At 75.0% G+C, this 55,907-nt stretch carries 47 protein-coding genes and 2 pseudogenes (1 of these 49 running past the window's edge); 25 read left to right on the forward strand and 24 right to left on the reverse strand.

Going from position 1 to position 55,907, the window contains the following annotated elements; all coding sequences use genetic code 11:
* From AC07FY_RS15445 to AC07FY_RS15455, 3 genes are all read right to left on the reverse strand, one after another.
* On the reverse strand, positions 1-203 hold the 5' portion of the coding sequence (locus AC07FY_RS15445) for an acyl-CoA dehydrogenase family protein (protein ID WP_479005868.1). It extends 988 nt beyond the left edge of the window; only the first 203 of its 1,191 coding nucleotides appear in the window; the start codon lies at positions 201-203; its stop codon lies beyond the left edge, outside the window.
* Between the two features lie 147 nt (positions 204-350).
* Entirely contained in the window at positions 351-1,187 is an 837-nt protein-coding gene (locus AC07FY_RS15450) for a class II fructose-bisphosphate aldolase (RefSeq protein WP_479005871.1), read from the reverse strand.
* Positions 1,184-2,086, reverse strand: coding sequence for an SIS domain-containing protein (locus tag AC07FY_RS15455; RefSeq protein WP_479005873.1), 903 nt, complete (start codon positions 2,084-2,086; stop codon positions 1,184-1,186). Before AC07FY_RS15455 ends, AC07FY_RS15450 begins: the two co-directional genes overlap by 4 nt.
* 144 nt (positions 2,087-2,230) lie before the next feature.
* On the opposite strand from AC07FY_RS15455, the gene AC07FY_RS15460 reads away from it, so the two are divergent.
* Together AC07FY_RS15460 and AC07FY_RS15465 are read left to right on the forward strand one after the other, a co-directional pair.
* On the forward strand, positions 2,231-3,010 hold the full coding sequence (locus tag AC07FY_RS15460; protein WP_479005876.1) for a DeoR/GlpR family DNA-binding transcription regulator: 780 nt from the start codon (positions 2,231-2,233) through the stop codon (positions 3,008-3,010).
* Positions 3,007-3,822, forward strand: coding sequence for an MBL fold metallo-hydrolase (locus AC07FY_RS15465; protein WP_479005878.1), 816 nt, complete (start codon positions 3,007-3,009; stop codon positions 3,820-3,822). Before AC07FY_RS15460 ends, AC07FY_RS15465 begins: the two co-directional genes overlap by 4 nt.
* Before the next feature lie 47 nt (positions 3,823-3,869).
* Here the strand turns inward: AC07FY_RS15465 and AC07FY_RS15470 are convergent, their stop codons facing one another.
* From AC07FY_RS15470 to tdh, 3 genes are all read right to left on the reverse strand, one after another.
* Positions 3,870-4,784 (reverse strand): LysR family transcriptional regulator, encoded by a 915-nt coding sequence (locus AC07FY_RS15470; RefSeq protein ID WP_479005881.1) that lies wholly within the window; start codon positions 4,782-4,784, stop codon positions 3,870-3,872.
* A 12-nt stretch (positions 4,785-4,796) separates the two neighbouring features.
* Positions 4,797-6,014, reverse strand: coding sequence for a glycine C-acetyltransferase (locus tag AC07FY_RS15475; RefSeq protein WP_479005884.1), 1,218 nt, complete (start codon positions 6,012-6,014; stop codon positions 4,797-4,799).
* A 145-nt stretch (positions 6,015-6,159) separates the two neighbouring features.
* On the reverse strand, positions 6,160-7,188 hold the full coding sequence (gene tdh, locus AC07FY_RS15480) for an L-threonine 3-dehydrogenase (protein ID WP_479005887.1): 1,029 nt from the start codon (positions 7,186-7,188) through the stop codon (positions 6,160-6,162).
* Positions 7,189-7,401: 213 nt separating this feature from the next.
* Between tdh and AC07FY_RS15485 the strand changes: the two genes are divergently transcribed.
* The gene (locus tag AC07FY_RS15485) at positions 7,402-8,313 is read left to right on the forward strand and encodes an alpha/beta hydrolase fold domain-containing protein (RefSeq protein WP_479005890.1); all 912 of its coding nucleotides are present in this window, start codon (positions 7,402-7,404) and stop codon (positions 8,311-8,313) included.
* Positions 8,314-8,363: 50 nt separating this feature from the next.
* Here the strand turns inward: AC07FY_RS15485 and AC07FY_RS15490 are convergent, their stop codons facing one another.
* Entirely contained in the window at positions 8,364-9,113 is a 750-nt protein-coding gene (locus tag AC07FY_RS15490) for a class I SAM-dependent methyltransferase (RefSeq protein WP_479005893.1), read from the reverse strand.
* 273 nt (positions 9,114-9,386) lie between these two features.
* On the opposite strand from AC07FY_RS15490, the gene AC07FY_RS15495 reads away from it, so the two are divergent.
* Positions 9,387-11,486 carry a SpoIIE family protein phosphatase gene (locus AC07FY_RS15495; protein ID WP_479006347.1) on the forward strand — a complete coding sequence of 700 codons (2,100 nt, stop codon included), beginning with the start codon at positions 9,387-9,389 and terminating at the stop codon, positions 11,484-11,486.
* A gap of 61 nt (positions 11,487-11,547) precedes the next feature.
* Here AC07FY_RS15495 and AC07FY_RS15500 read toward each other — a convergent pair whose 3' ends face one another.
* Both AC07FY_RS15500 and AC07FY_RS15505 read right to left on the reverse strand, forming a co-directional pair.
* Entirely contained in the window at positions 11,548-13,353 is a 1,806-nt protein-coding gene (locus AC07FY_RS15500; protein ID WP_479005896.1) for a glycoside hydrolase family 15 protein, read from the reverse strand.
* 55 nt (positions 13,354-13,408) lie between these two features.
* Positions 13,409-13,990, reverse strand: coding sequence for a DoxX family protein (locus tag AC07FY_RS15505; RefSeq protein WP_479005899.1), 582 nt, complete (start codon positions 13,988-13,990; stop codon positions 13,409-13,411).
* 120 nt (positions 13,991-14,110) lie between these two features.
* Between AC07FY_RS15505 and AC07FY_RS15510 the strand changes: the two genes are divergently transcribed.
* Both AC07FY_RS15510 and AC07FY_RS15515 read left to right on the forward strand, forming a co-directional pair.
* A complete protein-coding gene (locus tag AC07FY_RS15510) occupies positions 14,111-14,575 on the forward strand; it encodes a MarR family winged helix-turn-helix transcriptional regulator (protein WP_479005902.1) in 465 nt (154 codons plus the stop codon).
* 46 nt (positions 14,576-14,621) lie between these two features.
* A complete protein-coding gene (locus AC07FY_RS15515) occupies positions 14,622-14,927 on the forward strand; it encodes a DUF1232 domain-containing protein (protein ID WP_479005904.1) in 306 nt (101 codons plus the stop codon).
* A 47-nt stretch (positions 14,928-14,974) separates the two neighbouring features.
* On the opposite strand, the gene AC07FY_RS15520 is transcribed toward AC07FY_RS15515, so the two are convergent.
* Positions 14,975-15,616, reverse strand: a complete 642-nt coding sequence (locus tag AC07FY_RS15520) for an alpha-ketoglutarate-dependent dioxygenase AlkB (RefSeq protein WP_479005907.1) — start codon at positions 15,614-15,616, stop codon at positions 14,975-14,977.
* Between the two features lie 117 nt (positions 15,617-15,733).
* Between AC07FY_RS15520 and dhaK the strand changes: the two genes are divergently transcribed.
* From dhaK to AC07FY_RS15535, 3 genes and pseudogenes are all read left to right on the forward strand, one after another.
* Positions 15,734-16,738 carry a dihydroxyacetone kinase subunit DhaK gene (gene dhaK, locus AC07FY_RS15525; RefSeq protein ID WP_479005909.1) on the forward strand — a complete coding sequence of 335 codons (1,005 nt, stop codon included), beginning with the start codon at positions 15,734-15,736 and terminating at the stop codon, positions 16,736-16,738.
* 55 nt (positions 16,739-16,793) lie between these two features.
* Positions 16,794-17,390: pseudogene (gene dhaL, locus AC07FY_RS15530) on the forward strand (dihydroxyacetone kinase subunit DhaL); the annotation flags it as partial.
* Positions 17,391-17,486: 96 nt separating this feature from the next.
* Positions 17,487-17,867: a PTS-dependent dihydroxyacetone kinase phosphotransferase subunit DhaM gene (locus AC07FY_RS15535; RefSeq protein ID WP_479006350.1), complete on the forward strand. Its 381-nt coding sequence runs from the start codon at positions 17,487-17,489 to the stop codon at positions 17,865-17,867.
* A 128-nt stretch (positions 17,868-17,995) separates the two neighbouring features.
* On the opposite strand, the gene AC07FY_RS15540 is transcribed toward AC07FY_RS15535, so the two are convergent.
* Positions 17,996-18,394, reverse strand: coding sequence for an RNA-binding S4 domain-containing protein (locus AC07FY_RS15540; protein ID WP_479005912.1), 399 nt, complete (start codon positions 18,392-18,394; stop codon positions 17,996-17,998).
* A 208-nt stretch (positions 18,395-18,602) separates the two neighbouring features.
* Between AC07FY_RS15540 and modA the strand changes: the two genes are divergently transcribed.
* Positions 18,603-19,415: a molybdate ABC transporter substrate-binding protein gene (gene modA / locus AC07FY_RS15545; protein WP_479005915.1), complete on the forward strand. Its 813-nt coding sequence runs from the start codon at positions 18,603-18,605 to the stop codon at positions 19,413-19,415.
* 207 nt (positions 19,416-19,622) lie between these two features.
* Complete coding sequence (locus tag AC07FY_RS15550; RefSeq protein WP_479005918.1) at positions 19,623-21,587, forward strand: ABC transporter permease; 1,965 nt, start codon at positions 19,623-19,625, stop codon at positions 21,585-21,587.
* 39 nt (positions 21,588-21,626) lie between these two features.
* Here the strand turns inward: AC07FY_RS15550 and AC07FY_RS15555 are convergent, their stop codons facing one another.
* The gene (locus AC07FY_RS15555; protein ID WP_479005921.1) at positions 21,627-23,702 is read right to left on the reverse strand and encodes a SpoIIE family protein phosphatase; all 2,076 of its coding nucleotides are present in this window, start codon (positions 23,700-23,702) and stop codon (positions 21,627-21,629) included.
* Positions 23,703-23,936: 234 nt separating this feature from the next.
* Positions 23,937-25,199 (reverse strand): annotated as a pseudogene (locus AC07FY_RS15560) (DUF6777 domain-containing protein); the annotation flags it as partial.
* Positions 25,200-25,292: 93 nt separating this feature from the next.
* On the opposite strand from AC07FY_RS15560, the gene AC07FY_RS15565 reads away from it, so the two are divergent.
* A complete protein-coding gene (locus AC07FY_RS15565) occupies positions 25,293-26,582 on the forward strand; it encodes a streptophobe family protein (protein ID WP_479005924.1) in 1,290 nt (429 codons plus the stop codon).
* A 41-nt stretch (positions 26,583-26,623) separates the two neighbouring features.
* Here AC07FY_RS15565 and AC07FY_RS15570 read toward each other — a convergent pair whose 3' ends face one another.
* Genes AC07FY_RS15570 through AC07FY_RS15580 form a run of 3 tightly spaced genes read right to left on the reverse strand, consistent with a single transcriptional unit; the run spans position 26,624 to position 30,620 of the window.
* Positions 26,624-27,592, reverse strand: coding sequence for a serine/threonine-protein kinase (locus AC07FY_RS15570; RefSeq protein WP_479005927.1), 969 nt, complete (start codon positions 27,590-27,592; stop codon positions 26,624-26,626).
* Positions 27,592-28,254, reverse strand: a complete 663-nt coding sequence (locus AC07FY_RS15575; protein ID WP_479005930.1) for a hypothetical protein — start codon at positions 28,252-28,254, stop codon at positions 27,592-27,594. Before AC07FY_RS15575 ends, AC07FY_RS15570 begins: the two co-directional genes overlap by 1 nt.
* The gene (locus AC07FY_RS15580; protein WP_479005933.1) at positions 28,251-30,620 is read right to left on the reverse strand and encodes an ABC transporter ATP-binding protein/permease; all 2,370 of its coding nucleotides are present in this window, start codon (positions 30,618-30,620) and stop codon (positions 28,251-28,253) included. Before AC07FY_RS15580 ends, AC07FY_RS15575 begins: the two co-directional genes overlap by 4 nt.
* Positions 30,621-30,782: 162 nt before the next feature.
* Between AC07FY_RS15580 and AC07FY_RS15585 the strand changes: the two genes are divergently transcribed.
* The 4 genes from AC07FY_RS15585 to AC07FY_RS15600 all read left to right on the forward strand — a co-directional run bounded on the left by AC07FY_RS15585 (position 30,783) and on the right by AC07FY_RS15600 (position 34,865).
* Positions 30,783-31,853: a cation diffusion facilitator family transporter gene (locus AC07FY_RS15585; protein ID WP_479005936.1), complete on the forward strand. Its 1,071-nt coding sequence runs from the start codon at positions 30,783-30,785 to the stop codon at positions 31,851-31,853.
* Between the two features lie 88 nt (positions 31,854-31,941).
* Positions 31,942-32,421, forward strand: coding sequence for an NUDIX hydrolase (locus tag AC07FY_RS15590; protein WP_479005939.1), 480 nt, complete (start codon positions 31,942-31,944; stop codon positions 32,419-32,421).
* A gap of 213 nt (positions 32,422-32,634) precedes the next feature.
* Complete coding sequence (locus AC07FY_RS15595; protein WP_479005941.1) at positions 32,635-34,260, forward strand: serine/threonine-protein kinase; 1,626 nt, start codon at positions 32,635-32,637, stop codon at positions 34,258-34,260.
* Entirely contained in the window at positions 34,257-34,865 is a 609-nt protein-coding gene (locus AC07FY_RS15600; RefSeq protein WP_479005944.1) for a hypothetical protein, read from the forward strand. Before AC07FY_RS15595 ends, AC07FY_RS15600 begins: the two co-directional genes overlap by 4 nt.
* Before the next feature lie 358 nt (positions 34,866-35,223).
* Here AC07FY_RS15600 and AC07FY_RS15605 read toward each other — a convergent pair whose 3' ends face one another.
* Positions 35,224-36,513 (reverse strand): ATP-binding protein, encoded by a 1,290-nt coding sequence (locus AC07FY_RS15605; RefSeq protein WP_479005947.1) that lies wholly within the window; start codon positions 36,511-36,513, stop codon positions 35,224-35,226.
* A gap of 160 nt (positions 36,514-36,673) precedes the next feature.
* On the opposite strand from AC07FY_RS15605, the gene AC07FY_RS15610 reads away from it, so the two are divergent.
* Both AC07FY_RS15610 and AC07FY_RS15615 read left to right on the forward strand, forming a co-directional pair.
* Positions 36,674-38,140 (forward strand): glycosyltransferase family 39 protein, encoded by a 1,467-nt coding sequence (locus AC07FY_RS15610; protein ID WP_479005950.1) that lies wholly within the window; start codon positions 36,674-36,676, stop codon positions 38,138-38,140.
* 129 nt (positions 38,141-38,269) lie between these two features.
* A complete protein-coding gene (locus AC07FY_RS15615; RefSeq protein ID WP_479005953.1) occupies positions 38,270-39,070 on the forward strand; it encodes a trypsin-like serine peptidase in 801 nt (266 codons plus the stop codon).
* 45 nt (positions 39,071-39,115) lie between these two features.
* Here the strand turns inward: AC07FY_RS15615 and AC07FY_RS15620 are convergent, their stop codons facing one another.
* The 4 genes from AC07FY_RS15620 to AC07FY_RS15635 all read right to left on the reverse strand — a co-directional run bounded on the left by AC07FY_RS15620 (position 39,116) and on the right by AC07FY_RS15635 (position 43,039).
* The gene (locus AC07FY_RS15620) at positions 39,116-39,607 is read right to left on the reverse strand and encodes an NUDIX hydrolase (RefSeq protein WP_479005955.1); all 492 of its coding nucleotides are present in this window, start codon (positions 39,605-39,607) and stop codon (positions 39,116-39,118) included.
* Positions 39,604-41,292: an apolipoprotein N-acyltransferase gene (gene lnt, locus AC07FY_RS15625; RefSeq protein WP_479005958.1), complete on the reverse strand. Its 1,689-nt coding sequence runs from the start codon at positions 41,290-41,292 to the stop codon at positions 39,604-39,606. The genes AC07FY_RS15620 and lnt overlap by 4 nt, the downstream gene beginning before the upstream one ends.
* 30 nt (positions 41,293-41,322) lie before the next feature.
* On the reverse strand, positions 41,323-41,838 hold the full coding sequence (locus AC07FY_RS15630) for a hypothetical protein (protein ID WP_479005961.1): 516 nt from the start codon (positions 41,836-41,838) through the stop codon (positions 41,323-41,325).
* A gap of 406 nt (positions 41,839-42,244) precedes the next feature.
* A complete protein-coding gene (locus AC07FY_RS15635) occupies positions 42,245-43,039 on the reverse strand; it encodes a glutamate racemase (protein WP_479005963.1) in 795 nt (264 codons plus the stop codon).
* Between the two features lie 326 nt (positions 43,040-43,365).
* Between AC07FY_RS15635 and AC07FY_RS15640 the strand changes: the two genes are divergently transcribed.
* From AC07FY_RS15640 to AC07FY_RS15660, 5 genes are all read left to right on the forward strand, one after another.
* A complete protein-coding gene (locus AC07FY_RS15640; RefSeq protein WP_479005965.1) occupies positions 43,366-44,544 on the forward strand; it encodes a glycosyltransferase in 1,179 nt (392 codons plus the stop codon).
* Between the two features lie 246 nt (positions 44,545-44,790).
* A complete protein-coding gene (locus AC07FY_RS15645) occupies positions 44,791-45,306 on the forward strand; it encodes a DUF6643 family protein (protein ID WP_479005968.1) in 516 nt (171 codons plus the stop codon).
* A gap of 55 nt (positions 45,307-45,361) precedes the next feature.
* On the forward strand, positions 45,362-46,186 hold the full coding sequence (locus AC07FY_RS15650; protein ID WP_479005971.1) for an MOSC domain-containing protein: 825 nt from the start codon (positions 45,362-45,364) through the stop codon (positions 46,184-46,186).
* 105 nt (positions 46,187-46,291) lie between these two features.
* Entirely contained in the window at positions 46,292-46,900 is a 609-nt protein-coding gene (locus AC07FY_RS15655; protein WP_479005974.1) for an Rv1733c family protein, read from the forward strand.
* Positions 46,901-47,002: 102 nt separating this feature from the next.
* Positions 47,003-49,465, forward strand: coding sequence for a right-handed parallel beta-helix repeat-containing protein (locus tag AC07FY_RS15660; protein WP_479005976.1), 2,463 nt, complete (start codon positions 47,003-47,005; stop codon positions 49,463-49,465).
* On the opposite strand, the gene AC07FY_RS15665 is transcribed toward AC07FY_RS15660, so the two are convergent.
* Positions 49,407-51,896 (reverse strand): hypothetical protein, encoded by a 2,490-nt coding sequence (locus tag AC07FY_RS15665; protein WP_479005978.1) that lies wholly within the window; start codon positions 51,894-51,896, stop codon positions 49,407-49,409. The genes AC07FY_RS15660 and AC07FY_RS15665 overlap by 59 nt on opposite strands.
* Before the next feature lie 239 nt (positions 51,897-52,135).
* Here AC07FY_RS15665 and AC07FY_RS15670 point away from each other — a divergent pair, with 239 nt between their 5' ends.
* Positions 52,136-52,624 carry an SRPBCC family protein gene (locus tag AC07FY_RS15670; protein WP_479005981.1) on the forward strand — a complete coding sequence of 163 codons (489 nt, stop codon included), beginning with the start codon at positions 52,136-52,138 and terminating at the stop codon, positions 52,622-52,624.
* A 17-nt stretch (positions 52,625-52,641) separates the two neighbouring features.
* On the opposite strand, the gene AC07FY_RS15675 is transcribed toward AC07FY_RS15670, so the two are convergent.
* Positions 52,642-53,817, reverse strand: coding sequence for a PLP-dependent cysteine synthase family protein (locus AC07FY_RS15675; protein ID WP_479005983.1), 1,176 nt, complete (start codon positions 53,815-53,817; stop codon positions 52,642-52,644).
* A gap of 198 nt (positions 53,818-54,015) precedes the next feature.
* On the opposite strand from AC07FY_RS15675, the gene AC07FY_RS15680 reads away from it, so the two are divergent.
* On the forward strand, positions 54,016-54,573 hold the full coding sequence (locus AC07FY_RS15680) for an ATP-binding protein (protein ID WP_479005986.1): 558 nt from the start codon (positions 54,016-54,018) through the stop codon (positions 54,571-54,573).
* Between the two features lie 68 nt (positions 54,574-54,641).
* Here the strand turns inward: AC07FY_RS15680 and AC07FY_RS15685 are convergent, their stop codons facing one another.
* Positions 54,642-55,904: an ROK family protein gene (locus AC07FY_RS15685; RefSeq protein ID WP_479005989.1), complete on the reverse strand. Its 1,263-nt coding sequence runs from the start codon at positions 55,902-55,904 to the stop codon at positions 54,642-54,644.
* Positions 55,905-55,907 lie beyond the last annotated feature (3 nt).

Raw genomic sequence — 55,907 nt, forward strand, 5'->3', positions numbered from 1 at the left:
ATCCCGCGGCCGCCGTACTCCTTCGGCCAGCCGACCCCGAGCCAGCCGTCGGCGCCGAGCCGGCGGATGGTCTCCCGGTAGAACCGCTTCTGGGCGGACGGGTCCTCGTAGCGGGCGTAGACGTCCTCGGGCACCAGGTCGGCGAAGTAGGCGCGCAGCTCGGTGCGCAACCGCTGCTGCTCAGGCGTGTATTCGAGGTGCACGGCCCCTCCGGGTGTCTCGCGGTCCAGCCGGTCGCTGTGTGGCGGCGGTCAGATTAGAACCAGTTCCAGAAATTCGGAAGGGGCGGGACGCGCGGGAGGGGGCCGTGCGGCGGCGGTCGCGGACGCGGACGCGGTGCTTCGGGGCTTTCAGGTCAGGGCGTTGATCATGGCCGTGGCCGTCGCCGCCATCGCGGTGCGGGCGGCCGTCAGGTAGGGGCGGGGGTCCGCCGGGGTGAGGTGGGTGCGGATCGCCTCGGTCATGGCCACGTTCAGGGCGGTTCCGATGTTGACCTTGCGGATGCCGCCGGCGACGGCCGCCGCGAGCTCCGCGTCCGGCAGCCCCGAGGAGCCGTGCAGGACCAGCGGCACGTCCACCGACTTGGCGAGCCGGGCCAGCAGCGCGTGGTCGAGGGAGGCGGTGCGGCTGGTCATCGCGTGGCTGCTGCCGATGGCGACGGCCAGCGCGTCGACCCCGGAGTCGGCGACGAACCGGCGCGCCTCGTCGGGGTCGGTACGGGCGCCCGGGGCGTGCGGGTCCAGCGGTGCCGCGCCGTTCTTGCCGCCCACTTCGCCCAACTCCGCCTCGATCCACAGCCCGTTCGCGTGCGCCCAGTCGGCGGCGGAGCGGGTCGCCTCCAGGTTCTCGGCGTAGGGCAGGTGCGCGGCGTCGTACATCACCGAGCCGTATCCCGCGTCGCCCGCCCGGCGCAGCAGGTCCGGGCTCTTGACGTGGTCCAGGTGCAGACCGACCGGGACCCCGGCGGCCTCGGCGCAGGCGGCGGCCGCGCGGGAGATCGGCAGCAGCCGGCCGCCGCGGAACTTCACCGCGTTCTCGCTCAGTTGGAGGATGACCGGCCGCCCGGCCGCCTCGGCGCCGGCGACGACCGCTTCGGCGTGCTCCAGGGTGATGATGTTGAAGGCGGCGACGGCGCGGCCCGCGCCCGCCGCCTCGCGGACGAGCGTGCCCGCGGGGACGAGGCTCATCGGACCGCCTCCTCTCCGGACTCGAGGATCACCGAGCGGGTGAGGTGGCGCGGTGCGTCGGGGTCCAGCTGCTGGTGCGCGGCGACGGCGAGGGCGAGGCGGTGGACCCGCACCAGTTCGGCGAGCGGGTCGAGGCCGCCCGCCACCCACTGGGCGCCGGTGGCGCGCACCTGCGCGGCGAGCCCGTCGGGGGCCGCGCCGAGCGACCAGGTGGCGGTGCCGGGACCGGAGACGCTGATGGGACCGTGCCGGTACTCCATCGCGGGATAGGACTCGGCCCAGGACAGCGACGCCTCCCGCATCTTCAGCGCGGCCTCGTGCGCGAGGCCGACGCTCCAGCCACGGCCGAGGAAGGTGAACTGCCCCCGGCTCGCGAGCTCCGCGGGCAGCGGCTCGGCGAGCGCGGTGCGGCCGTCGGCCACCACGGCGGAGGTGTGCAGCCCGGCGTGGGCGCGGAGGAGGGTGAGGGCGGTGGTGGCGAAGCGGGTCTGCACCACGGACCGTTCGTCGGCGAAGTCCAGGACGACGAGTTCGTCGGCGAGGGTCATCACCGGGGTCGCGGGGTCGCCGACCACGGCGGTCGTGGGCACGCCGGCGTCCCGCAGGGCGGCCAGCAGGTCGAGCACCTCGGTGGTGGTGCCGGACCGGGTGAGCGCGACGACCCGGTCGTAGCGGCGGTGGCTCGGGAACTCAGAGGCCGGGAAGGCGTCGGTCTCGCCCTGGCCGGCCTCCTCGCGCAACACGGCGGCCGCCTGGGCCATGTAGTACGACGTCCCGCACCCGACGATCGCGGTACGCTCCCCCGGCTGCGGCAGCACCGACCGCCGGGCCGGGGCCAGTTCGGCGGCCCGCTCCCAGCATTCCGGCTGTGTGGCCAACTCGTGCGCGACGTGACTCATGCGGCTCCCTCGAACGGCAGACGACTCTTGATGCGTTTTCCTGCAAGGTAGCGGCCTGTTTCGCACAACTTCAAGCATCAACGACGTGATCGCCTGGGTTAATCTCGGCGGGTAGGCCGAAGGAGCACACGAAGGGGGCGGCCGATGACCCGCAAGGAGCGCTGGCAGGCGCTGCTGGACCTGCTGGTGGAGCGGGGCGAGGTGGAGGTGGAACCGGCCGCGGAGGCGCTCGGGGTGTCCGCCGCGACCATCCGCCGCGACCTGGACCAGCTCGCCGAGCAGCAGCTGCTCGTGCGCACCCGGGGCGGCGCCGTAGTGCACGGCGTCTCCTACGAACTGCCCCTGCGCTACCGCACCTCGCGCCGCGCCGCCGAGAAGCGCCGCATCAGCGAGGCGGTCGCCGCCCTGATCACCCCGGGCGAGGTGGTCGGCCTGACGGGCGGCACCACGACGACCGAGATCGCGCGCGCCCTGGCCGGCCGTGCGGACCTGGCCCAGGGCTCCCCGGCGCTCACCGTGGTGACCAACGCCCTCAACATCGCGGGCGAGCTGGTGATCCGGCCGCAGTTCAAGATCGTGCTGACGGGCGGGGTGGCGCGTCCGCAGTCCTACGAGCTGACCGGACCGCTCGCCGAGCAGGTGCTCGGCCAGCTCGCGGTGGACACCGCGGTGCTGGGCGTGGACGGCTTCGACCCGGCCGACGGGGCGGCGACCCGCCACGAGGACGAGGCGTCGGTCAACCGCCTGCTGTGCGAGCGGGCCCGCCGGGTGGTGATCGCGGCGGACTCCAGCAAGCTGGGCGTCCGCGCCTTCGCCCGGATCTGCGCGACCTCCTCGGTCGACGTCCTGGTGACCGACACGGGCCTGTCGGCCGCCGTGGCACGTGAGTTCGAGGCGGCGGGAGTGGAGGTGGTGCGGGCGTGAGCCGGGCCGACGACCGCCCCCGCGCTTCCCCGGCACCGGCCGACGGCGCCCTCCGCCTCACCGTGCTCGGCAGCGCGACGCCGTACCCGACCGCCGGCAACCCCTGCTCCGGCTACCTGGTCTCCGGGGGCGGCACCCGTGTCTGGATGGACGCCGGCAGCGGCACGCTGGGCCCGCTCCAGCGCCACGCCGGACTCGGCGAACTGGACGCCGTCTGGATCTCGCACCTGCACGCCGACCACAGTGCCGATCTGCTGACCGCGTACTACGGCCTGCTGTTCGCCGACGTACGCCGTGCGGCGCCGCTGCCGCTGTTCGGCCCGCCGGGCATCGCCGACCGGCTGGCCGGGTACCTCACCAACGGCGGTGCCCGCAGCCCCGTCGAGTCCGCCTTCGAGATCCACGAGCTGTCCGACGGGCACCGGGCGCCGGTCGGGGCGCTCACGCTCACCAGCCGCGCCGTGGCGCACGGGATGCCCGCCTTCGCCGTCCGGATCGAGGCGGGCGGCCGGGCGCTGGTCTACTCGGGGGACACCGCTCCGTGTACCGCGCTGACCGATCTCGCCGAGGGGTGCGACCTGCTGCTGTGCGAGGCGGAGAGCGCCCGGCGCCCGGAGCGGGAGGCCGAGCACGTGCACCACACGCCCGAGGAGGCCGGCAGGACGGCGGCCGCCGCCCGCGCGGCCCGGCTGGTCGTCACGCACGTGGGCCGGGGCCTGACCCCCGGGGAGGCGGTGGCGCGCGCCGCGGCGCACTACGCCGGCCCCGTCGCCCATGCCGCGCCGGGGACCGTCTTCACCCTGGACGGCTGATCACCGCAGCCGGGGGGCGGGCGCGGGCTCCGGCCGCCGGGAACCGGTCAGTGCGCCGGCAGCCGCTCCGACTCCCGGACCAGAGCAGCCAGGACGGGTGCGACGAGCGGGTGGGTCTCGCCGCCCCGGCGGGTGGCGGCGAAGACCCGGCGGGTGGCGGCCGGACCGGAGACGGGACGGACCTGGACCTCCTTGAGGTCCATGCCGCGCAGCGCCGAGCGCGGTACGAGGGCGACCCCGGCCCCGGCTCCGACCAGGGCCGTCACCGCGCGGAAGTCGTCGGAGGAGTGGACGAACCGGGGCGCGAAGCCGGCCAGCTCGCAGGCGAGCAGCGTCACGTCGTGGCACGGGTTGCCGGGGTACTGCCCCACCCAGTCCGCGTCGGACAGGTCGGCCAGCGCCACCGCGGGCAGGTCCGCCAGGGGGTGCCCGGCGGGCAGGACGGCGTCGAAGGGCTCCGCGTACAGGCGCAGGACCGACAGCCGGGCGTCGTCCGCACCGGGGCCGCCGCGGTACTCGACCGCCAGGGCCACGTCCGCCTCGCCGTCCAGCAGCAGCGGCAGGCTCTGGTCGCCCTCCGCGTCCCGCACCCGCAGCCGGATCCCGGGGTGCTCCAGCGCCAGCCGGGCGATGGCCGGGGCGAGCACCTCCGCGATGCCGGTCGCGAAGGCGGCCACGGTCACCTCGCCCGCCGAACCGCCCGCGTAGGCGGCGAGTTCGGCCTCCGCCCGCTCCAGCTGCGCCAGCACCTCGTGCGCGTGCCCGAGCAGGATCTCACCGGCCGCCGTGAGGCGGACACCGCGGCCGCTGCGGGTGAGCAGCGCGTGGCCCGTCTCCTGTTCCAGCGCCGCGAGCTGCTGGGAGACCGCGGAGGGGGTGAGGTAGAGGGCTGCGGCCGCGGCGGTCACCGTACGGTGGTCCGCCACGGCCCGCAGGATGCGCAGCCGGCGGGGGTCGATCACCCCGCCATTGTCTCAGGCCGCGTCCGTCCCCAGCGCCGCGCGGGCGTCGGTGAACGCGGCGACCGCGCGCTCGACGTCGGCGGTCGAGTGGGCCGCCGAGAGCTGCACGCGGATCCGCGCCGCGCCCATCGGCACCACCGGGTAGGAGAAGCCGATCACGTAGACGCCGCGCTCCAGGAGCAGCTCGGCCATCCGGGCCGCCTCGGCCGCGTCGCCGATCATGACGGGGGCGATGGCGTGGTCGCCGGGCAGGATCTCGAAGCCGGCCTCGGTCATCCGGCTGCGGAAGAGCGCGGTGTTCGCGGCGAGCCGCTCGCGCAGGTCGTCCGCCGACTCCAGCAGGTCGAGGACCTTCAGCGAGGCCGCCGTGATGACCGGGGCGAGGGAGTTGGAGAAGAGGTACGGGCGCGAGCGCTGACGCAGCAGCTCGACGATCTCGGCGCGCGCCGCGACGTAGCCGCCGGAGGCGCCGCCCAGGGCCTTTCCGAGGGTGCCGGTGATGATGTCGACGCGGTCCATGACCCCGTGCAGCTCCGGGGTGCCCCGGCCGCCGGGGCCGACGAAGCCGACGGCGTGCGAGTCGTCGACCATGACCATGGCGTCGTAGCGCTCGGCGAGGTCGCAGATCTCCTGGAGCGGGGCGACGTAGCCGTCCATGGAGAAGACGCCGTCGGTGACGATGAGCTTGCGGCGGGCGCCACCCTCGGCGGCCTCCTTCAGCCGCGTCTCCAGTTCGGCCATGTCGCGGTTGGCGTAGCGGAAGCGGCGGGCCTTGGACAGGCGGATGCCGTCGATGATCGAGGCGTGGTTGAGGGCGTCGGAGATGACCGCGTCCTCGGCTCCGAGCAGGGTCTCGAAGACACCGCCGTTGGCGTCGAAGCAGGAGGAGTAGAGGATCGTGTCCTCCTGGCCCAGGAACGCCGACAGGCGCGCCTCCAGCTCCTTGTGCACTTCCTGCGTACCGCAGATGAAGCGCACCGAGGCCATGCCGTAGCCCCAGCGGTCGAGGGCGTCCTTGGCGGCGGCGACGACCTCGGGGTGGTCGGCGAGGCCCAGGTAGTTGTTGGCGCAGAAGTTGAGCACCTCACCCGCGGCGCTGTCGCCCCCGCCCGCGGTGACGGCGACGGCCGCGTTCTGCGGGGTGCCGATGACGCGCTCGGGCTTGTGCAGGCCGGCGGCGCGGATCTCGTCGAGGGTGGTGCGCAGGTCCTCGCGGACGGACTCGAACATGGTGCGGTTCTCCTTGTGCGGCGGAGGGCGGCGGACGGCGGGGGGCCGGGCCCCGCGGAGGGGTGCGGGGCCCGGCGGGGGAAGGGGTCGGCGGGGAGAGGGCCGGGCGTGGGAGGGCCGGCGTGCGAAGGGCTCCGGTGCGCGGTTACGCGGTCCAGTCCAGGATGATCTTGCCGCTGCGGGCGGTCGACGCCTCGTCGAACGCCGCGTCGAAGTCGCGGTGCGAGTAGCGGCCGGTGATGACGGGACTGAGGTCGAGCCCGCCCTCCAGCAGCACCGTCATCGCGTACCAGGTCTCGAACATCTCTCGGCCGTAGATGCCCTTGATGGTGATCATCGAGGTGACCACCTTGGCCCAGTCGACCGGGAACTCCTGCGCGGGCAGGCCCAGCATGGCGATCCGGCCGCCGTGCGTCATGTTGTCGATCATGTCGCGCATCGCCTCGCCGCGGCCGGACATCTCCAGGCCGATGTCGAAGCCCTCGCGCAGGCCCAGCTGCGCCTGCGCGTCGGCGATCGTGGTCTCGGCGACGTTGACCGCGAGCGTGGCGCCGGCCTTGCGGGCGATGTCCAGGCGCTCGGGGCTCACATCGGTGATCACCACGCTGCGCGCACCGGCGTGCCGGGCCACGGCCGCCGCCATGATCCCGATCGGGCCGGCGCCGGTGATCAGGACGTCCTCGCCGACGAGGGGGAAGGACAGCGCCGTGTGCACGGCGTTGCCGAACGGGTCGAAGATCGCCGCGACATCGAGGTCCACCGCCGTCCGGTGCACCCACACGTTCTGCGCGGGCAGCACCACGTACTCGGCGAAGGCGCCGTCGCGGCCGACACCGAGGCCGATGGTGCTGCGGCACAGGTGGCGGCGCCCGGCCAGGCAGTTGCGGCACTTGCCGCACACCAGGTGGCCCTCGCCGCTCACCAGCGCGCCGACCTCGATGTCGCGGACGTCGGCGCCGAGGGCGGCGACCTCGCCGACGAACTCGTGGCCGAGGACCAGCGGGGTCTTGACGGCGCCCTGCGCCCAGCCGTCCCAGGCACGGATGTGCAGGTCGGTTCCGCAGATGCCGGTGCGCAGCACCTTGATCAGCACGTCGCCGGGGCCGTACTCGGGCTCGGGAACGTCCATGAGCCACAGTCCGGGTTCGGCCTTGTGCTTGACGAGTGCCTTCATGGGGTGGCTCCAGGCATGCGGAAGGGAGCGCCGCGCGCGCGGGGGCGCGGGCGGCGTCGGTGACGGTCACCAATCTGCCGAGATGCCCGGTGATCAGTCCATCGAGACTTTCTTAAGCGGGTCGACAGCCCAGCTTCACGCCTATGCTCCTGCCTGACGGGGCAGGGAGACCCCGGGCCGGTGCGGTCCGGGGGAAAAGGGGAGGTGAGGGGCGTGCCGAGTCTGCGCAGCAGGGCGCTGTCGGTGGCGCTGACCGCGGCGGGGCGGCGAAGACGGTTCGCAAGCGCCGAGGCGGTGCGGGCGCGGGTGGCCCAGTCCGCCCGCAGGCCGGCTTCCCATCTGCCGCCGCGCTCGCTGGGGCGGGTCGCGGAGATCACCCGGACCTTCGTCGGGGCCTGGCCGGTGTACGAGGTCTCGCCGCTCGGCGGCGAGCCCGCGGCCCGGGTGCTGTACGTGCACGGCGGCGGGTACGTGAACGAACTCGTCCGCCCGCACTGGGCGATGGTCCGGGCCCTGGTCACGCAGGCGCGGGCGCGGGTCGTCGTCCCCGCGTACCTCCTCGCCCCGCGCGGGACCGCCGACCGGACGGTCCCGGTCGCCGCCGACCTGCTCAGCGGCCTGATCGCGAGCGGCGGCGCGGGCGGGACCGTGCTGCTCGGGGACTGCGCCGGCGCCGGGCTGGCGCTGGCCTCCGCCCAGCGGCTGCGCGACCGCGACGGGACGCAGCCCTCCCGGATCGTGCTCGTCTCGCCGTGGCTGGACGTCACGATGAGCCATCCGGACCAGGCGGGCATCGAGGCGGACGGCCCGGTGACGGCCCGCCGGGGGCTGCGCGAGGCCGGGCGGCTGTACGCCGGGACGCTGGCCGTCGACGATCCGCGGGTGAGCCCGCTGCACGGGTCCTTGCAGGGGCTGGCGCCGCTGACGGTGTTCGCCGGAACCCGCGACGTGCTGGTCACGGACAGCCGGGAGCTGGCACGCCGGGCCCGCGCGGCCGGTACGGAGGTGGACTTCCACGAGGAGGCGGGGCTGCCGCACGGCTACCCGCTGCTGCCCGTACCGGAGGGCCGGGCCGCGCGCGATCGGATCGTCGAGCTGGTCCGGGCGGTGGCCGCCGAGGGGTGAGCCCGGTCCCGGTCCGCGACGGGGCGGGGCGGCCGGTCCGCCCCCGGGGTCTACGCCACGCAGGTCATCAGGGAGCTGATCGGCCAGGCGCGGTACGCCGTCCAGTAGGCGTCGTCGCGTTCGGGGTCGGCCGGCGGGGTCCGGTTCGGCTGCCAGCCGATGGTGCTGAAGCCCGCCTCGACGGCCGCTTCGGCGAGCTCGGCGTGGGCCCACTCGTGGAACTCGAACGGCACGGGCGGTTCGGTGAGGAAGTGGGCCTTGAGCAGCGGCGCGTCGCCGGCCACGATGCGGTCGAGGATGCGGACCCCGTAGGGCGACCAGTCCACGCGGGGGAACGCCCCGGCGTTGGGCACGATGGCGAGCAGCCGCCCGCCCGCGCGGAGGCTGGCGCGCACCGAGCGGAACATCGCGTGCAGGGACACCCGGTCGGGCGTGTGGTTGAAGGGGTAGACGGCGGTGGCCAGGTCGAAGGGCCCGAGGGCGGGGAGTGCGGCGGCGTCGGCGACGTGGTACTCGATGTCCCCGCCGACCCGCTCCGCCTCGTACTCCGCGTCGTGCTCGCGGGCCAGCTTGATCATTTCCTCCGAGGCGTCCACCCCGACGGTCCGCCGGGCGCCGCCGCGGGCCAGCAGCCGGGTGTTGTAGCCGTACCCGCAGGCCAGGTCGAGGGCGTCGAGCCCGCGCACCCCGCCGAGGGCGTCGATGGCGCCGTGGAGGGTGTAGGTGTCGGCCGCCGAGAAGGCCGCCGTGGTCCTGGACTCGGCGTACCGCTCTCCGAGGGTGTCGTACTGGAACCGCATGCTCTGCCTTCCGGTGACCTGCCGGGCGGGGGGTGGATGCGTGCGTATGGTGCCCCGCGGCGCGCCCGAGGCGCGGCCGCACACCCGTGCGTCCCCCGGACGAGGGAAGCGGTCGGCCTAGGGCCTCCTTTCGGATCAGGCCCGGCATGCTCCGAAAGACGCGCCTCGGGGCCCGTCGCCAACGTTCCGCCTGGGGTGCGGTGAGCACTGCCGAGGGCGCATGCTGGCGGTGTGACGGCGACACCGGACAGTGGCGGCCCCGCCTCCGGTGCCTTGGCCCGGGCGCTCGTCCGGGCCGCACTCGACGTGGCGGCGGCCGTCGACGGGCACGCGGGCGGGGTGTACCTGCGCTCCGGGCGGCCGGGGCTGCTGCGGTTGGCGGCCCTCACGGGGCTTCCGGGTCCGCTGTTCCGGCCCTGGTGGCGGATGAACCTGAGCCGCCCCTACCCGGTGGCGGAGTCCTACCGGGCCGGGCAGTCCGTGCACCTGCCGGACGCGGAGGCGGCCATGCGCCGCTTCCCGCAGCTGACGGCGGGACTGCCCTTCCCCTTCGCCTCGATGTTCGAGCCCGTGACCGCGGGCGCCGAACGGTTCGGCGTGCTGATGGCGCTGCGCGCCGCGACCCCCGGGGTCCCCGTGCCGCCGCCGGAACGCGAGCGGCTGCGCGGGGCCGCCGACCGGCTCGCCGCACAGCTGGCCGCACTGGCGGCGGCCGGGAACCCGGTGCTCTGGGACGACGACCCGCTGTGCGCGGAGCGGCCGGGCGCGGCCGAAGGCGGCGGGGCGGCCGGGGCGGCCGCGGACCGCCTGGAGCAGGCGCTGCTGTCGCTGGACCGGCAGGGCAGGATCGGCTACGCCAACGCAGCCGCCGAACGGCTGCTCGGCGCGGACGGGCCGGACCTGCGCGGACAGGTGCTGTGGCAGGCGCTGCCCTGGCTCGGCCATCCCGCCTACGAGGACCACTTCCGGGCCGTCTTCATGTCCACCGTGCCGGTGCACTTCCCGGCCCGGCGGGGGCGCGAGCCCGCCGAGTGGGTGTCGGTGGACCTGTACCCGGGCGCCGACGGGGTGACGGTGACCATCACCGCCACTGAGAAGCCCTCGTACGCGCCCGCCTCGATGGCCCGCACCGGAGGGGACGCCGGCTCCCCCGCCGACCGGGCGTCCGCGCTGTACCGGCCGGTGGCCCTGGCCATCGCGCTGACCGAGGCGGTCACGGCCCGGCAGGTGTCGGCGATGGTCACCGAGGAACTGCTGCCGGCCTTCGGCGGCCGCCAACTGGCCATCTACCTGCTGAACGAGCGGCACCTGCACCTCGCCTGGGAGACCGGCTTCCCCAAGGGCTTCCTCGACCGGTTCGACGGGGTGGGGCTCGACGTGCGGCTGCCGGGCGTGGAGACCCTGACCTCGGGCCGGCCGCTGTTCTTCGAGTCGATGGAGCACCTGGCGGCCGCCTATCCGGGAATCCCGCTGGACGCCGACGTCGGGGCCCGTGCGTTCCTGCCGCTGATCGCGTCCGGCCGCCCGGTTGGCTCGTGCATCCTGGGCTTCGACGCGCCTCGGGGCTTCAGCCCGCAGGAGCGTACGGCGCTCACCGCCCTGGCCGGGCTGATCGCCCAGGCCCTGGAACGGGCCCGGCGCTACGACAGCGAGGCGGCGCTGGCCCGGGGGCTGCAGTCCGGCCTGCTGCCGCACCGGCTGCCGGTGCACCCGCAGGTGGCCACGGTGGGCCGGTACCTGCCCGGCACCCAGGGCATGGACGTCGGCGGGGACTGGTACGACGTCGTGGAGACCGGTGGCGGCCGGCTGGCGCTGGTCATCGGGGACGTCCAGGGCCACGGCGTCGCCGCCGCGGCCACCATGGGACAGCTGCGCAGCGCCGTACGGGCCTTCGCACTGAGCGGCAACACGCCCGAGCAGGTGATGCGCGGGACCAACCAGCTCCTGAGCGATCTGGATCCCGGCCAGTTCGCGAGCTGCTGCTACGTACTGCTGGACCCGGCGACGGGCTCGGCCGAGGCCGTGCGGGCCGGGCACCCGCAGCCGCTGCTGCGCCACCCCGACGGCCGGACCGAGGTGCTGGACCTGGCCGGCGGGGTGGTGCTCGGCATCGATCCGCAGGCCGGGTACCCGGTCACCGCGCTGCACCTCGCGCCGGGCTCGGTGCTCGCCCTGTACACGGACGGGCTGGTGGAGAAACCGGGCGCCGACATCGACACCGGGGTGGAGCGGCTGCGCGCGGCGCTGGCCGCGGCGCGGCCGGACCCGCTGACGGAGACCGCCGACCGGCTGATCGGCGAGGCGGGCACGGCCGCCGACCGTCCGGATGACATCGCCCTGCTCCTCGCGTGCCGGACGGGCGGGTCCGGATAGGCCCGCTCACGGCGCGCGAGCAGTCGGACAGCACCAGCACCGCCCTGCGACGGGTGCGCCGTCAGCCGGAGAGAGGGCCGGCGGGTTCCTCCCGGGACAGGGTGAGCGCGGTGTTGACCAGCCCGACGTGGCTGAACGCCTGCGGGAAGTTGCCGAGTTGGCGCCCGGAGACCGGGTCGTACTCCTCGGCCATCAGTCCCACGTCGTTGCGGACCGACAGCAGCCTCTCGAACAGTGCGCGGGCCTCGTCGCGCCGGCCCGTCATGTAGAGGGCGTCGACCAGCCAGAACGAGCAGGCGAGGAAGGCTCCTTCGTCGCCGGGCAGACCGTCGACGGTCGGGCCTTCGGTGCTGTAGCGGCGGAGCAGGCCGCTGCGCCCGAGCTCCTCGCGCACCGCGTCGACCGTGCCGACGACGCGCGGGTCGTCGGGCGGCAGGAAACCGACGCGCGGGATCAGCAGGGTCGCCGCGTCGAGTTCGCGGGAGCCGTAGTACTGGGTGAAGGTGTTGCGTTCGGGGTCGTAGCCCTTCTCGCACACGTCGCGGTGCACCGCCTCCCGCATGTTCCGCCAGCGCTCCACGTCGCCCGGGATCGCGGGGTTCTCCTCCAGGGTCCGCACCGCCCGGTCGGCGGCGACCCAGGCCATGACCTTGGAGTGCACGAAGTGCCGGCGCGGGCCGCGCACTTCCCACAGCCCTTCGTCCGGGCGCTGCCAGTTGCGCTCCAGGAAGTCGAGGAGTGCCAGCTGGATCCGCCAGGCGTGGCGCTCGGCGGGAAGGCCGGCGGACCGGGCCAGGTACAGGGAGTCGATGACCTCGCCGTACACGTCGAGCTGGAGCTGGTCGACGGCCGCGTTGCCGATGCGCACGGGGGCGGAGGAGGCGTAGCCCCGCAGCCAGGGCAGGGTGGTCTCGGGGATCCGCCGCTCCCCGGCGATCCCGTACATGATCTGCAGGTCCGCGGGGTTTCCGGCGACCGCGCGCAGCAGCCAGGCCCGCCAGGCTCGGGCCTCGTCGAGGTAGCCGGTCGCGAGGAGGGCGCCGAGGGTGAGGGTGGCGTCCCGAAGCCAGCAGTAGCGGTAGTCCCAATTGCGGACACCGCCGATCTCCTCGGGGAGCGAGGTGGTGGCGGCCGCGGCGATGCCGCCGGTCGGCGCGTAGGTGAGGGCCTTCAGCGTGATCAGGGAGCGGGTCACCGCCTCCCGGTAGGGGCCCTTGTAACCGCACTGGCGGGTCCAGTCCCACCAGTCGGCGAGGGTCTCCTCCAGCGCCATGAAGGGGTCGATGGGCTCGGGCCGCGGCTCGTGCGAGGGGTGCCAGGTGAGCACGAAGGCCACGCGCTCGCCGGCGGCGACCTGGAACTGCGAGCAGGTGCTGTTCTCCTCGCCCCAGGTGCGCACGGGCGGCTCGCTGCGGAACCAGGCGGATTCGGGTCCGGCCACGGCCACGCGGTCCCCGTTGTCGCGCCGCACCCAGGGGACGACGTGGCCGTAGTCGAATCGCAGGCGCAGGGTGCTGTGCACCGTGACCCGCCCGGTGACGCCCTCGACGATGCGCACGACATCGGGGAACGCCTGGCGCTGGGGCATGAAGTCGATGACCTTGACGGTGCCGGTCCCGGTCTCCCAGTACGACTCGAGCACCAGGGAGCCCTCGATGTAGGAGCGGCGGGTGCACCGCTCGCCGTCGGCCGCGTCCAGCGGCGCTATGCGCCAGTGGCCGTTCTCCTCGTCACCGAGGAGCTTGGCGAAGCAGGCGGCCGAGTCGAAGCGCGGCAGGCACAGCCAGTCGATGGACCCGTCCCGGCCGACCAGCCCACTGGACATCAGGTCGCCGATGAGTGCGTAGTCTTCGATGGGTTGTGTCATCTGTGCGCTCTTCCCCCGAAGGTCCGGGGTCAATCTGCGCGGTTCCCGTACGTCTTCAGCCTCGTACGAGGAGCATGACGGCGGCGAGGGCCGCGCCCAGGGCGAGGGCGAGGGCGCCGTGGGACAGCCGGTGGCCGCGCAGGACCGGCAGGAAGCGGTCGGCGGCGTACCGGCCCGGGCCGGTCAGGGTGAGGGCCGCGGCGCCCGCGGTCAGCAGCAGTTCGTATTCGATGCCCTCGGGGGCGAAGAAGGATCCGGTGCCGTGGACGGCGATCGCGTTGATGAGCGTGCCGACGACGGCGGCGCCCGCGAGCGGGGTGAGCAAACCGGCCGCGAGGCCGAGGCCGCCCAGGGTCTCGGTCAGACCGGCGAGTACGGCCATGGCCTCGCCGGCCGGGTAGCCGCTGGCCGTGAAGAACTGCCCGGTGCCGCTGACGCCGCCGCCCCCGAACCAGCCGAAGAGCTTCTGGGAGCCGTGCGCGGCCATGGTCAGGCCGAGGACGAGGCGCAGGAGCAGCAGTCCGGTGTCGTGGCCGGGGGTGGAGAAGGCGGGGCGGACGGAGGGGTCTTCGGCGGGCCGGGCGGCGGCCGGCGCGGTGGCCTGCGGCTTCGCCGTGTCGGCGGAGGGGCTGGTCATGGGGATCCTTCCGGTCGGGCGGTGCGAGGGGGACAGAGGGCGAAAGTTGTTCACATTCGAACCATCGGCCCGACCCTAGCCGGTGATTCAAATTCGAACAACCCGGGGTAGGCTGGAGCCATGGCTGAGACGAGATGGCTGGACGAACGCGAGAAACGCGCCTGGGAGGGCTTCCTGGCCGCGTCGGCCCTGGTGAACCGGCGCCTCGACCAGCAGCTGAAGGACGACTCCAGGCTCTCGCACGCCCAGTACGAGATCCTCGTGCGGCTCGCCGCCGCCCCGGACGGGGAGCTGAGGATGACCGATCTGGCCCACGGTCTGATCAACTCCAAGAGCGGGCTGACCTACCAGGTCACGCAGATGGAGAAGGCGGGTCTTGTCCGCCGCCGCAGCTGCCCCTCCGACGTGCGCGGGGTCTTCGCCGTCCTCACCGAGACCGGCCGGGCCCGGCTGGACGAGGCGGCGCCCGGGCACGTGGCCACCGTCCGGGAGGTCCTCATCGACGTCCTGACCCCCGAGCAGCTCGACGCGCTCGCCGACGGACTGGGCGAGGTCGGCCGGCGGCTGCGGACGCCGGGTTCCTGAGCCCCTCAAGCGGTACGGAGGCCCATCGGGCGGGTATACGCGCGCAATGGACGGAAAGATCTGGATCGGCCTCGCCCTGGCCGTCGCGGTCGGGCTCGCGGTCGTCGCGGCGGTACTGCTCGTACGGGTCCTGCGGGCCCGGCGGCTGCTCGTGGACGCGGGGATCCCCCTGCGCGACAAGGCCCTGTTCTGGGTCGCCGTGGTCTACACGATCTCACCGGTGGACCTCATTCCGGACCCGGTGTACCTCGACGACATCGGCGTCCTGCTGCTGGCCCTGCGCTCGCTGCACGCGGCCGCAGCGGCGGCCGCGCCGGCCATCCGCCCCGCGAAGGAACCCGACCGCGTGTGAGCGCGGCCGGCCCGGGCCCGCACCGGGAGGGCGGCGGGCCCGCCCGGTCACCCCACGCCGCGCGGGCGGAACTGGATGCTGATGCGGGGGCCCACCGCCCGGGTGGACTTGGGCACCGCGTGCTCCATGGTGCGCTGACAGGAGCCGCCCATCACGGCGAGGTCGCCGTGCCCCAGGGGCAGCCTCAGCAGGGTCGCCCCGCCGTCGCGGCGCCGGAAGGCCAGATCGCGGGGGTCTCCGACGGAGACGATCGCGACCATGGTGTCCTCGGTGGAGGATCGGCCCGTCCGGTCCCCGTGCCAGGCGACGCTGTCCCGGCCGTCACGGTAGAGGCACAGCCCGGCGGTGACGAAGGGCTCGCGGAGCTCGGCGGCGTAGTGACGGCTCAGGGCCTCGCGGGCCTCGGTGAGGACCGCGTGCGGAAGCGGCTCGTCCGCCCCGTAGAAGGCGAGCAGGCGGGGGACCTCGACCTCGCGCTCGTACATGTGCCGCCGCTCGGCACGCCACGGCACCTCGGCCGCCAGCCGCTCGAAGAGGGCGTCCGCACCCGACAGCCAACCGGGCAGGTGGTCCACCCAGGCGCCGGCACCGAACTCGGTCCGACGCAGGCCGCCGAGCGGCCCGATCCGGATGTCATCGCCCTGGTCGAAGAGGGAACCCTGCAGGCCCGAGCCGTGTACCGCGTGCATGCCTCCAGCGTAACCCCAGAACCGAACACGTGCGCGATTCCCGGCGAGGGCCGCCGACCCCGCCGGGCGGCGATCTGCGCCACACTGCACTCAGGCCGAGCTTCCTGGGAGACAACCGTGAAGATGCTGATCAACAGTCCGGACACCGTGGTCGCCGACGCCCTGCGCGGCATGGCGGCCGCGCATCCCGAGCTCGATGTCGACGTGGAGCGGCGGATCGTCGTACGACGGGACGTGCGGGGCAGCGGCCGGGTCGGGCTCGTGTCCGGGGGCGGATCCGGGCACGAACCGCTGCACGCCGGGTTCGTGGGGTACGGAATGCTGTCGGCGGCGTGCCCCGGGGAGGTGTTCACCTCGCCCGTTCCCGACCAGATGCTGCGGGCGGCGGCGGCCGTGGACTCGGGGCAGGGGGTGCTCTTCGTCGTCAAGAACTACACCGGCGACGTGCTGAACTTCGAGATGGCGGCGGAGCTGGCCGAAGAGGACGGGCTGCGGGTGGAGCGCGTGCTCGTCGACGACGACGTCGCCGTGACCGACAGCCTGTTCACGGCCGGGCGGCGCGGCACCGGGGCCACCCTTTTCGTCGAGAAGATCGCCGGGGCGGCGGCCGAGGAGGGCGCGCCGCTGGAGCGGGTCGCGGCGATCGCCCGGCGGGTCGACGACTCCGCGCGCAGCTTCGGCGTGGCGCTGAGCGCCTGCACCACACCCGCCAAGGGCAGCCCCACCTTCGACCTCCCCGAGGGGGAGGTCGAACTCGGCATCGGGATCCACGGGGAGCCGGGCCGCGAGCGGCGCCCGATGATGCCCTCCCGGGAGATCGCCGAGATCGCCGTGGGCGCCGTACTCGGTGAACTGGCGCAGGTGGGTCCGGCCGACGGGCCGGTCCTGGCGCTGGTCAACGGCATGGGGGCGACGCCGCTCCTGGAGTTGTACGGGTTCCACTCCGAGGTGGCGCGGGTGCTGGACGCGCACGGGGTGCCGGTGGCGAGGACGCTCGTCGGCAACTACGTCACCTCGCTCGACATGGCGGGCTGCTCGGTGACGCTGTGCCGGGTCGACGACGAACTGCTGCGGCTGTGGGACGCCCCGGTCCAGACGGCCGCGCTGCGCTGGGGCCGCTGACCGTAGGGTGGTCGGCAGGGCCCGCCCGGGCTGCTTCCCGACACGAGGAGATCCGGTGCGCGACGCAGACTTCTTCCGGCGTTGGATGACGGCCGCCGCAGCCGCGGTGGAGCGCGAGGCCGACCGGCTGACCGAGCTGGACTCCCCCATCGGCGACGCCGACCACGGGGCCAACCTGCTGCGGGGCTTCGCCGCGGTCGGGGCGGCCCTGTCGGCGGAAGCCCCCGGGACACCGGGCGCCGTCCTGCGGCTCGCCGGGCGGACCCTGATCTCGACGGTCGGCGGTGCGTCGGGGCCGCTGTACGGGACGCTGCTGAGGACCACCGGCAAGGAACTGGCAGACGCAGCCGAGGTCTCCGACGAGGACGTGCACGCGGCCCTGGACTCGGGAGTGCGCGCGGTGGCCCGGCTTGGCGGGGCGGCGCCGGGCGACAAGACGATGCTGGACGCCCTCGTTCCGGGGGTGGCCGCGCTGAGCACCTCGTACCGGGCGGCCGGGGACGCGGCGGAGCAGGGGGCGCGGGCGACGGTACCGCTGCGGGCGCGCAAGGGGCGGGCCAGCTACCTGGGCGAGCGGAGCGTCGGACACCAGGATCCGGGCGCGACCTCCTCGGCGCTGCTGCTGGCCGCCCTCGCGGAGGCGGCGCAGGAGGTGGCACCGGAGCGAGGCCGTGACGTGGCGGCGGCCTCGGCCGCGGGCTCCGCCGGGGCGGCCCCCGATGACACCGGGCGGGCCCTGGTGGGCATCGTGCTGGTCTCGCACAGCGCGCCGGTCGCCGAGGCGGTGGCCGAGCTCGCCCGGGGCTTGGCGCCGGGTGGTCCGATGGCCGCGGTGGCCGCGGCGGGCGGCACGGCAGACGGCGGTCTCGGCACGAGCGCCGAGCGCGTCCTCGCGGCCGCGCGGGACGTGGACCGGGGCGCCGGTGTCGCCCTGCTGGCGGATCTGGGCAGCTCCGTCCTGACGGTGCGCTCGCTGCTGGCGGAGGGCGCGCTGCCGCCGGGTTCCCGGCTCGTGGACGCACCGTTCCTGGAAGGCGCGGTGGCGGCTTTCGTCACCGCGTCCGCCGGTGGGGCCCTGCCGATGGTCGAAGCGGCCGCGAACGAGGCGTACACCTACCGCAAGACCTGATCCGGCCGCCGAGCGCCCGCCCCGGGCCGGCCTCGGCGACGGCCGCAGCCACCGCCCCCTGACGGCGACGGCGGCGGGAGCCGGCCTGCCGGCTTTCGCGGCCTTCCCGGGTGTGCGCCCGCCGGAGGCTACGGGCGGCCGCGGAGGGTTTCGATCTCCCGGCGCTCGCGCTTCGTCGGACGGCCCGCCCCGCGGTCGCGGATGCCCACGGCCGCGGCCTCGATCGGAGTCGGCGGCGGCGGGCTCTTGTCGATCAGGCACTCGGCGGCCACCGGAGCGCCCACCCGCTTCGACACGGGCCGGCGCACCACCACGATGCGTTCCCGCCCCGCGTGGAAGAGCCGTACCTCGTCACCCGCGCGCACCGGCTGCGCCGGCTTCGCACGCTCCCCGTTGACCTTCACGTGGCCCGCCCGGCAAGCGGTCGCCGCCGTCGAGCGGGTCTTCGTCAGGCGCACCGACCAGATCCACGCGTCCACCCGCACGGATCCCGTGTCCGTACCCGATCCCGTCACCTCATCAGCCATGCCCCGACTCTAGCGAGGCGGACGGGGAGGACCGAGGAAGTTTCGGCGGATACCACAAGTAACACGGCAGCTGCCAGGTGGATAAGCAGAAGTGGATTGCATGTGCGCGCCGAATGGGCCTACCGTGGCGCATGTGCAGTCCCGCCGCATCCAGGACCGCCACGGTCCCGGCACCCGGCCGGCCCGCTAGACCGAGGAGCCCCTCCCCATGTCCGCGACCCCGTACCGCCGCCGCGCCGCGGCCGCGCTGACCGCCGCCCTGCTCGTGCCGCTCGCCGCCTGCGGGAACGGCGCGGACGCCGAGCCCGCCGCCGGTTCCGGGACGGCCTCGGCCGCCGCCTCCGCCGAGCCCCGGGCCGCTCACCTCACCGTCCTGGCCGCTTCCTCCCTGACGGACGTCTTCAAGACCGCGGGCGCCGCCTACGAGAAGGCCCGCCCCGGCACGAAGGTGACCTTCTCCTTCGCCGGTTCGCAGGAGCTCGCGGCGCAGGTCAGGCAGGGGGCCCCGGCGGACGCGCTGGTCACGGCTGACACCAGGACGATGGACGGCCTCCGGGACGAGACCGGCGACGCCGAGGTCATCGCCAAGAACCGCCTGGTCATCGCGACCGGCAAGGGCAACCCGTTCAAGATCGCCGGCCTGGAGGACCTCGCCGACAGCAAGATCAAGGTCGTGCTCGCCGCGCCCGAGGTCCCGGTGGGCCGCTACAGCAAGGAGATCCTGGAACGGCAGGGCGTCATCGTGAAGCCCGTCTCCCAGGAACCCAACGTGCGCGCCGTCCTCAGCAAGATCGAGCTGGGTGAGGCCGACGCAGGGCTCGTCTACACGACGGATTCCGCGAAGTCGGGCGAGAAGGTCGTCGCCGTGGACATCCCGGACGCCCAGAACGCGGTGGCCTCCTACCCGGCCGCCCGACTCAAGCAGTCCAAGAACCCGGAGGCCGCCGCGGCGTTCGTCGCCTGGCTGAGCACGCCCGAGGCGCAGAAGATCCTCCAGGACGCCGGCTTCCAGCAGCCCTAGGTCCTGTCGTCGAAGCAGCGCCGGTCAGGCCCGCGGCCACCCACCGTCCCCCACCGGGCCCGTCCGCCACCGGCCCGTGCGCCGGCGGCCGCAACACACGCCGGGAGGGGCTGCCCGGTCCGGGGGACGGGCGGGCGGCCCATCGCCGTGGTGCGCGGCCGGCCCGCGTACGCTTCCCGCAGCCGCCCCCCGAGCCAGGAACGCCCCATGAGCAGACGCCTCACCCGCACCCCCACCCGGCCTCCCCTGGTCCTCGTGCTCCCGGCGGTGCTCGCCGTCGCGTTCCTGCTGCTGCCGCTCGTCGGCATCCTCGGCCGGACCCGCTGGAGCGAGCTCGGCTCCCACCTGGGCAGCCCCGGGGTGGTCCAGGCCCTGAACCTCTCGCTGGTCGTGTCCTTCTGGGCCCTCGGCCTCTCCCTGCTGCTCGGGGTGCCGCTCGCCTGGCTGCTGGCCCGCGTGGAGTTCCGGGGCAAGGCGCTCGTCCGCTCGCTGGTCCTGCTTCCGATGGTGCTCCCGCCGACCGTCGGCGGTGTCGCCCTGCTGCTCGGCTTCGGCCGGCGGGGTCTGCTGGGGCCCTGGCTGGAGGAGACCTTCGGGGTCATGCTCCCCTTCCACACCTCGGGCGCCGTCGTCGCGGCGACCTTCGTGGCGATGCCGTTCCTCGTGATCAGCCTGGAGGGCGCCCTCGGCGGGCTCCGGCAGAGCTTCGAGGAGACCGCCGCCTCCCTCGGCGCCTCGCCGGTCCGGGTGTTCTTCACGGTGACCCTGCCGATGGTGGCCCCCGGCCTGGTCGCCGGCGCCGCGCTCACCTGGGCCCGCGCGCTCGGCGAGTTCGGCGCGACCATCACCTTCGCCGGGAACCTGCCCGGCACCACCCAGACGCTGCCGCTCCAGGTGTACCTGCTGCTCCAGGACGAGCCCGAGGCCGCCACCTCCGTCTCCCTGCTGCTGCTCGCGATCGCCATGGGCGTCCTGGTCGCCCTGCGCGGCCGCTGGACGGGCACTCCCGTCACCCGCGGTGGCTCCCGGGTGCCGGCGGTGCCCGACGAGCCGTCCGGCCCCGCCGCCACGCCCGCCGCCGGACCGGCGGACCCCCCGCGGGCCGAACCACCGGCAGCCCCGGCGGCCGACGCCGGGCACTGGGCGCTGCACGCCACCGTCACCGGCTTCAACCGGCTCACCCTCGACGCCGAACCGGGCACCACGATCGCCGTGGTGGGCGAGAACGGCGCCGGGAAGACCACCCTGCTGCGCGCCCTGCTCGGCCTGACCCCGCGCGCGCACGCCGAGCTCCGGCTCGGGAACGCCGACGTCACCGCCCTGCCCCCGCACCGCCGGCAGGTCGCGTGGGTCCCGCAGGACGGCGCGCTCTTCCCGCACCTGAGCGCGCTGGCCAACACCGCGTACGGGCTGCGCGCCCACGGCGTGCCGCGGGCCGAGGCCCGCCGTGAGGCCCAGTCCTGGCTGGACCGGCTCGGAGTCGGTCACCTCGCCGCCCGCAGGCCCGCCCAGCTCTCCGGGGGCCAGGCCCAGCGCGTCGCCCTCGCCCGCGCCCTGGCAGCGCGTCCGCGCCTGCTGCTGCTCGACGAACCGCTGGCCGCCCTCGACCAGACCACGCGGGCCCGGGTCCGGCACACCCTGCGCACCCATCTGGCCGGTTTCGGCGGGGTCTGCCTGATCGTCACGCACGACCCGGTCGAGGCGGTCTCCCTGGCCGACCGGGTGCTCGTACTCGCCGACGGGCGGACCCTCCAGGACGCGCCGCCCGCCGAGGTGACCCGCCACCCGCGCTCCCCGTGGGTGGCCCGGATGCTGGGGCGCAACGCCTGGCCCGGTACGGCCTCCGCGCACGGGCTGGCGCTGGCCGCCGGAGGCCGGCTCGTCGTCGCCGAGGCGCTGCCCGAGGGGACGCGGGCCCTCGCGATCATCGCCCCGGAAGCGGTGGCCGTGCACCGGGACCGGCCGGGCGGCAGCCCGCGCAACGTCTGGCCGGGCACCGTACGGGAGGTCACCGCGGTCGGCAGCAGACTGCGCGTGCTGATCGCCCCGGAGGGGGCGCCGGACCTGGTCGCCGAGATCACCCCCGAAGCGGCCGCCGAGCTGGGCGTCGTGGACGGGGCGCAGGTGTGGACGAGCGTGAAGGCCACCGAGGTGACGCTCGTACGGCTGTAGCCCGCCCAGCCCGCCGGAACGTGCGCGGCCGTCGGGCGGTCAGCCTCCCTCCGGTAGCGCCGCGGCAGGCACGGCGAACTCGCACCACACGCTCTTGCCGCCGCCCCGGGCCTCCACGCCCCAGGCGTCCGCGAGCCCTTCCACCAGGAGCAGCCCGCGCCCGGAGACCGCCCAGTCCGCCGCCTCGCGGCGCCTCGGCAGGGCGCTGCTGGAGTCCTCGACCTCGACGCGGATCCGGCCGTCCGCCGTCAGCCGCATGCCGACCTCGGCGGGGCCGTCGGTGTGCACCAGGGCGTTGGTCATCAGCTCGTCTGCCGCGAGTTCGATCTCGTCGGCCCGGTCCCGCGCCCCCCAGGCCGCGGCGGCCGCCCGGATCAGGTGCCGGGCCAGGCCCGGCGCCTCGGGGTCCCCCGGGTCCAGCCGCTGGCGCAGCGGGCCGCCGCCGCGTCCCGCGGGCGTCCCGCGCCGGCGCAGGACGAGCAGGGCCATGTCGTCCCCGCCTCCCGAGTCCCCGATCAGGTCGCACAGGACATCGGCGAGTTCCTCCACGTCGACCGGGCCGCTGCGGATCGCCGCCATGAACTCCCGCATCCCGGTGTCGGGGTCCGCCCCGGGCCGTTCGATCAGCCCGTCCGTGCACAGCAGCAGGGTGTCGCCCGGGTGCAGTTCCAGGCTGGTGACCGGGTAGCCCGAGCCCGTCCCCGACTGCTCGCGGGGCGGCAGTCCGAGCGGCAGCCCGCCCGCCACCCGGACCCGGTGGCAGCTGCCGTCCCCGCGCCGCACCACGGGGTCGAGGTGTCCGGCGCGGACCATCCGGAGCATCCCGCTGGTGAGGTCCACCTCGGCGTAGGTGCACGTGGCGAAGCGTTCCGTCTGCAGGTCGCGCAGGAACGCCGAGGCCCGGGCCATGGCGGTGCCGGGGGTGTGGCCCTCGACGATGTAGGCGCGCAGCACGATGCGGAGCTGGCCCATGACGGCGGCCGCGTCCGTGTCGTGGCCCTCCACATCGCCGATCATCACCCCGACGCGGCCTTCACCGAGCGGGATGACGTCGTACCAGTCCCCGCCGATGTCCCGCCCCATCCGGGCGGACCGGTAGCGGACGGCGATGAGCGCGCCCGGCACGTCGGGGATCCGCCGGGGCAGCATGGCGCGCTGGAGGCCCTCCGCCAGGTCGTGCTCCTGCTCGAAGAGCATGGCGCGCTGCAGGCTCTGGGCGATGCCGCTGCCGAGCGCCATCAGGACGTTGCGCTCCTCGGCGGTGAAGTCCCCGTCGCGCCGGTAGAGCAGCCCCAGTGCGCCGATGGGCCGCCCCTGGGCGATCAGCGGCAGGTAGACCCCGCTGCGCACGGCCAGCGGCTCGATGTACGGCCACAGCTGGGGGTAGCGCCGCTGGAAGTCCTCCCGGGAGGCGATGTAGACCGGCTGCATGGTACGCACGGCCTCGCTCATGGGGAACCGCGCGTCGATCCGCGTGTACTCGATCTCCGGCACGTAGGAACCCAGTTGGCCCTCCGCGACCAGGTGGATGCGGGCGCCGTCCACGACGCCCAGCATCACGCTGACGGCTCCCAGGTGGCCGAGTGCCTCCGGGTCCTTGAGGACGTCGGTGACGTCGTTGACGGTACGGGCGTGGGCCAGGATGGCCGTGGTCCGCTCGACGACGCCGGTCATCCGGCGCCGTCCTTCCGCCCGTTCGCCGGGGGCGCCGGGCTCGCCGGGGTCGTGGGCGGCGTCGCGCAGGATGCCGATGACGCGGTAGGGGCGCCCGCCGCGGTCCCGCATGATGTGCCCCTGGATGTGCAGCCAGGCCAGGGTGCCGTCCCGGCGGCGGCCGCGGACGTACGCGCCGTAGTGGCTGTGGCCGTCCTCGAGGGCCTGCGCCACGCGGGCCTCGAGGCGGGCCTCGTCGGCGGGCGGGATGCGGGGGCGCAGTCCGGTGCCGGTCCCGTCGAACTCGTCCGGGCGCAGATCGAGGACCTCGAGGGCGGTCGGATCGAGGAACATCCGCCCGCTGTCGAGGTCCCAGTCGAAGGTGCCCATGCGGTTGAGCGCCAGGCTGGTGTCCGGCCGCGCGGGCCAGTCGACCTTGGGAGTGCGTCCCCACGGGGCCATGCAGTCAGCCTCTCACTCCGCGCGGCCTTTCTCCTCCTGAGCCCGCTGCTACTCCTCGGGCCGGGCCGGGGCGGGCGGGGTCTCCTCCACGGTGGGCACGCCGGGCGCGGGCTCCACGGGGGTGGGGACCACGGGCGGCGGCGGAAGCTCCAGCGAGGGCACCGGCGTCGGGGGCGGGGTCGGCGGCGAAGGCAGCTGCGCCTCGGGCGACGGCGTCGGGGAGACGGGTTCCACCGAGCGCGGCTCGGCGGGCGGGGCCGAGGTCACCGCCTCCGTCTCCTCGGCCGGGGAGGGCGGGGGTGACTCGGCAGGTGACTCCGCGGGTGACTCCGCAGGTGACTCCTGTGTCGACGGGGAGTCCGACGGGCTCTCCGGCGGCGTCTCGGTCCGCGCCTCGGACGGCGTCTCGGACGGCGTCGTCAGCGGGGACTCCGACGGCGTCTTCGTCGGCGTCTTGGTCGGCGTCTTCGTCGGCGTCTTCGTCGGCGTGGGGAACGTCGGGGTGACCGTGGTGATCGGCGGGGTCGGGAACACCGGCGGCGGCACCGGGCGGTCGGGCTTGCCGGGGCGGTGCCCCCGCTCCCGCTCGTACCAGTTGCCGTGCCGCTGGTCGTAGATCACGAAGTTGTTCACGATGGTCACCGACGGTGCGATGACCACCACCCGCGAGGGCTGGTACGAGTTCCACACCTGCCCGAAGCGCTTCGGGTTGGCCTTCAGCGCCACGGGCGGCCCGAGCGGGTTCCCGCACGCGCACCGCACCCGCGGCACCCCGCGGTCGTCCACCAGCACGGCCGTCCCGGCCTGGAGCACCGCCTGGTAGGAGGTGACCTCGCCGTTCCGGAAGCCGTGGTTGGTGACCCGGGTGTCCATCCGCAGCTGCACGGGGGTCAGCGAGCGGAGGTAGCCGGGGACGGCCGCCGGCTGGATGCCGAGGGCGGAGGCGAAGCCCCGGTTCCTGTCCGGCTGCGCGGAAAGGGCCCCGATCTGCTTCTCGACGTCGCAGCTGGCGACGTTCCTGGTGCCCGCGTACACGCCGGGCGAGGCACCGCTGACGGTCCGGGTGCCCGTGGGAGCCGTGGTGCCCGGCGTCCTGGTCTCGGCGGGCTTCCCCGGCGGCTTGCCCGTACCCGTCGGCTTTCCGGTCTCGGGCGGCGGCGCCGCCTCGTTCACCGCGGTGGACTCGGTGAACGGGTCGGGCCCGGAGGCGGCCACCGGCTGGAGGAACACCTCGCCGCCCGCGCTCGTGCCGCTGGGCCGGGTCAGGACCAGGGCGAGGGCCACGGCCGCCGCCACCGCGACGAGCGCGGTGGCGAGCCGGGGCACCGACCGCCACCACGGGCCTTTGGCCGGGCCTCCGGGACCGCCCGGCCCACCGGGTGGCGCCGAGGGCGGTGGCGGCGGCGGAGGCCCCTGCTGCCCGCCCGAGAGCGGGCCGGAGGGCGGTCCGGTGGGGCGCTCCGAGGAGGGCGGACGGCCGGAAGGTTGCGTGGTCACGGGCTCTCCTTCGCAGGAGGAGTGAATTCCCTGCGGACCATTGTGTGCGCCGTCCGGGTGGTGCCCGCAAGCGGGGAGTGCCACGGTTGCAGGGTGAGCAGGACACCGGGATCACCGTCATCCGCAGGGTCCGCGGGAGCATGGCGCGACGCCCTCCTCGCCGTCGTGGCGGGCTTCGTGGTGATGGCGGCGGTCGCCGCCGCCGGTCTGGCGTTCGCGGGCGCCGGTGACCTTCCCGGCGGTGCGTTCCCCCGTGTGGCCGCCGCAGTCGTGGTGATGGCGGCGGGCGGCTCGGTCGAGGTGTCGGGCGACGCCGGTCTCCTCGCGGGAGCGGACGCGAGCCTGTCGGTGCTCCCGCTCTCGGTGAGCCTCGCGGGCGCCCTGACGGCCGGGTACTGCTTCCTGCGCCCGCTGCACAACCGGGCGGTCGCCCGGCCCCGTGAACTCCTCGGCCGGGCGGTTCCCCTGATCGTGCTATGGCTGCTCGCACTGGCCGGCGCCGCCCTCTTCGCGCGGCAGTCCTTCGGAATCTCCACCGGCGACTCCCCCATCGGAGTGATCGGCGAACTCCTCGACTCCGCCCCCACGGTCGGCTTCCGCGCCGATCTCCCCGCCACCCTTCTCTTCGGACTGCTCTGGATCCTGGGCCTGTTGCTGGTGGCCCTGCTGGTGTCGCGCCGCGCACCGCTCCCGGCGCGGCTGGTCCGCTTCCACGCGGCGGTGCGCCCGGCCGCCTTCGCCACGGTCGTGCTGCTGCTCGCCTACGTCATCCTCGGCATCGGGGCCGGCCTGGTCGTGGCCGCCACCCAGGGCCATGCCGGCCGGACCCTGGCCGTGATCCTGCTGGGGCTGCCGAACCTCGTCTGGCTCGCCCTCACCCTGGGTTTGGGCGGGGCCTGGGAGGGCAGGGTCGAGGGCCCGTTCGGGCTGCCCATGCCGCACCTGCTGGACCAGGTCCTGCGCGGCTCCGACCCCTCCGCGTTCGATGTCGCCTCGCTCGCCGAGCGGGACCCCCGGGCCTGGGGGCTGGTGGCGGTGGCCGCCGCCCTGCTGCTCGGCACCGGCGTCCTGGCGGCCGTACGGTCCCCCGCGCACGTCCGGCTCTGGCAGCACGCCCTCCACCTGGCCGTGGCCCTGGCCCTCGCGACGCTGACGGTCTGCCTCCTGGTACGGGTGGAGGCCCAGTTCGGTCTCTCGCTGCTGGGCATCGGCGAGGCGGACGGCCTCGGCGCCGAGGTCGAACTCATCCCGGTCCTGTGGCGCACCGTCCCCCTCGCCGTCCTGTGGGGCGCGGTCGCCGGGTTCCTGGGTGCCCTGCTGGCCCGCCCCCTGCGCCGTCGGGGCCGCGTCGGCGAACCGGTCGCGGCCCGGCCCGCCTCGTAGGCCCTGCCATGAAAAGGGGCACCGGTCGGCGACGGGACGACTCAGTCGCACCGTCCGAACACCGGGCGCGCCCATGCCGGCGGAGGCGGGGGCGCGACATCGGCCCGGGGGGCCGTGCGCGGAGGGGGCCGGGTGGCGGACGAGCCGGCGCGGCGGAGGGCCGCGGTGAAGTCGAGGCAGCTGCTCCAGCGGTCCTCCGGCAGCTTGGCCAGCGCCTTCGCGAGGACCTCGTCCAGTGCGGCGGGCAGGTCCGGGCGGCGCGAGGTCAGCGGCGGCGGCACGTCGTACTGGTGGGCCCAGAGGAGGGCCATGTCCTCGTCCCGCTCGAACGGCGGCCCGCCGGCCAGGGTTTCGTAGACCACGCAGCCGAGGCCGTACACATCGCACCGGCCGTCTACCGGCTTGCCGGAGATCTGCTCCGGCGCCACGTAGTCCAGCGTCCCCACGAACTGTCCGACGCTGGTCAGGCCGGTCAGCGACAGCGACTTCTTCGTCAGTCCGAAGTCCGTGAGGTACACGTGCTCGGGGTGGTCGCTGTCCGTGCCCCGCGCGACCAGGATGTTGCCGGGCTTGACGTCGCGGTGCACCAGGTCGTGGGCGTGCGCCGCGTCCAGGGCGGAGGCGACCTGGCCGGCGATCCGGCAGGCCGTGTCCGCCGGGAGCGGTCCCATGCGGTTCATCATCGCCCGCAGGTCCTGCCCGGCGACGTAGCGCATCGCGATGTACAGCAGTCCGTCCGTCTCGCCGGCCTCGAAGACCGGCACGATGTGCGGGTGGTCGATGGCCGCGGCCACCTTCGACTCGTATGCGAAGCGCTGCCTGAAGGTGTCGTTGCGGACCAGTTCGGGAGCCAGCAGCTTCAGCGCCACCGTGCGGTCCAGGCGCAGGTCGCGCGCCCGGTAGACGACGGCCATGCCGCCGCGCCCGATCTCGCTCTCCACCAGGTATCCCGCGATGCGCTTCCCCAGCAGGTCGGAGGGGCGCCCGCCGACCGGGTCGGGCGTCCCCATCACCGGCCGCCGGGGCCGGGGTTGTCGACGATGCGCGTCGGGGCGTGCCCCGGCTCGGGGCCGGGCTCCCCGTCGGCCTGGACCGCGACGGGGCCGGGCCCCGACGGCCCGGGTGCGGGCGGGGCCGACGGGGCGGGCGGCGCCTCGGGCACGGCGGGTGCTCCCGGCCCGGCGACGGCCGCGTAGGCCGCCAGGCGGGTCCCGTCGCCGTACATCCACCGCCCCGCCGATTCGTCGTACAGCCACACGGACTCCCCGTCGATGACGATTCCCACGCGCAGCCCGCGGACCGAGCGCCGGAAGGCCTCGCCGTCCGTACGGCCGGCGGCGAGTTCGGCGACGGCCCGCCGGTAGCGCTCCAGGGCCGCGGCGCCGCGTTCGAGCTGCGGTCCGGGGTCTTCGGCGCGGCCAGGGGTCCGCCCCGCGGCGGTGGGCGGCGGCTGCGGCACGGACACCAGCAGGCGGCCGTCCACCCAGGCGGACCAGCCGTTGGCGCACAGGACCTCCCCCCAGTCCCCGCGCCGGGTCAGCAGTTGGACGGGGAGGAACGCGTCCAGCGGCACGGTCGGGCGGGAGGTGTCCGGGGTCTCCCACGCGGGCAGGCCCTCCCGCGGGACGACGTGCGTGGGCCGGAATTCCGGGACCTCCTCGGAGAAGCTCATTTCCGCGGCTGCTTCCGCATGACGGCAGGTTCGTGCCGGCGCAGCAGCCGGGACACCAGCACGCCGAAGAGCACGGACAGGACCGGCAGCATGGAGATGCTGACCAGCCACACGCCGGTCTCGTGGCGGAAGATCGGGTCCTGGGTGAGCCTGCCGGGGACGATCGCGCCGAGTCCGATGGTGCCGCCCATGGCGCCCATGGCCCACCGGGCCGGCGCGAGCCACGCCACCTGTTCGAGTACGGCGACGTCGTAGAGCTTCAGCAGGGTGCCGCAGAAGACGACCTGCACGATGGCGAGGAGGACCAGGAGGGGCATGGTGACCTCCTCCTTGCGTACCAGGGCGGAGATCAGCAGGCCCAGCATCATCGCGGTGAAGGACAGCAGGGCGACGGCGAGGGTGATCTCGATGAGCGGGGGCATGAGGACGCCCCGGCCGTTCGGGGCGTTTAGGCGTACGCCGCCGAGGCCGACGAGCGTCAGCACGACGGCCTGGCCGACGGTGATGGCGCCCAGTACCACCACCTTGGACATGAAGTAGGCCGACCGGGACAGTCCGACGGCGCGCTCGCGCTGGTAGATCACCCTCTCCTTGACGAGTTCGCGGACGGCGTTGGCGGCGCCGGTGAGGACTCCGCCGATGGTCAGGATGAGCAGGGCGTTCAGTGCCGTCTCGGCGGTGAGGGTGCTCCCGGCGAGGGCGCGGGCCATGGCGCCCATCATGAACGGCAGCGCGATCATGATGACGAGGAAGGTACGGTCGGCGCCGAGCACGGCGGCGTACCGGCGGATCAGGGTGGACAGCTGGGAGCCCCAGCTCTGCGCCTTGGGCGGGGGCAGCGGCGCGGCGCGCGCGGGCTCGGCGGCGGCGTCGGGGGATCCGGGGCGGCGGGCGGTGGCCTGGACGTAGCGCCGGTGGGTCGGCGAGTCGCGGTAGGCGCCCGCCCAGTCGCGGTCCTGCTGGGTTTCGAACGCCTCGAACGCCTCCGGCCAGTGCTCGAAGCCGAAGAAGGCCAGGGCTTCCTGGGGCGGGCCGTAGTAGGCGACTCGCCCGCCCGGGGCGAGGAACAGCAGCCGGTCGCACACGTCGAGGCTGAGCACGCTGTGGGTGACGACGATGACCGTGCGGCCGTCGTCGGCCAGTCCGCGCAGCATGTGCATGACCGAGCGGTCCATGCCGGGGTCGAGGCCGGAGGTGGGCTCGTCCAGGAAGAGCAGGGAGGGCTTGGTGAGCAGCTCCAGGGCGACGGAGACCCGTTTGCGCTGGCCGCCGGAGAGGCTGTGGATGGGCTGGTCGGCGCGCTGGACGAGGCCGAGCTCCTCGATCACCTCGTCGACCCTGGCCTCGCGTTCGGCCTTGGCGGTGTCCTGGGGGAAGCGCAGTTCGGCGGCGTAGACCAGGGCGCGCCGGACGGTGAGCTGCGCGTGGAGGATGTCGTCCTGGGGGACGAGGCCGATGCGGCTGCGCAGTTCCGCGTAGTCGTGGTAGAGGTCGCGGCCGTCGTAGTAGACGGTGCCCCGGTCGGCGGGGCGTAGGCCCGTCAGGGCGCCGAGCAGCGTGGACTTGCCGGCGCCGCTGGGGCCGACGACCGCGAGCAGGCATTTGGCGCCCACGGGGAAGGAGACGCCGTCCATGAGGATCTTGCGGCCGCGGTCGACGGCGACGGTGAGGTCCTGGACGTCGAGGGAGACCTCTCCGGTGTCCACGTACTCCTGGAGCTGGTCGCCCACGAGGCAGAAGGCGGAGCGGCCGATGCCGACGATGTCCCCCTCGGCGAGGCGGGCGGCCCCTTCGACGCGGGCACCGTTGAGATAGGTGCCGTTGTGGCTGCCGAGGTCGGCGATCTCGTACCCGCCGTCGGCCAGGGCGCGCAGTTCCGCGTGGCGGCGGGAGACGATCAGGTCCTCGATGACGAGGTCGTTCTCGGGGGCGCGGCCGATGCGGACGGCGGCGCGGGCGAGCAGCGGGCGCACCGTGGTCGGCTGCCGGAAGGTGCCGGTCATTCCGGGGTTCGAGACCCCGGACGGGCGGGCCGCGGCCGGCGCGGGAACGTCGGCCAGGACGGCGCGCGGGCCGTCGTCGACGCTGCCGAAGCGCAGCTCGCTGCCGGGACCGACGGTCCATGCGCGGATGCGGTGGCCGTCAGCCCAGGTTCCGTTGGTGCTGCCCTCGTCCTCCACCGTCCAGTGGTCGCCGTCGGGGCGCAGGACGGCGTGGTGCCAGGACACGCGGGCGTCGTCGAGGCAGATCTCGCACAGGGGGTCGCGGCCGACGTGGTAGCTGTGGCCCGGACTCATCCGCGTGGAGCCCCGATCGGTCTCCAGGACGAGCTCGGGCGCGGTCGGCACACCGGGGCGCTGAACCATGAACAGATTTTCCCACGATCCGCAGGCCGCGGCAGCGGCGGGCATCACCGCAGGTCAGAGGCGCCTTAAAGGGAATGACAACGGTCCCCGTTGCAGCCTTTGCCCATCGCGCCGGGGTGCGGTTCACTTCACGCGACGGATCCGAACACATGGGGGAACGCCATGAGTGGGCACGACCACGCGGCCGAAGCCGGCACCGCGCACGACCACGGCCCTGCCCGCGACGGGGGCCGCGCGCACGACCACGGCCACGCGCACGGCGGGGGCCACGCTGGGCACGGCCACGGCGTCTCGGCCGACGCGGACCGCCGGTGGCTGGCCATCGCGCTCGCCCTGATCGGTACCTTCATGGCCGCCGAGGTGGCCGTCGGCGTCATGGCCAACTCGCTGGCCCTGATCTCCGACGCGGCGCACATGCTGACCGACGCCGTCTCGATCGTCCTCGCGCTGATCGCCATGCGGCTGGCGGCCCGGCCGGCCCGTGGCGGCTTCACGTACGGCCTCAAGCGTGCGGAGATACTCTCCGCGCAGGCCAACGGGCTGACCCTGCTGCTGCTGGCGGTGTGGCTGGCCTACGAGGCGGTGCGCAGGCTCGTGAACCCGCCGCCGGTGGAGGGCGGGCTGGTCGTGGTGACGGCGCTCGCGGGCATCGTCGTCAACCTCGCCGCGGCCTGGTGCATCTCGCGGGCGAACCGGACCTCGCTCGCCGTCGAGGGTGCCTACCAGCACATACTGAACGACCTGTTCGCCTTCATCGGGACCGCCGTCGCCGGTCTGATCGTACTGACCACCGGATTCCGGCAGGCCGACGCGATCGCCACGCTCGTGGTGGTGGTGCTGATGGTCAAGGCGGGCTACGGGCTGGTCCGCGAATCCGGCCGGATCTTCCTGGAGGCCGCCCCCGCCCATGTGGACCCGGACGCGGTCGGCGACCGGCTGGTCGGCCACCCGCCGGTGACCGAGGTGCACGACCTGCACATCTGGACCATCACCTCGGGGCAGGCGGCCCTGTCGGCGCACGTGCTGGTCGAGCCGGCGGGTGACTGCCACGCGGTGCGCCGGGACCTGGAGCGGCTGCTGGCCGAGGAGTACGGCATCACGCACACCACCCTCCAGGTGGACCACGTACAGGACGCCCTCCTCACGGTCGGCCGCGCCGATCAGACGGCCCGGGACTCGCACTGCGCGGACGCGCACGGACCGGTCCACCGCGAGGGGCCGCACGACCACTGACCGCCCCCGGCCCCGTCCCCGCGTGGACCGCCGACGCGGGGGGACTGGGGCCCCGGTGGCCCGCCGTCCCGCGGGGCATACATGGTGCATGACGCACAAGCGCAGTGCCGGACTGCTCCTGTTCCGCCGAACGGGTGAAGCCTCCGACCCGGGGATCGAGGTCCTGCTCGGCCATCTCGGGGGCCCGCTCTGGGCGGGGCGGGACGCCGGGGGCTGGGGCATTCCGAAGGGCGAGTACGGACCGGACGAGACCCCGCGCGACGCGGCCCGCCGCGAGTTCACCGAGGAGATCGGGCTGCCGCCGCCGGAGGGCGCGTACCTGTCGCTGGGCGAGGTACGGCTGACCAGCGGAAAGCTGGTGACCGTCTGGGCGGTGGAGGCGGATCTCGACCCCGCGCTGATGGTGCCCGGGACCTTCACGATGGAGTGGCCGCCGCACTCGGGAAACACCACCGAGTTCCCGGAGCTCGACCGGGTGGCGTGGTTCGGCCCGCCGGAAGCGCGCGAGAAACTGATCCCTTCTCAGGTTCCCTTCCTTGAACGCCTGTTGGAGATCACCGAGGGTTGATCCAGGTCGTCTTACGACACCCGCATCAACGACCCGGCCTTCGGACGGGCCGCCGCCGACCGGCTGCACGCCATGATCGGCGCGGTGCCGGTCGCGGCCTGACGCACGCCCCCCGGCGGGAACCGGCCGTGGCCGATCGCACGTCCCATGTGACGCCCCGACCCGGGGTGCGCACGGCGGCGGAACCACGGCCGGCAGGGGGGCGGAGAAACGATGAAGGACACCCGGACGCGATGGGCGGTCCCCGGATACACGGAGGTCCGGGAGCTCGGGGCGGGCGGCAGCGGCCGCGTGGTGCTCGCCGTGCACGACGCCACGGGCACGGCGGTCGCGGTGAAGTACCTGAGCGACCGGTTGCGCGAGGACCCCGCCTTCGTCGGCGGGTTCCGCGCCGAGGCCCGGCTGCTCGGCGGGTTGCGTTCGCCGTTCGTGGTCGGCCTGTACGAGTACGTGGAGTCGCCCGCCGGCGCCGCCATCGTGATGGAACTGGTCGACGGCGTCCCGCTGCGCGCGCTGCTCCGCCAGTCCGGGCGCACGGACGCCGAGGCGGCGCTGGTGGTGCTCAAGGGCTCGCTGCTGGGGCTGGCGGCCGCGCACCGGGAGGGTGTCGTCCACCGCGACTACAAGCCGGAGAACGTGCTGGTCTCCGCGGACGGTTCGTCGAAGCTGGTGGACTTCGGCATCGCGGCGGGTCGCGGCACCACGCCGGGGGTGGCCGGTACCCCTGCCTACATGGCCCCCGAGCAGTGGCAGGGCCGGCCCGCCTCGCCGGCGGCCGACGTGTACGCGGCGACGGCGACCTTCTTCGAGTGCCTGACCGGGCGCAAGCCCTACGACGGGGAGAACTTCGCCGAGCTGGCCGTCCAGCACATCGAGGCGCCCGTCCCGGAGACCGAGGCCCCGGAGCCGGTGCGCCCGCTGATCCGGCGCGGTCTGGCCAAGCGGCCCGAGCAGCGGCCGGAGAACGCCGAGGCGTTCGTGGCGGAGCTGGAGGACGTCGCCCTCGCCGCGTACGGGCCGCGGTGGGAGGAGCGCGGCCAGCGCAAGCTGGCGGCGGCGGCCGCGCTGCTGCCGCTGCTGTTCCCGTCGGCGGGCGGCGCCGCGGAGGGCACCACGGCGTTCGCCTCCACCACCCTGGTCGGCGGGCCGGGCTCCGGCTGGGCGCCGGGCCGGCGTGGCTGGCTGGCGGCGGGGGCGGCGCTGATCCTGGGCGCGGCGCTGGTGCTCACGACGGACGCCCTCGGCGCGGCACCGGGCGGGTCGTCGGCGCTCAGTGCCTTCGCCACGACGAGCGCGGGCCCGGCCTCGCCCGCGCCGGCTCCGAGCGCGTCGCCTTCCGCCTCACCTTCCGCCTCACCGACCCCGAGCCCCTGGGCGTCGGCGAGCCCCTCGGCGTCCGCGCCGCCGTCGCCCTCGGGCTCGCTGCCGTCGGGCCCCGCACCGACCCCGACGCCGCCCCCGACCCCGAGCGGCGGCTGGTCGCCCACGCCGACCCCCAGTCCCACGCCCACCCTGAAGGTCACGAGCGTCGACGTGTCGCTGACGACCGGCGTCCAGCGGGGTGACGCGACGATCTCGGTCGCGGCGACCGGCCCCGGGCCCGTCACCGTCGTCGTGGAGTGGTTCCTGGGCAACCGGCAGGGCGACTACTCCGTACCGGACGGCACCGAGACCTTCACCGTGCGGTCCGGCTCGCTCGCCGCCGTGGTGAAGTCCCATGCCTTCACCCGCGGCGGCGGCTGCTACGGCGGTGTCCGGGTGAGCACGAAGCCGGCCGCGGGCAACCGGTCCGCTTCCGCCTCGCAGTACCTGCCGCGCTGCCAGGAGGCGCCCCGATGAGCGATCCTCGCGCCCCGCAGGACGACGACTACAGTGCCACCGTCCTCGGCAGCCACTGGTTCTCCGGGCCTCAGCCGGCGCCCGAGGTGGTCCCCGACCGGGTGGAGGGATCGGTGCTCAGGTTCGGGCCCGGGGTCACGGCGGCGATGCCCGCCCCCTTCCCGGTGACCGGCGCCGCGGCCGCGTCCGCGCGGTCGGGGGCCCGGCGCGGGTCCGGCCTGCGTCGCTACGCGCTGGCCGCCGGTGTGCTGCTGGCGGTCCTCGCCCACCTCGGGTGGCAGCGGTTCGGCCCCGCGCTCGCCGTCCGGGACGTGGCGGTGACCACCGCCGCCCAGGGCCCGGCCTGCGACGCGGCGGCCGATGTGGTGGCCGTCGTACGGACCAACGGGCGCCCCGGCACGCTCACCTACCGGTGGCTGCGCAGCGACGGCACCCGGTCGGAGCCGCTGACCGAGCGGGTGCCGCGCGGGCAGCGCGAGGCCCGGCTGCACCTGCTGTGGACCTTCCGCGGCACCGGGACGTACCCGGCCAGGGCGGAGCTGGAGCTGCTCTCCCCCGGACGGCGCACCGCCGCGGTGGAGTTCGGCTACCGCTGTTCCCCGTAGCGGGCGCCCGGCCCCGGCCGGTCTCCCCGCACATCCGGCCCTTTCGGCCGAGGCGGCCGCGGCCGTTCGGCCGAAGCGCCGGCATGCCGCCCGCTGGTTGACTCGTAGGTGCCGATGAAGGCGTCCAGGACGCCCTCCGGCAGCCCTGCGTGTCACGCTCCAGCCGGCGAACACCCCAACCGGAGCGTGGCCGTCCCGCACGGACGCCCCGTCCGCGCGGGAGGCCCGCGGCCACTTCGGGGAGTGGCCGCGGGCCGTTTCGCGCCCGGCCGCTCGGCCGTCTCCGCCCCCCGCCGCAACCGGGGAGCGGAAGTTCCAGGGGTGCCGGATGTGCACCGGCCGGTTGCGGGCCGGGAATCTAGAAGCGGGCGTGGGCGGTGATGTCCGCCTCGAACTCGCCCGTCATCGCCGGCGTCACGGTGGGCCGGCACTGCCGGACCGCCGCCAGGTAGTCCTCCGTGGTCGCGCCGAGCTGCGCGGCCGCCGCTCCCCGTCCGCCCACCGCCTCCAGGTCCCGCTCGAAGGACACCTGCGCCGCGATCCGTGCCGCGTGCTCGATGTCGGCCGGGGTGAACAGCTCCGTTGCCGCGACCAGCGCCGCCACGTCCACGTCCGCGCGCCCCGCCGTGTAGCGGGACCAGATCGCGGCCCGGGCCCCGGCGTCCGGGGTGCCGATCGGAATCAGGTAGTCGAAGCGGCCGGGGCGCAGGAACGCCGGGTCGAGGGAGCGGATGGAGTTGGTGGCGCAGACCAGCAGCCGCTCGTCACCCTCGCGGAAGCCCGGTATCAGCTTGAGCAGTTCGTTCGTCACCCCGTGGATCCCCCCGGGCTGCGCGGGCTCGGTGCGCACCGGCGCGATCTCCTCGACCTCGTCGATGAAGACGAGCACCCGTTCCAGTTCGGCGATCCGGGCGAAGGCGTCGCGCAACGCGGCGGCGAGGTTGCCCTCGTCGGCGAGCCGGGAGGGCAGCAGTTCCACGAAGGGCCAGCCGAGCCGGGAGGCGATGGCCCGGGCGAAGGTGGTCTTGCCGGTTCCGGGCGGCCCGAACAGGGTGATGGCGCGCGGTGGCCGCACGCCGTGCGAGGCGGCCCGTTCCGGCTCGGCGAGCGGCAGCACCACGCGTCGTTCGATGAGGTCCTTCTCCCGCTCCATGCCGGCGACCCGCGCCCACAGGTCGCCCTGCAGGAAGCGGCCGCCGAGGTCGTCGAGGAGGCCCGCGGCCGGTCCGTGCAGCGGCTCGGTCTTCTCGAAGTAGGCGACGGCCGGCTGGCGGGTGTACCCCGCGTTCAGCAGTCCCTCACCGAGCAGGTCCTCCTCGGGCAGGACGTACGCGATCCGGCCCACCCGTGCCGCGATGAGCCGCCGCTCCAGCTCGACGAGCAGGGCGCTGGCCAGGCCCCGGCCGCGCCAACCCGCGGCGATGGCGATGCGCATCACCCAGGCCCGCTCTCCGGTGACGCAGGCGAGCGCGGCGCCGATCGGGACGCCCTGGTGGACGGCGACCACGCACGGCTGCCGGTCGGTGAGGGCGCTGATGCACTCGGCGAGGGAGAAGACGGACTCCTGGCCCAGTTCCGCCGTGGTGTCGATCAAGTGGACCACCGCTGCGAGATCGCTCTCGCGGTAGTCGTGGATGAGCCAGTTCACCGGGTACCGCCCCTCGTTCGTGCTCCTGCGGCGAGGCTAGGCGCGGGTGGGTCCACCGCCCACGCGCCGCGGTGCACAACAGGCGGTCGGGAAACCGTCCGTACCGTCCATAGACTGGTGCCTTCCGCCCGAACACCAGACCGAGGAACCCAGCAGCTTCATGCGTTGCCACATACCCGCGGCCCGACGCGGGACTTTCCTCTGGTCGCTGCCGTTCCTGTGGACCCTGGCGTTCGGCCTGTGGGGGCTCTCCCGCGAGCACAGCGTGTGGCGGGACGAGGCGGCGACCTGGCAGGTGGCGGCCGGCCGGTCGACGGGCGAGATCTGGGACCTGCTGGGCAACGTCGACGCCGTGCACGGGCTGTACTACCTGCTGATGCACGGTCTCTTCGAGGTCTTCGGGGCGAGCACCACGACCCTGCGGCTGCCGTCCGTACTGGCGGTCGCGGTGGCCGCGGTGTGCGTGGCGGTCATGGGCCGGCGCCTCGCCGGATTCTGGGCGGGGCTCGGCGGCGGGCTGGCCCTCGGACTGCTGCCCGCCGTGCAGTTCCACCTCCAGGAGGGCCGGCCGTACGCGCTGGTCGCGGCCGGGGCCGGACTGTCGACCCTGCTGCTGGTGTCGCTGCTCTCCCCCGAGCCCGCCCGGCCCGGGCGGCGGGTCTGGCCGCGCTGGACGGCGTACGGCACCGCCGTGCTGGTCTGCGCCCTGCTGAACTGGCTGTCCCTCCTCATCCTGCCCGCCCACGCCGTCACCCTGTGGTGGGTGCGGGCAGGACGCGGGGTGTGGCTGCGCTGGTGTGCGCACGGTGCGGCGGCGCTGGCCGGGGCCCTGCCGCTGATCCTGTTCAGCCGGGGGCAATCCGACCAGGTGTCGTGGATACCCCCGCTGACCTGGCACATGCTGGTCGGGCCGGGCATCCTGCTGACGGTCGGCGGGCTGTGCGCGGCGGCGGACCGTCCCCGCCGGGCGCGGTTGTCGGCGGCGGCCGTCGGGCTTCCGCTGCTGGCCGTACCCCAGCTCGGGCTGATCGGCGTCTCCGTGGTCCGGCCGCTGTTCCTGGACCGGTACGTGCTGTTCTCCATGGTGGGTCTCGCGCTGCTGCTCGGCGCCGCGCTGGGCGCTGCCGTCCGGGTCTGCGCGCCGCGCTTCCCGAGGGCCGGCCGGCTGCTCGTGCCGGTGGTGCTGGGGATCGCCGCGGTGGCGCTGCTGCCGGTGGAGGTGGGCAAGCGGGCTCCGGCGAGCCGGATCGACGACGTGCTCTCGGTGGCCGGTGAGGTGGAGCGGCTGAAGCGGGACGGGGACGCCGTGCTGTTCGTGCCGGCGGCCCGCCGGGACACCGCGCTCGTCTCGCCGGAGGCGTTCACCGGCCTGTCCGACATCGCGCTGGCGAGCACCCCGGTCTCCTCGGGCACGCTCAAGGGCGAGGAGGCCGGCCCGGAGACGATCCGGGCCGCCCTGCTCGGCCGGCGGCGGGTGCTGCTGGTCACGGACGCGGCGCGGGTGGCGAAGGAGCCGTCGGCGGAACGGGACCGGACCAAGGCCGCCGTACTGCGGGAGCGGTTCGCGGTGGTGGAGGACCGGCAGGTCCGGGGCCGCCGGGTGACGGTGTACGAGCGGGTGGGGTAGCGGGGCAGGGCCGGTACGGCGCCCGGATTTCACGCGGCCGCCACGGCCTTCACCGTGCTTCCACGATTCACAGCGGATTCATACGGAACATCGGGCTCCGGACACAGGTTCGCCGGGCAGGGTCGGAACATGATCCGCCCCGCGCTCCCCCAGCCCCGCGCCCACGGCCGCGCTCGTGCCCAGACCTGCGCCCGTGCCCGGCGGGCGTCACAAGCCGTGGCGGCGCTGGCCGCGATGGCCGCGCTCGTCAGCGTGGACCTGCCCGACGCGGCGGCCGGGCCGCCGCCCGGCGTCACCGCGCGGGCCGCGCCGGACACGGTGGCGGCCCGGGTGGGCGCGCTCTTCGCCGGCGGCCTCGACGGCGGGCACTTCTGCACCGCCGCGGTGGTGCGCAGCGACGGCCGCGACGTCATCGCCACGGCCGCGCACTGCCTGGACGATCCGGACGGCACCGTGTTCGCGCCGGGCTACCGGGAGGGCGAGGCCCCGTACGGCACGTGGCGGATCACCGGTGTGCACCTCGCCCCGGGTTGGACGGACGGTGAGGACCCGGACGACGACATCGCCTTCGCGACGGTGGCCCCTGCGGACGGCGGGGGGTCCGAGCGGATCGAGGACCTCGTGGGCGGCTTCCCGGTCGTCGCGCGGCAGCCGGCCGACGCCGCGGTGACCGTGATCGGGTACCCGAGCAGCGAGGACGCCCCGCTGCGCTGCGCCAACACCACCGCCCTGTTCTCGTCGACGCAGCGCCGCATCGAGTGCCCGGACCTCAGCGGCGGAACCAGCGGCAGTCCGTGGCTGGTCGACGGCGCCCTGGCCGGGGTCCTCGGCGGCTACGAGGGCGGCGGCACGGTGCCGGAGGTCTCCTACAGCGCGCTGATGGGCGACGGGGCGGTGCGGCTCTACCGCGAGGCGTCCCACGCCGACTGACGCCGGCTGCCCCCGCCAGGGACCGTACGCGTCATCCCGTACGCGTCATTCGGTGGCCGTGGCCGTGGCCGGCGCCTCGAACCAGGTCGGCTCGTCGCGCAGGGCGCGGTGGACGCGGTCCAGGGCGAAGGGCTCCAGCGGCGGCAGGGCGTCCACCTCGAACCAGGCCACCTCCAGCGACTCGCTGTCGTTCACGCACGCCTCGCCGCCGGTCGCCCGGCAGCGGAAGGTGATGTCCTGGAACTGGCAGACATCGCCGTTGGGGTAGGTGATCGGCGCCAGCATCTGGACGAGCACCACGCGCTCGGGCACGCACCGCACCGCGGTCTCCTCGTACACCTCGCGCACGGCGGTCTCCGCGGGCTGCTCCCCCGGTTCGGCGATGCCGCCGATCACCGACCACCGGCCCGTGTCGGAGCGCCGGCCCAGCAGCACCCGGCCCCGGTCGTCGACGACGACGGCCGTCACGCCCGGCAGCAGGAGCAGCCGGTTCCCGGCCGTGGCGCGGATCTCGCGGATGAAGTCGGGTGTGGTCATCCCCCGACCCCAAGGCTCCCGCCGGCCGGCCGGTCGGCGCGCTGGTCGGCTCCCCGGCGGGCGCGGATGCGGCGGGCCGGAGTCCAGAGCGCACCGGCGGCGGCCACGAGGAGCAGCGCGTACTCGGGCAGCGGTCCGAGCCGGGTCGCGGGGGTCTCGGTGGAGCGCAGCGGGATCTCGGTGACCAGCGCGTCCGCCGTGAACAGGGCCGTCTGCCGCTCGACGGTCCCGTCGGGGCGGATCACCGCGCTCACCCCGCTGGTGACCGGCACGAGGACGGTCCGGCTGTGCTCGACGGCGCGGATCCGGTCCATGGCGAGCTGCTGGTAGGTCATCTGGCTGCGGCCGAAGGTGGCGTTGTTGCTCGGTACGGCGATCACCTGCGCGCCGGCCCGGACGGTGGAGCGGACGGCGTCGTCGAAGGCGGCCTCGAAGCAGGTGACCATGCCGACGCCGCTGCCGGCCATGTCGAAGACGCCGGGGTCCTTGCCGGGGCCGAAGTCGCGCTGGACCCGGTCCACGTCGGAGTTGAAGAGCCGGACGACGGAGCGCATCGGGATGCGCTCCCCGAAGGGCTGGATCTTGCGCTTGTCGTAGGTCGCGGTGGGGCCGCCCACCGGGTCCCAGAGGATCATCGTGTTGCGCAGCGGGCCGGTCTGCGGGGACACGACGGCGCCGATGGCCACGGGCACGCCGATCGCCTTGACCGCGTGGTCGATGACCTCGAAGGCGTCGGGCTGGGAGTACGGGTCGAGGTCCGAGGAGTTCTCCGGCCAGACCACGAAGTCGGGCTTGGGGACGCGGCCCGCCTTCACATCCTCGGCGAGCTGCTCGGTCCGCTTGGCGTGGTTGTCCAGCACCTGGCGGCGCTGGGCGTTGAAGTCGAGGCCCAGGCGCGGCACGTTGCCCTGGATCACGGCTGCGACGGCGGTGCCGTCCTCGGCGGCGTCGGAGACCAGCGGGCGGGCGGCGAGGCCCGCTCCGACGGGGGCCACGACGGTGAGCGCGGCGAGGGCGGCGGCGGCCCGGCGGGGGTGGTCCAACGCGGTGCGCAGCGCTTCGTACAGCCCGAATCCGCACAGGGCCACGGCGAAGGAGAGCAGCGGGGTGCCGCCGAGCGCGGCGAGCGGGGTGAAGACGCCGTCGGCCTGGCCGAAGGCGAGCTTCCCCCAGGGGAACCCGCCGAAGGGGACGCGGGCGCGCAGGGCCTCGCCCGCGACCCAGACGGCCGCGGCGAACACCGGCCAGGCGGGAAGCCTGCTCACGAGGGCGATCCCGAGGCCGGTGAGGCCGATGAAGACGGCTTCGAGTGCGGCCAGCGCCAGCCAGGGCACGGGGCCGACCTCCTCCCCGGTCCAGACGAGGAGCGGCAGCAGGTAGCCGAGGCCGGCGAGGAGCCCGAGGCCGAAGCCGGCCCGGGCGCGGCGCCCGCGCAGGCAGGCCGCGAGCAGCGCGAGGGCGAGGGGGGCCAGCCACCACAGGGGGCGGGGCGGGAAGCTGAGGTAGAGCAGCACGCCGGCGAGGGCGGCGAGCAGGGAGCGCAGCAGCCAGGCGGCCTTCCGCTTCCCGGCCCCGGCGGAACCGGCGGAGGAGGGCGCCACGGTTTCCGCGGCGGGTGCTGCCGGGACTGCGGCGGAGGGGTCCGCGGGCTCGTTCCCGGCCGCGCGGGTGACACTGCTGCTCATCTGGCGGAGTGTACGTCGTGCAGCCGGATGTCAGCGGGCAAGGGCCCGCAGGTGGGCGCGGATGACACGGACGGCGTTCTCCGCGTCGTCGACGGTGACCGTGAAGAGCCGGCCGTCCTCCAGCCTCAGTTCCAGCCCCTCGCCCCGCCGGACGATGATCGCGGTGCCCTTCTCGGGGCGCCAGCGGTAACCCCAGCCGCCCCAGTGCGTGGGGGTGATCCCCGGGAGGAAGTCGGCGGACGCCACCTCTGCGAGCGGGATCGTGCGGCGCGGCAACCCGACGTGGCCGCAGCGGACCACGACGGCCTCGGAGTCCACGGTGACGGCGACGTGCACGAAGGCGAGGGTGCCGTAGAGGATGAGCAGCCCGGCGGCGAGGCAGCCGACGACGGACATGAGCAGCGGCGTGGCGGCGTCGGCCCAGGTGTCGTCGACGGCGAGGTGGACGCCGAGCGCCAGACAGGCCGCGCCGGCCGCGGCGAGCAGCCACTGCGCACGGTTGGAGGCCCGTCCCGTCCAGAGCGGACCCGGGGGGTGACCGGTCATGTGAAGCAGCGTACTCACGTTCCGCATGTGCGCCACCGCCTCTCGCCCGGTCGGTCGACCCAGCGCACCCGCCCGGGGTGACCTGGGGCGGGATGCTGCACGCCGAGATCCGGATGGGGGACGCGGCGGCCCTGGACCGCCGGGCCTCCGGGCGGGGCGGTCGGGGTCTACGCATCCGCGGTACCGCCACCGTGGATAGGGTGGCGCGTTCACGCGGGCGACGTACGGAAGACGACACGATGACCAGGGTGGCGACCCGTCCCACGCGGATCGACCGGGCGGTGGGGGCCGTCCTGGGCTCGGCGGCGGGCGACGCGCTGGGGGCGCCGGCTCCCTCGCCCGGCGCCTGGCAGCGGGCAGCGGCGCGTAGGCCGGGGAGCGCAGGGGGGGCCGGGGTTGCCGCTGGTCAGCCGAGGACGGCGTCGCGGCCCGCGAGCAGGCGGCCCTCCGCGTACCCGAGGGCGGCGGCCGGCAGTGCGCCGGGGCGGCCGCTGCGCAGGACGGTCAGGCCGCCGGTGGCGGGCAGGCCCGGCTCCGGCCGGGCGCCGATCCGGCGCAGCGCCTGGACGGCGACCGGCTCGGCGGATCCGTGGAAGGCCAGCCCGGCCGCCGTCCGCGTCCGCGCGGCCAGCGCGGCCCGGATGGCGGTCTCGACCAGCTCGTAGTGCGTGCAGCCGAGCACCACGTCGGTGACGTCGGCCGGGGTCAGCGCGGCGGCCGCGGTCACGGCGGCCGTCACGGCGTCGCCGTCGGCGGCCTCCACCGCGTCCGCCAGGCCCGGGCACGGCACCTCGGTGACCTGGACCCCGGCGGCGAACGCGCCGATCAGCCCGCGCTGGTAGGGGCTGCCGGTCGTGGCGGGGGTGGCCCAGATGGCCACCCGGCCGCCGGCCGCCGCGGCCGGCTTGATCGCGGGCACGGTTCCGATGACCGGGATACCGGGCTCCAGTTCGGCCCGGAGGGCCGGCAGGCTGTGCACCGAGGCGGTGTTGCAGGCGACGATCAGCGCGTCGGGGCGGTGCGCTGCGGCGGCCCGGGCGACGTCGAGGGCCCGTCCGGTGAGGTCGTCGGGCGTCCGCGGACCCCAGGGCATGCCGTCGGGGTCGGAGGACAGCACCAGCTCGGCGTCCGGCCGCAGCCGCCGCACCGCCGCGGCCGCAGCGAGCAGGCCGATTCCGGAGTCCATGAGCGCGATCTTCACCCGCCCACCTTAGTCGACACCCCCCACGGGACCCCCGAAAGCCCCCGGGAAGCCGGTCCCGCACCTGCCCCCGCCCCGGACTCCCGTACCGCACCGCCCCGCGGCTCCCCGGCGGGCGGTCCGGCATCGGGCGGCGCAGCGGACGGGCCGTATGCCGAGCAACGGTCCGGCATCGCGCCGCGCAGCCGACAGGCCGTATGCCGCGCAGCGGACGGGCCGTGTGCCGCGCAGCGGTCCGGCATCGCGCTGCGCAGCCGACAGGCGGACACGCGGCCGTCCCCCGCCGGGTGCGGGACACCTCCCGCGGGGCGCGGCACACTGCCGCCATGGGCACCCTCCTCGCCGCCTGTGCGGCCTACGCCTCACTCGCCGCCTGGCTCTTCCTCGCGTTCGGCCGGAGCATGTTCTGGCGCACCGACGTCCGGCTGCCCGCGCGCACCGCCCCCGCGCGCTGGCCCTCCGTCGCCGTGGTCGTCCCGGCCCGGGACGAGGCCGGGGTGCTGCCGCGGAGCCTGCCCTCCCTGCTGGCCCAGGACTATCCGGGCGACGCCGAGGTGATCCTGGTCGACGACGGCAGCACCGACGGCACCGGCGCCCTCGCCCAGCGCCTCGCCCACGAGCAGCCCGGTCTCCGACTCACCGTCACCTCCCCCGGTGCCCCGCCCCCCGGCTGGACCGGCAAGCTCTGGGCCCTGCGCCACGGCATCGTGCTCGCCCGTACCGCGCACGCCGCCGAACCCGAGTACCTGCTCCTCACCGACGCCGACATCGCGCACGAGCCGGACAGCCTGCGCGAGCTGGTCTCCGCCGCGACCTCCGCCGACCTCGACCTCGTCTCCCAGATGGCGCGGCTGCGCGTCGCCGGCGGGTGGGAGCGGCTCGTCGTACCGGCCTTCGTGTACTTCTTCGCCCAGCTCTACCCCTTCCGCCGGGTCAACCGCCCCGGCAACCGCACCGCCGCCGCGGCCGGCGGCTGCGTCCTGCTGCGCACCGAGGCCGCCGTCCGCGCGGGCGTGCCCGACGTCATCCGCCAGGCCGTCATCGACGACGTGTCCCTGGCCCGCGCGGTGCAGCGCACCGGCGGCCGGATCTGGCTGGGCCTCGCCGAGCGGATCGACAGCGTGCGCCCGTACCCCGCGCTCGGGGACCTGTGGCGGATGGTCTCGCGCAGCGCCTACGCGCAGCTGCGCCACCAACCGGTCCTGCTCGCCGGGACCGTCGCGGGTCTGGTGCTCGTCTACCTCGTACCGCCGGCCGCCCTCCTGTCCGGGCTCGCGTCCGGGCGGCCGGCGACCGCGTGGGCCGGCGGCCTGGCCTGGCTCCTGATGGCGGGCACCTACCTGCCGGTGCTGCGGTACTACCGGCAGTCCCCGGCGCTCGCTCCGCTGCTTCCGTTCACGGCGCTGCTGTACCTGCTGATGACCGTCGATTCGGCCGTGCAGCACTACCGGGGCCGCGGGGCGGCCTGGAAGGGCCGCACCTACGCCCGTCCCAGCGACGCCTGAGACCGCGAACTCCTGCCCGGGGCAACGTCATCCGAGGTCACCGGATTGTGACGCTGCGTCAACACCAAGTCGGTGCATGGCACAACCGGTGGGTACGAGTACGTACAAGCTCGGGCGGAAGCGGCGAATCGTGCACGTGGACGCCAAGTGAAAGGTGCCATTCTGACCTGCGAATATGCAGGTCAGGACGGGGTTGACGACACTTCGCTATGGACCCGGTGAAGCCGTGGGCTTAACTTAGGTCCCATGACCTCCCCCCGCTCCACTTATGGCGGCGGTTACTACTCCGCGCCCTCCTTCCCGGACACCCCCATCTACGACTCGCTCGTCGCCGAACGCGGCACTCCGCAGATCGCCCCGATCCGCGTTCCGGCCGCCTACGAGGCCCCGAGCTCCGGGTATGCGAGCGGCGGGTATGCGACCGGCGGGTACCTGCCGGCCCTCGCGTCCTCCCTGCCCGCGCTGCCCCCGGCGATGCCGCAGCAGCAGGCCCCGGCGTACGGCTACCCCTACCAGCAGCAGGCCGCGCCGCAGCCCATGCCGCTGAGCCAGGCACCCGCGCCGTACATCCCCCAGCAACAGGCGGTGCGCGGCGGGTACGTGCCGCAACCCCAGCCGCAGCAGCCCCGTCCGGTCGCCACGACCACCGGGTACGAGGCCATGCGCCCGGCGGCGCCGCGGCCGATGCAGGCTCCGGCGCCGGTCCCGGCCGCCGCGTACGACGACCCGTACGGCCGCCCGTACCAGGGACGCAGCTACTGACCGGTCCTCGGATATCCGCCGCGGCCGCCGCGGGCGCGGCTGGCAGGATGCTCCCATGTCGAACTTGCACGTCCAGGCGCTTCACGTCCATCCCGTCAAATCGGTAGCGGGGGCCGCTCCCGACGAGGTGGCCGTGGAGCCCTGGGGTCTGTCCGGGGACCGCCGGTGGGCGCTCGTCGACGCGTGGGGGGCGGTCGTCACACAGCGCGAACAAGCTCGGCTGACCCTGGCCTGGGCCCGCCCGGCGGACGGGGGCGGCATCGTGCTGTCCGCACCCGGCATGCCGGACCTCGGCGTGGAGGTGCCCGGACCCGCGCCGTCGGAACCGGTCCGGCTGTTCGGGAAGAAGGTCGAGACGGTGGCCGCGTCCAGCACCGCGGCCGACTGGTTCAGCACGTACCTCGGGGCGCCGGTGCGACTGGTGCATCTGGACGACCCGGCCGTACGGCGGCCCGTGGACCCTCGGTACGCGCTGCCCGGTGAGACGGTGAGCCTGGCCGACGCCTACCCCGTGCTGCTCGCGACGACGGCCTCGCTGGACGCGCTCAACGCGTGGATCGCCCAGGGGGAGCATCCGGCGGAGGGCCCGCTGCCCATGACCCGGTTCCGGCCCAACCTGGTCGTCGCGGGGGCGGAGGCGTGGGCGGAGGACGGCTGGCGGCGCATCGCGATCGGCGACGCGGTGTTCCGCGGCGTCCGGGAGTGCGGCCGGTGCGTCGTCACCACGATCGACCCGCTGACGGCGGAGCGGGGCAAGGAGCCGCTGCGGACCCTGGCCGCGCACCGGCGGATCGGCACGTCCCTGGCCTTCGGCCGGCAGCTGGTGCCGGTGCGGCCGGGCACGATACGCGTCGGCGATGAGGTCCGCGTTCTGGAATGACACCTTCGGGGGGCTCTGCCCCCGGACTGGAACCACCGGTGCGACCACACCGTTGGATCAGTCAGGACAGGACGGATGGCTGGCGTGGGCAGGGGGAGCCGGACCGTGTGGACAGCAATGGGCGTGTGGCGCTGGCGGCGCAATCCGCTGCGCCGGCCGACCGATCTCTTCGAGGCGTGGGTGGCGTTCGCGGCGCTGCTCTGCGTCCTGCTGGTGGCTCCGGCCATCGGCTGCGCGGCGGGCGTACAGGTGGACGGGACACTGCAGCGGGCCGTGCTCGCGCAGCGGCAGGAACGGCATCTCGTACCGGCGGTCGTCGTCCGGCCGGCCGGGGAGCCGGGGGACGGCTCGGGCGAGGCGTCGGCGCACCGGACGGCCCCGTCCCGGACGCGGGTGGTGGCCGCGTGGACGGCGCCCGACGGCAGCACCCACCAGGGGACGGTGCCCGCCGCGGAGGAACCGCCGCGCCCCGGCGAGCAGTTCCGGATATGGACCGACGCGCGCGGCAGGCTGGTCGGGCAGCCGCTCGACCCGGACGTGGCCGCGCTCCACGCGGCGGTGGCGGGCCTGGCCGCGGCACTCGCGGCCGCTGCGCTGGCCGAGACGGTCCGGCGCCTGGTCGTACGGAGGCTGGTGCATCGGCGGTACCTGGACCTGGACCGTGCCTGGGCGGCGGCGGGGCAGGACTGGGGCCGGGCAGGCGCGGGCAGTTGACCTGGCAACTCGGGGGCCCCGCGCGCGCTACGGTGGACCGGCCAGACCAGAGCGGGCGCATCGGCGGCCCGGCGAGTACGAGGGCGGGGGCACGACAGCACCATGGCTCAGGGCACGGTCCAGGTGACGCACGGCGGGGCCTCGCGCTGGCGGCGCCGCTCCGGTGAATATCCGACGCTGGCCGCGGCCCTGGCCGTCGCGGGCGACGGGGACGTGCTGTCCCTGTCCCCCGGCACCTACCGGGAGAACCTGGTGCTGGACCGTGCCGTGACCCTGCGCGGTCCCGAGGGCGGGCTGGGCTCGGTGCGCATCGCCCCGCCCGACGGGGTCGCGCTGACCGTGCGCGCCTCCGCCGTGATCCAGGACCTGCACCTCGAGGGCCAGGACCGGGCTGCTCCCGCGCTGCTCGTCGAGGACGGCGCCCCCGAGCTCACGGACCTGCGCGTGAGCACCCGCTCGGCGGCCGGCATCGAGGTGCGCGGCAGCGGCGCCCGGCCCCTGGTGCGGCGGTGCACGGTGGAGAACCCGACGGGGGTCGGCATCTCCGTACTGGACGGCGGCGGAGGGGTGTTCGAGGAGTGCGAGGTGGTGGCCGCCGGCCAGACCGGGATCTCGGTGCGCGGCGGCGCCCGCCCGCGCCTGGAGCGCTGCCGGGTCCACCACGCGACGGGCGCGGGCATCGGCGTCACCGGCGAGGGCTCCGTCCTGGAGGCGCTGGGCTGCGAGGTGTATGAGATCAAGGGCAGCGGGGTGCAGGTCGCCGCCCGGGCCACGGCCCGGCTCACGGACTGCTCGGTCCACCGCACCTCCGCCGACGGGGTAACGCTCGACACCGACGCGGCACTCACCCTGGCCGGCTGCGACATCCACGACATCCCCGAGAACGCCGTCGACCTGCGGTCCCGGGCGGTGCTCACCCTGAGCCGGACGACGGTGCGCCGCTTCGGCCGCAACGGCCTGTCGGTGTGGGACCCGGGGACCAGGGTCGACGCCGAGGGCTGCGAGATCCACGACAGTACGGGCGACTATCCGGCGGTGTGGATCAGCGACGGCGCCACCGCCTCGCTGGACTCCTGCCGGGTCCACGACGTGCCGGACGCCCTGTTCGTGCTGGACCGGGGTTCACGGGTCGACGTGGTCGACAGCGATCTGTCCCAGGTGCGCAACACGGCGGTGTCGGTCAGCGACGGGGCCACCGCCCAGCTCGACGACTGCCGGATCCGCGAGGCGGCCACCGGGGCCTGGTTCCGCGACCACGGCAGCGGTGGCACTCTGGCCAACTGCACCATCGACGCCGTGCAGACCGGTGTGATCGTCACCAAGGGCGCCGACCCCACCGTGGAACGGTGCACGGTCACCTCCCCCGCCGAATCCGGCTTCTACGTGTCGGCGGGCGGCCGCGGCAGCTTCACGGCCTGCCGGGTGACGGGCAGCGCCGGCTTCGGTTTCCACGTCCTCGACGGCTGCCGCACCACCCTCGCCCGCTGCCACACCGAGCGCTGCGCGCGCGGGGGGTACGAGTTCCCGGAGGACGGGCCGGTCGCCGAGGGCTGCACGGGTGACGAGTCCGGTCCGCGGCCGGTGACGCAGGCCGCCCCGGGCGGCGCCTTCGCCGGGGCGCGGGCGGAGCTCCGGACGGCCGGGGCGGCGCAGAGCCCTCCGCCGCGTGCGGCGGAGGTCCCCCCGGCGCGGACGGGGGAGGCGGCGGAGGGCCAGGGCGGGGCCCCGGCGCCCGCGCGCGGCTCCGGCGAAGTGCTGGGCCAGCTCGACCAGTTGGTGGGCCTGGACAGCGTCAAGCGCGAGGTGCGCGCGCTGACCGACATGATCGAGGTGGGCCGGCGGCGGCAGCAGGCGGGCCTGAAGGCCGCTTCGGTGCGCCGGCACCTCGTCTTCACCGGCTCCCCCGGCACGGGCAAGACCACGGTCGCCCGGCTCTACGGGGAGATCCTCGCCTCGCTCGGAGTCCTGGAGCGGGGGCACCTGGTGGAGGTGTCGCGGGTGGACCTGGTCGGTGAGCACATCGGGTCCACGGCGATCCGTACGCAGGAGGCCTTCGACCGGGCACGCGGCGGGGTCCTGTTCATCGACGAGGCGTACGCGCTGGCGCCCGAGGACTCGGGCCGGGACTTCGGGCGCGAGGCGATCGACACGCTGGTGAAACTGATGGAGGACCACCGGGACGCGGTGGTGGTGATCGTCGCGGGGTACACGGCGGAGATGGAGCGGTTCCTGACCGTGAACCCTGGTGTCGCCTCCCGCTTCTCCCGGACCATCACCTTCGGCGACTACGGCCCCGCGGAGCTGCTGCGGATCGTGGAGCAGCAGGCGGAGGAGCACGAGTACCGGCTCGGGGAGGGCACGGCCGAGGCGCTGCTCGGCTATTTCACGGAGCTTCCCAAGGGTCCGGGCTTCGGCAACGGGCGCACCGCGCGCCAGACCTTCGAGTCGATGGTCGAGCGGCACGCCGGGCGGGTGGCGCAGCTGCGCGAGCCCAGTACGGACGAGCTCACCCTGCTGTTCCCGGCGGATCTGCCGCCCCGGCCGGCCCAGCCCGCCCCTTGCTGAGCCGCTGCCCGGGCACGTCCCCGGCCGCCTGACCCGGCGCGTCCCCGGCGGCCCGGCCCGGACTCCGCCCCGGGGGTCCGCAGGGGACGGTACGCCCGCCCGGCGGCTCGGGGCCGAGGCGGGCGAGCAGTGCGTCGCGTTCGGCGGCGAAGGCAGGATCGGCCTGGTAGTCGGAATGGCCGAGGATCGGCGCCGGCAGCGGGTGGCGGGTGCTGCGGCCGTAGGCGAGCGGGTCGGCGAGCGGGCCGCGGTCCACGTCCTGCGCGGCGCCGGGGAGCACCGGCCCCCCGATGGGGTCGGTGGCCCGCCACAGGTTGCGCCAGCAGTCGAGCTCGTGGTGGAGCGCGGTGAGCGGGCCCGGACCGAAGCAGGCCGGGAACCAGCGGCCGTAGAGCCGGCCGAGCGGCGACCCGTAGGTGAGCAGGGCGACCTTGCGGCGCACCGGCGGCGGCAGCTGCCAGACGGCCGCGGCGGCGAGCACACTGCCCTGGGAGTGACCGGAGATCACCAGGCGTCCTCCGGTACGACCGGTCCACGCCGTCATCCGCCAGGTCAGATCGGGTACGGCCCGCTCGGCGTAGCAGGGCGGCGCGAAGGGGTGGGCGGCGCGCGGCCAGAAGGTGCCGACGTCCCACAGGATGCCGATGGTGCGGCGTGCGGCGGGATCCCGGTAGGCGCGCCGACCCCAGGTGACGAACAGGACGAAGCCGAGCCCGACGAGCCAAGAGCCGGTGTCCTGCGCCGCCCGGGCGGCGCCCTCCAGGAGCGGGCCGTGCCCGCGGGCCGCCTCGCCCGGGACCCGCCCGCCGAGCCACGCTCCGGCGAGTGCCCCCGCGCCGAGCAGCAGGGTGGTCCCCGAGACGGCCGCCACGAACCAGGGCGCCGAGTCGGTGAGCGCGGCGGCGGCCCGAGCCCCGGCGATCCGGCGGCTCCGCGACCGGTCGGGCACCTCCCCCGGATACTCGGCGGCGACGGTCGCGGCCAGCGCGCGCGTGGCCCGGGCTCCGCGCCCCGCGAAGCACGCGGCGAGCAGCGCGAGGACGAGGAGGAGCGGGGGCAGCACGGCGGCCTGCCAGGACAGCAGCACGGGCGGGCCGGGCAGCGGCGCCCCGGCCATCCCCGGGGTGGCGCCCCCGTCCAGCCAGTCGGCGACGCGCTGGGCGACCCCACCGGTCATGACCCCGCCGAGCGCACAGCCCAGCATGGCGATGGCGGGCCCGCCCAGGCCGTGCAGGGCGGCGGCCGGATCGGGGGCACGGCGGTGCAGGCCGGCGGCGACCGCGGCCAGGGCGAGCACGCACAGCCCCTGGCCGAGCATGAGCACGCCGAAGGCGGCGTCACCGGGGAGCCGCCCGGCGGAGGTCCAGCCGGGGCGCGACCAGCTGGCGTACAGGAGGACCGCGGCGAGGAGCACCAGGGCGGCGCCGGGCAGCAGGGTGACGGCGGCCCCGTCGAGCCGGTGGTCGGGCCGGGCCTCGCTGCGGCCACGCCGGCAGACCACCCAGGCCACGACGAGCGCCGCCGAGGCGAGCAGCGCCGTCAGGGTCCAGCCGGCCGCTTCGAGTGCCGGGGCTCCGGCGGCGCGGTCGTGGCGGGCGGCGGGTACGGCGACGGCCGCGGCCACCGTGAGCAGCCCGGCGGCGGTGTGGGCGGCGCGCAGCCTGGCAACGATCCGCCGGCCGTACCAGAACCCCGGCCGGCCGAGGTCGGGCGCGGTGTCCGAGGCGTTGTCCGGGTCGGGGGCGCCTAGGGGCGGCGGCTGGGACTCGTAGGCGCTCCACGTCCGGTTCGAGAGGTACCAGAGCAACCCCGTCAGGGCGGCGGGCACCAGCGCGCCGAGGGCGAGCCGGCGCCCTGGCTGGGCCCACCAGCCGCCGTCCGCGAGGAAGCCCAGCCAGGGGTGGTCGCCGGTGCAGGCCCGGGAGCCGGCGCACTGCCAGGCGAGCAGGTCCAGCGCGACCTCGCAGGCGGCCGCGATCAGCAGCACGGTCAGGCTGAGCGCGAGGACCCGTACCAGCACCCCGTAGGTGCGGACCGCGCGCGGGGCGGGATCGGCGGCGGGCGTGGCCGGCCGGGCCCAGTGGGCGAGGTTGACGACCATGAAGGGCAGGAGCAGCAGCCACAGGGCGCGGGCGCCGTTGCCGGAGGTCAGGCGGGACCAGCAGTAGACCTCGGGCACGGGCCGCCCGGCGTACCGCTCGGGCCGGGCCTCGGCGTCGGCGTCCTCGGTACGGCGGAAGACGGCGGCGGTGGAGTCCCCGGTGACGCGCACGGTGCGCGGGTCGCCGAGCAGCTCGGCGGGGGCGGCGCCGGCTACTCCGTGGACCAGCAACTCGAGGGCGAGGGGCGGGGGCCAGGCCGGACGCGGGGGTGAGGGTGACGGAAGCCCAGGGGTCTGAGAGGTGTCAGGGGTGTGAGGGGTCTCCTGCATCTCCGGCGGCTCCGGTACGGCTGGCTCCGCTCGCGGGGGCGGGGGCGGGGATCGGCGCGGATCCCAGCATCCCGCGCCCCGGGGACCGTGGCCAGGGGCGCGCGGGACGCGCCCGGGAAAATCCGCTCCGCGCCGGACACCTGACGATCAGCCAGCTAAGGTGACCCGCGCGCCCGTTCGACACCAGCCGCCCGGCACCCCGTACGCTCCGCCGTTCGCACCCACGGGAGGTACCGCCCATGGTTCGCCGACTCCGCCCGGTGGGGCTGGACTTCATCGAGACGGCGCCGGTGCGGCTCGTCCACACCGCCCGGACGGCGGCGCCGCCGGAGGCGGTGTACCGGGCGCTGGCCGACGACGTCGAGGGCTGGCCCCAGTGGTTCGGGGCGGTCACGCTGGCCCGCCCCACGCACGGCCGCGCGGGCCGGGAGGTCCGGCTGCGGGGCGGGGTGAGGTTCCAGGAGACCGTCATGGCGGCGGATCCGGAGCAGCGGTACGCCTACCGGGTGGACGAGACCAACGCGCCCGGCGTGCGGGCCCTGCTCGAGGAGTGGCGGCTGACGCCCGCCGGGCCGGGCACGCACGTGCGGTGGACCTTCGCCGCGGACGGCCCGGCCCCCTTCCGGCTGGCCCTGAGGGCCGCCCGCCCGGGACTGGGCCGCTCCTTCCGCACCGCGGTCCGCGCCCTGGACCAGCGCCTCGCCGCCCGCCGCCCGTCCGGCCGGTGACGCACTGGGCCCTGTCGTCAGGAGGCGGACGGCTCGCGCCAGACCCCGGTCGTCAGCAGGGTGTCGATGGTCTTCGCGTACGGGGCGATGTCGATGCGCTGCTGCGCCAGCCAGGCGTCCGAGTAGTACTTGTCCAGGTAGCGGTCGCCCGGGTCGCAGAGGAGCGTGACGACACTGCCCTTGCGGCCGTCGGCCACCATCTCCGAGACGATCTTCAGGGCGCTCCACAGCCCGGTGCCGGTGGAACCGCCCGCCTTGCGCCCCATCGCCGCCTCCAGGGCCCGGCAGGCGGCGACGCTCGCCGCGTCCGGGACCTTCATCATGCGGTCGACGGCGCCCGGGACGAAGCTCGGCTCCATGCGCGGCCGTCCGATGCCCTCGATGCGCGATCCGCAGTCGCTGCTCGCGTGCGGGTCGTTGTTGGTCCAGCCGTCGAAGAAACAGGAGTTCTCCGGGTCCGGGACGCATACGCGGGTGTCGTGCTGCATGTAGTGCACGTAGCGGGCGATGGTCGCGGAGGTGCCCCCGGTGCCGGCCGTGGCCACGATCCAGGCGGGCTCGGGGTACCGCTCCAGGCGCAGCTGCTGGTACATCGACTCCGCGATGTTGTTGTTGCCGCGCCAGTCGGTGGCCCGTTCCGCGTAGGTGAACTGGTCCATGTAGTGGCCGCCGGTGCGGGCGGCGAGCTCCGCCGACTCCTCGTACATCTTCATCGGGTCGTCCACGAAGTGGCAGGCGCCGCCGTGGAATTCGATCAGGCGGCACTTCTCCGGGCTGGTGGTGCGCGGCATGACGGCGATGAACGGGACGCCGATCAGCTTGGCGAAGTACGCCTCGGACACGGCCGTGGAGCCGGAGGACGCCTCGATCACCGGGCGGTCGGGGCGGATCCAGCCGTTGCACAGCGCGTAGAGGAACAGCGAACGCGCCAGGCGGTGCTTGAGGGAGCCCGTGGGGTGGGTGGACTCGTCCTTGAGGTAGAGGTCGATGCCCCACTCCTCGGGGAGCGGGAAGCGCAGCAGGTGGGTGTCCGCGGAGCGGTTGGCATCGGCCTGGACCTTGCGGACGGCTTCTTTCAGCCAGCCGCGGTAGTGCGCGTCGCTGCGGTCGACGTCGAGGGTCGTGGCGGTCGTACCGGTGCTTCCGGTGCTTCCGGTGGTGTCTGTCGTCCCGCTGGTGCCGATGGTGCTCATGCGCCCTGCTCCTTCGTGCGTGTACCCGCCCCCCGCTTTCGCAATGTACCTCCCTCACCTGCACAAACCGTCACTTTGGGTTTCCATGCGGATCGCTTTTGGTCGCTTTCGGTTGCACTGCGGGGCACTGTGGGTGACCCTGGTGGAGCATTACCGAGGGTGCAGCACCCGTAACACTCATGTCGGGGAGTCGCAGCCGTGATCAGTCATTCCAGAAGGCACTGCGTCGTCGAACTGCAGGCCTTGCCGGCGCGTATCGGACAGATCCGCCGGATCGTTTCCGCCCAGTTGCGCCACTGGCAGCTCGATCCGCTCATCGACCGGGCCGCGCTCGGTGTGACGGAACTGCTCAGCAACGTCCACCGCCACGCGCTGCCGGACAAGACCTGCACCGTGGAGATCGAGTTCCGCCTCGGCCGGCTCACGGTCTCGGTCATCGACAGCGATCCGAGGCTCCCGGTGCTCCGGGAGGCGGCCCTGGACGCGCTGGACACGCTCGACACCTGCGGCCGCGGGCTGGCGCTCGTGGAGGCGGTCAGCGAAGCCTGGGGCGCCCGGCACCAGACGGACGGACCGGGCAAGGTGGTCTGGTTCTCCCTGACCGCGGCGCCCGCGCCGGTGGCCGCGCCCCGCCCGGTGCGGATCACGACCAAGCCCGTACGGGAACCCGCCCGGACCGCACTCGTCACCGCGGACCCGGCTGCCGTCTCGGCCGGCATCTCGGTGGCGGCGCCGGTCGGCGCCGGGCCCGGCTAGGGCGTGTCTTTCGGATCAGGCCGCCCGGCCTGATCCGAAAGGCACGCCCGTGCCAGGCGCCCGGCCGGCTACGCCGCCGGGCCCAGGGCGCCCAGCGGGTCGTCCAGCACCGGCTGCCACGCCAGCTCCGCCGCACCGACCAGGCTGTTGTGGTCCAGGGTGCACGGCAGGATCGGCACGCTCCCGCTGCGTCCCCACAGGCTGCGGTCCGCGACCACCGCCCGCAGCCGTTCGGGATCGGCGTGCAGCAGCTCCCGGTGCAGCCCGCCGAGGATGATCCGGTCGGGGTTCAGGATGTTGACCAGCCCGGCGAGACCGAGCCCGAGCCGGTCGATGAGCTCCTCGGCGGCAGCCCGTACCGACGGCTGCGCATACTCCCCGCGCAGCAGGTCCCGCGCTTGCTGCAGCAGCGAGACCTCGGGCCCGGGGCTGCGGCCCGCCGCGGTGAGGAAGGCCAGCGGGTCGGCCTCCACGTCCAGGCAGCCGCGGCTGCCGCAGTGGCAGGCCCGCCCCTCGGGGTTCACGGTGAGGTGCCCGACCTCCAGGGCCAGGCCGGAACTCCCGCTGTGCAGGCGGCCGTCGAGCACCAGCGCCCCGCCGACCCCGCGGTGCCCGGTGGCCACGCACAGCAGGTGCTGCGCGCTGCGCCCGGCGCCGTGCCGGTGTTCGGCCAGGGCGGCGAGGTTGACGTCGTTGCCGGTCAGGGCCGGTCCGTCGATCCCGGCGGCCTTCACGCACTGTGCGAAAACGGCCCGTACGGGAGACCCGGCCGGCCAGGCCAGGTGCAGCGGGTTCAGCGCCGTGCCCTCCGGCTCCGCGACGGCCGAGGGGACCGCGAGGCCGGCGCCGACGCAGCGCCGCCCGGTCTGCGCGAGCAGCTCGGCTCCCGCCTCCACCACCGCGCCCAGCACCTGCGCCGGATCGGCGGAGACGGTCACCTTGCCCGGGGCGGTGGCCACGATCCGGCCGCCGAGGCCGACCAGCGCCGCCCGGAACCCGTCGGGGTGCACCTGCGCGGCCAGCGCCACGGGGCCGTTCTCGGCCACGGAGAGCCGGTGCGAGGGGCGGCCCTGGGTGCCGCCCGCGCCGCCGGGCCGCGAGTCGACGCGGATCAGCCCGAGCGCCTCCAGCTCGGCCGCGACCGCTCCGGCAGTCGCACGGGTGACGCCCAGCTCCGCGGTCAGGACGGCCCTGGTCGGGGCCCGGCCGGTGTGGACGAGCTCCAGCGCCGGGCCGAGGGCGCCGCGGCCGCGCTCGAGTCTGGTCCTCGCGGAAGCCGTGGACACCGTGGTCACATCCCCCACCCCCGGCGGGGCCCCGTTGCCGTTCATGCA

The organism is Streptomyces sp. NPDC045967, assembly GCF_056430495.1.

What these genes read in the sequence shown, in the direction of transcription:
- AC07FY_RS15610 (WP_479005950.1), top strand. Translation starts at nt 36,674, where the DNA reads ATGCGTTGCCACATACCCGCGGCCCGACGCGGGACTTTCCTCTGGTCG.
- AC07FY_RS15670 (WP_479005981.1), top strand. Translation starts at nt 52,136, where the DNA reads ATGGTTCGCCGACTCCGCCCGGTGGGGCTGGACTTCATCGAGACGGCG.
- AC07FY_RS15510 (WP_479005902.1), top strand. Translation starts at nt 14,111, where the DNA reads ATGGCTGAGACGAGATGGCTGGACGAACGCGAGAAACGCGCCTGGGAG.
- AC07FY_RS15515 (WP_479005904.1), top strand. Translation starts at nt 14,622, where the DNA reads ATGGACGGAAAGATCTGGATCGGCCTCGCCCTGGCCGTCGCGGTCGGG.
- AC07FY_RS15460 (WP_479005876.1), top strand. Translation starts at nt 2,231, where the DNA reads ATGACCCGCAAGGAGCGCTGGCAGGCGCTGCTGGACCTGCTGGTGGAG.
- AC07FY_RS15600 (WP_479005944.1), top strand. Translation starts at nt 34,257, where the DNA reads ATGAGCGATCCTCGCGCCCCGCAGGACGACGACTACAGTGCCACCGTC.
- AC07FY_RS15520 (WP_479005907.1), bottom strand. Translation starts at nt 15,616, where the DNA reads ATGCACGCGGTACACGGCTCGGGCCTGCAGGGTTCCCTCTTCGACCAG.
- AC07FY_RS15490 (WP_479005893.1), bottom strand. Translation starts at nt 9,113, where the DNA reads ATGCGGTTCCAGTACGACACCCTCGGAGAGCGGTACGCCGAGTCCAGG.
- AC07FY_RS15660 (WP_479005976.1), top strand. Translation starts at nt 47,003, where the DNA reads ATGGCTCAGGGCACGGTCCAGGTGACGCACGGCGGGGCCTCGCGCTGG.
- AC07FY_RS15615 (WP_479005953.1), top strand. Translation starts at nt 38,270, where the DNA reads ATGATCCGCCCCGCGCTCCCCCAGCCCCGCGCCCACGGCCGCGCTCGT.
- AC07FY_RS15505 (WP_479005899.1), bottom strand. Translation starts at nt 13,990, where the DNA reads ATGACCAGCCCCTCCGCCGACACGGCGAAGCCGCAGGCCACCGCGCCG.
- AC07FY_RS15585 (WP_479005936.1), top strand. Translation starts at nt 30,783, where the DNA reads ATGAGTGGGCACGACCACGCGGCCGAAGCCGGCACCGCGCACGACCAC.
- AC07FY_RS15575 (WP_479005930.1), bottom strand. Translation starts at nt 28,254, where the DNA reads ATGAGCTTCTCCGAGGAGGTCCCGGAATTCCGGCCCACGCACGTCGTC.
- lnt (WP_479005958.1), bottom strand. Translation starts at nt 41,292, where the DNA reads ATGAGCAGCAGTGTCACCCGCGCGGCCGGGAACGAGCCCGCGGACCCC.
- AC07FY_RS15540 (WP_479005912.1), bottom strand. Translation starts at nt 18,394, where the DNA reads ATGGCTGATGAGGTGACGGGATCGGGTACGGACACGGGATCCGTGCGG.
- AC07FY_RS15550 (WP_479005918.1), top strand. Translation starts at nt 19,623, where the DNA reads ATGAGCAGACGCCTCACCCGCACCCCCACCCGGCCTCCCCTGGTCCTC.
- AC07FY_RS15645 (WP_479005968.1), top strand. Translation starts at nt 44,791, where the DNA reads ATGACCTCCCCCCGCTCCACTTATGGCGGCGGTTACTACTCCGCGCCC.
- AC07FY_RS15665 (WP_479005978.1), bottom strand. Translation starts at nt 51,896, where the DNA reads ATGCAGGAGACCCCTCACACCCCTGACACCTCTCAGACCCCTGGGCTT.
- AC07FY_RS15640 (WP_479005965.1), top strand. Translation starts at nt 43,366, where the DNA reads ATGGGCACCCTCCTCGCCGCCTGTGCGGCCTACGCCTCACTCGCCGCC.
- AC07FY_RS15570 (WP_479005927.1), bottom strand. Translation starts at nt 27,592, where the DNA reads ATGGGGACGCCCGACCCGGTCGGCGGGCGCCCCTCCGACCTGCTGGGG.
- AC07FY_RS15450 (WP_479005871.1), bottom strand. Translation starts at nt 1,187, where the DNA reads ATGAGCCTCGTCCCCGCGGGCACGCTCGTCCGCGAGGCGGCGGGCGCG.
- AC07FY_RS15475 (WP_479005884.1), bottom strand. Translation starts at nt 6,014, where the DNA reads ATGTTCGAGTCCGTCCGCGAGGACCTGCGCACCACCCTCGACGAGATC.
- tdh (WP_479005887.1), bottom strand. Translation starts at nt 7,188, where the DNA reads ATGAAGGCACTCGTCAAGCACAAGGCCGAACCCGGACTGTGGCTCATG.
- AC07FY_RS15630 (WP_479005961.1), bottom strand. Translation starts at nt 41,838, where the DNA reads ATGACCGGTCACCCCCCGGGTCCGCTCTGGACGGGACGGGCCTCCAAC.
- AC07FY_RS15685 (WP_479005989.1), bottom strand. Translation starts at nt 55,904, where the DNA reads ATGAACGGCAACGGGGCCCCGCCGGGGGTGGGGGATGTGACCACGGTG.
- AC07FY_RS15500 (WP_479005896.1), bottom strand. Translation starts at nt 13,353, where the DNA reads ATGACACAACCCATCGAAGACTACGCACTCATCGGCGACCTGATGTCC.
- AC07FY_RS15455 (WP_479005873.1), bottom strand. Translation starts at nt 2,086, where the DNA reads ATGAGTCACGTCGCGCACGAGTTGGCCACACAGCCGGAATGCTGGGAG.
- AC07FY_RS15590 (WP_479005939.1), top strand. Translation starts at nt 31,942, where the DNA reads ATGACGCACAAGCGCAGTGCCGGACTGCTCCTGTTCCGCCGAACGGGT.
- AC07FY_RS15620 (WP_479005955.1), bottom strand. Translation starts at nt 39,607, where the DNA reads ATGACCACACCCGACTTCATCCGCGAGATCCGCGCCACGGCCGGGAAC.
- AC07FY_RS15555 (WP_479005921.1), bottom strand. Translation starts at nt 23,702, where the DNA reads ATGGCCCCGTGGGGACGCACTCCCAAGGTCGACTGGCCCGCGCGGCCG.
- modA (WP_479005915.1), top strand. Translation starts at nt 18,603, where the DNA reads ATGTCCGCGACCCCGTACCGCCGCCGCGCCGCGGCCGCGCTGACCGCC.
- AC07FY_RS15580 (WP_479005933.1), bottom strand. Translation starts at nt 30,620, where the DNA reads ATGGTTCAGCGCCCCGGTGTGCCGACCGCGCCCGAGCTCGTCCTGGAG.
- AC07FY_RS15650 (WP_479005971.1), top strand. Translation starts at nt 45,362, where the DNA reads ATGTCGAACTTGCACGTCCAGGCGCTTCACGTCCATCCCGTCAAATCG.
- AC07FY_RS15595 (WP_479005941.1), top strand. Translation starts at nt 32,635, where the DNA reads ATGAAGGACACCCGGACGCGATGGGCGGTCCCCGGATACACGGAGGTC.
- AC07FY_RS15675 (WP_479005983.1), bottom strand. Translation starts at nt 53,817, where the DNA reads ATGAGCACCATCGGCACCAGCGGGACGACAGACACCACCGGAAGCACC.